Source organism: Endobacterium cereale, assembly GCF_009617585.1.
Lineage (GTDB): Bacteria > Pseudomonadota > Alphaproteobacteria > Rhizobiales > Rhizobiaceae > Neorhizobium > Neorhizobium cereale.
On sequence record NZ_WIXI01000043.1, the window covers coordinates 115,343 to 173,013 of the forward strand.

At 59.3% G+C, this 57,671-nt stretch carries 45 protein-coding genes (1 of these 45 cut by a window edge); 25 read left to right on the forward strand and 20 right to left on the reverse strand.

Annotated elements, in window-relative coordinates:
- From GAO09_RS13155 to GAO09_RS13175, 5 genes are all read right to left on the reverse strand, one after another.
- On the reverse strand, positions 1-673 hold the 5' portion of the coding sequence (locus tag GAO09_RS13155) for a TonB-dependent siderophore receptor (RefSeq protein WP_209018705.1). Its footprint begins 1,763 nt before the window's first position; only the first 673 of its 2,436 coding nucleotides appear in the window; the start codon lies at positions 671-673; its stop codon lies beyond the left edge, outside the window.
- Positions 674-768: 95 nt separating this feature from the next.
- A complete protein-coding gene (locus GAO09_RS13160) occupies positions 769-1,719 on the reverse strand; it encodes a FecR family protein (RefSeq protein ID WP_153354461.1) in 951 nt (316 codons plus the stop codon).
- 72 nt (positions 1,720-1,791) lie between these two features.
- Positions 1,792-2,286 (reverse strand): RNA polymerase sigma factor, encoded by a 495-nt coding sequence (locus GAO09_RS13165; RefSeq protein WP_209018706.1) that lies wholly within the window; start codon positions 2,284-2,286, stop codon positions 1,792-1,794.
- 269 nt (positions 2,287-2,555) lie between these two features.
- The gene (locus tag GAO09_RS13170) at positions 2,556-3,215 is read right to left on the reverse strand and encodes a glutathione S-transferase family protein (RefSeq protein WP_153354463.1); all 660 of its coding nucleotides are present in this window, start codon (positions 3,213-3,215) and stop codon (positions 2,556-2,558) included.
- 112 nt (positions 3,216-3,327) lie between these two features.
- Positions 3,328-4,716, reverse strand: a complete 1,389-nt coding sequence (locus GAO09_RS13175; RefSeq protein ID WP_153354464.1) for a TIGR03808 family TAT-translocated repetitive protein — start codon at positions 4,714-4,716, stop codon at positions 3,328-3,330.
- Between the two features lie 192 nt (positions 4,717-4,908).
- Between GAO09_RS13175 and GAO09_RS13180 the strand changes: the two genes are divergently transcribed.
- Positions 4,909-6,444: a diguanylate cyclase domain-containing protein gene (locus GAO09_RS13180; protein WP_153354465.1), complete on the forward strand. Its 1,536-nt coding sequence runs from the start codon at positions 4,909-4,911 to the stop codon at positions 6,442-6,444.
- Between the two features lie 4 nt (positions 6,445-6,448).
- Here the strand turns inward: GAO09_RS13180 and GAO09_RS13185 are convergent, their stop codons facing one another.
- Positions 6,449-7,012, reverse strand: coding sequence for a MarR family winged helix-turn-helix transcriptional regulator (locus tag GAO09_RS13185; protein ID WP_153354466.1), 564 nt, complete (start codon positions 7,010-7,012; stop codon positions 6,449-6,451).
- 121 nt (positions 7,013-7,133) lie between these two features.
- On the opposite strand from GAO09_RS13185, the gene GAO09_RS13190 reads away from it, so the two are divergent.
- The 4 genes from GAO09_RS13190 to GAO09_RS13205 all read left to right on the forward strand — a co-directional run bounded on the left by GAO09_RS13190 (position 7,134) and on the right by GAO09_RS13205 (position 12,611).
- Complete coding sequence (locus tag GAO09_RS13190) at positions 7,134-8,633, forward strand: MDR family MFS transporter (protein WP_209018707.1); 1,500 nt, start codon at positions 7,134-7,136, stop codon at positions 8,631-8,633.
- A 53-nt stretch (positions 8,634-8,686) separates the two neighbouring features.
- A complete protein-coding gene (locus tag GAO09_RS13195) occupies positions 8,687-9,697 on the forward strand; it encodes a ligase-associated DNA damage response exonuclease (RefSeq protein WP_209018708.1) in 1,011 nt (336 codons plus the stop codon).
- Positions 9,697-11,331 carry a cisplatin damage response ATP-dependent DNA ligase gene (locus GAO09_RS13200; RefSeq protein ID WP_153354467.1) on the forward strand — a complete coding sequence of 545 codons (1,635 nt, stop codon included), beginning with the start codon at positions 9,697-9,699 and terminating at the stop codon, positions 11,329-11,331. The genes GAO09_RS13195 and GAO09_RS13200 overlap by 1 nt, the downstream gene beginning before the upstream one ends.
- Positions 11,332-11,510: 179 nt before the next feature.
- Positions 11,511-12,611, forward strand: a complete 1,101-nt coding sequence (locus tag GAO09_RS13205) for a hypothetical protein (protein WP_153354468.1) — start codon at positions 11,511-11,513, stop codon at positions 12,609-12,611.
- A 105-nt stretch (positions 12,612-12,716) separates the two neighbouring features.
- On the opposite strand, the gene GAO09_RS13210 is transcribed toward GAO09_RS13205, so the two are convergent.
- From GAO09_RS13210 to GAO09_RS13220, 3 genes are all read right to left on the reverse strand, one after another.
- Positions 12,717-15,923: an efflux RND transporter permease subunit gene (locus tag GAO09_RS13210; RefSeq protein WP_153354469.1), complete on the reverse strand. Its 3,207-nt coding sequence runs from the start codon at positions 15,921-15,923 to the stop codon at positions 12,717-12,719.
- A 124-nt stretch (positions 15,924-16,047) separates the two neighbouring features.
- Entirely contained in the window at positions 16,048-17,226 is a 1,179-nt protein-coding gene (locus tag GAO09_RS13215; protein ID WP_153354470.1) for an efflux RND transporter periplasmic adaptor subunit, read from the reverse strand.
- Between the two features lie 248 nt (positions 17,227-17,474).
- The gene (locus GAO09_RS13220) at positions 17,475-18,263 is read right to left on the reverse strand and encodes an alpha/beta hydrolase fold domain-containing protein (protein WP_153354471.1); all 789 of its coding nucleotides are present in this window, start codon (positions 18,261-18,263) and stop codon (positions 17,475-17,477) included.
- A 154-nt stretch (positions 18,264-18,417) separates the two neighbouring features.
- Here GAO09_RS13220 and GAO09_RS13225 point away from each other — a divergent pair, with 154 nt between their 5' ends.
- Entirely contained in the window at positions 18,418-19,356 is a 939-nt protein-coding gene (locus tag GAO09_RS13225; protein ID WP_153354472.1) for a LysR family transcriptional regulator, read from the forward strand.
- Between the two features lie 60 nt (positions 19,357-19,416).
- Here GAO09_RS13225 and GAO09_RS13230 read toward each other — a convergent pair whose 3' ends face one another.
- A complete protein-coding gene (locus GAO09_RS13230; RefSeq protein ID WP_153354473.1) occupies positions 19,417-20,814 on the reverse strand; it encodes an amino acid permease in 1,398 nt (465 codons plus the stop codon).
- A gap of 204 nt (positions 20,815-21,018) precedes the next feature.
- Here GAO09_RS13230 and GAO09_RS13235 point away from each other — a divergent pair, with 204 nt between their 5' ends.
- The 6 genes from GAO09_RS13235 (at position 21,019) to GAO09_RS13260 (ending at position 27,806) form a co-directional block, all read left to right on the forward strand.
- Complete coding sequence (locus tag GAO09_RS13235; protein WP_153354474.1) at positions 21,019-21,948, forward strand: ArsR/SmtB family transcription factor; 930 nt, start codon at positions 21,019-21,021, stop codon at positions 21,946-21,948.
- A 141-nt stretch (positions 21,949-22,089) separates the two neighbouring features.
- Positions 22,090-23,601: an arabinosylfuranosidase ArfA gene (gene arfA / locus GAO09_RS13240; protein ID WP_112727457.1), complete on the forward strand. Its 1,512-nt coding sequence runs from the start codon at positions 22,090-22,092 to the stop codon at positions 23,599-23,601.
- An 8-nt stretch (positions 23,602-23,609) separates the two neighbouring features.
- A complete protein-coding gene (locus GAO09_RS13245) occupies positions 23,610-24,680 on the forward strand; it encodes an ABC transporter ATP-binding protein (protein WP_153354475.1) in 1,071 nt (356 codons plus the stop codon).
- Between the two features lie 84 nt (positions 24,681-24,764).
- Positions 24,765-26,033, forward strand: a complete 1,269-nt coding sequence (locus GAO09_RS13250; protein ID WP_153354476.1) for an extracellular solute-binding protein — start codon at positions 24,765-24,767, stop codon at positions 26,031-26,033.
- Between the two features lie 67 nt (positions 26,034-26,100).
- Complete coding sequence (locus GAO09_RS13255) at positions 26,101-26,979, forward strand: carbohydrate ABC transporter permease (protein ID WP_153354585.1); 879 nt, start codon at positions 26,101-26,103, stop codon at positions 26,977-26,979.
- On the forward strand, positions 26,976-27,806 hold the full coding sequence (locus tag GAO09_RS13260; protein WP_153354477.1) for a carbohydrate ABC transporter permease: 831 nt from the start codon (positions 26,976-26,978) through the stop codon (positions 27,804-27,806). The genes GAO09_RS13255 and GAO09_RS13260 overlap by 4 nt, the downstream gene beginning before the upstream one ends.
- A gap of 18 nt (positions 27,807-27,824) precedes the next feature.
- Here the strand turns inward: GAO09_RS13260 and GAO09_RS13265 are convergent, their stop codons facing one another.
- Together GAO09_RS13265 and GAO09_RS13270 are read right to left on the reverse strand one after the other, a co-directional pair.
- Positions 27,825-28,589, reverse strand: coding sequence for a sugar phosphate isomerase/epimerase family protein (locus tag GAO09_RS13265; protein ID WP_153354478.1), 765 nt, complete (start codon positions 28,587-28,589; stop codon positions 27,825-27,827).
- Positions 28,590-28,870: 281 nt separating this feature from the next.
- On the reverse strand, positions 28,871-29,764 hold the full coding sequence (locus GAO09_RS13270) for a helix-turn-helix domain-containing protein (RefSeq protein ID WP_324184893.1): 894 nt from the start codon (positions 29,762-29,764) through the stop codon (positions 28,871-28,873).
- 85 nt (positions 29,765-29,849) lie between these two features.
- Between GAO09_RS13270 and GAO09_RS13275 the strand changes: the two genes are divergently transcribed.
- From GAO09_RS13275 to GAO09_RS13295, 5 genes are all read left to right on the forward strand, one after another.
- The gene (locus GAO09_RS13275) at positions 29,850-31,124 is read left to right on the forward strand and encodes an ABC transporter substrate-binding protein (RefSeq protein ID WP_153354480.1); all 1,275 of its coding nucleotides are present in this window, start codon (positions 29,850-29,852) and stop codon (positions 31,122-31,124) included.
- 67 nt (positions 31,125-31,191) lie between these two features.
- A complete protein-coding gene (locus GAO09_RS13280) occupies positions 31,192-32,052 on the forward strand; it encodes a carbohydrate ABC transporter permease (RefSeq protein ID WP_153354481.1) in 861 nt (286 codons plus the stop codon).
- Positions 32,049-32,885, forward strand: a complete 837-nt coding sequence (locus tag GAO09_RS13285) for a carbohydrate ABC transporter permease (RefSeq protein ID WP_153354482.1) — start codon at positions 32,049-32,051, stop codon at positions 32,883-32,885. The genes GAO09_RS13280 and GAO09_RS13285 overlap by 4 nt, the downstream gene beginning before the upstream one ends.
- 11 nt (positions 32,886-32,896) lie before the next feature.
- Positions 32,897-33,979 (forward strand): ABC transporter ATP-binding protein, encoded by a 1,083-nt coding sequence (locus tag GAO09_RS13290; protein WP_153354483.1) that lies wholly within the window; start codon positions 32,897-32,899, stop codon positions 33,977-33,979.
- Positions 33,980-34,023: 44 nt separating this feature from the next.
- Positions 34,024-36,027 carry an aldo/keto reductase gene (locus tag GAO09_RS13295; RefSeq protein ID WP_153354484.1) on the forward strand — a complete coding sequence of 668 codons (2,004 nt, stop codon included), beginning with the start codon at positions 34,024-34,026 and terminating at the stop codon, positions 36,025-36,027.
- Between the two features lie 107 nt (positions 36,028-36,134).
- Here the strand turns inward: GAO09_RS13295 and GAO09_RS13300 are convergent, their stop codons facing one another.
- Positions 36,135-37,070 carry an asparaginase domain-containing protein gene (locus GAO09_RS13300; protein ID WP_153354586.1) on the reverse strand — a complete coding sequence of 312 codons (936 nt, stop codon included), beginning with the start codon at positions 37,068-37,070 and terminating at the stop codon, positions 36,135-36,137.
- Positions 37,071-37,078: 8 nt separating this feature from the next.
- Positions 37,079-38,554, reverse strand: a complete 1,476-nt coding sequence (locus tag GAO09_RS13305) for an amino acid permease (RefSeq protein ID WP_324184894.1) — start codon at positions 38,552-38,554, stop codon at positions 37,079-37,081.
- Positions 38,555-38,796: 242 nt separating this feature from the next.
- Here GAO09_RS13305 and GAO09_RS13310 point away from each other — a divergent pair, with 242 nt between their 5' ends.
- Entirely contained in the window at positions 38,797-40,233 is a 1,437-nt protein-coding gene (locus GAO09_RS13310; protein WP_410767800.1) for an aspartate ammonia-lyase, read from the forward strand.
- On the opposite strand, the gene GAO09_RS13315 is transcribed toward GAO09_RS13310, so the two are convergent.
- The 5 genes from GAO09_RS13315 to GAO09_RS13335 all read right to left on the reverse strand — a co-directional run bounded on the left by GAO09_RS13315 (position 40,205) and on the right by GAO09_RS13335 (position 45,142).
- On the reverse strand, positions 40,205-40,918 hold the full coding sequence (locus GAO09_RS13315) for a FadR/GntR family transcriptional regulator (RefSeq protein WP_153354487.1): 714 nt from the start codon (positions 40,916-40,918) through the stop codon (positions 40,205-40,207). The genes GAO09_RS13310 and GAO09_RS13315 overlap by 29 nt on opposite strands.
- 81 nt (positions 40,919-40,999) lie before the next feature.
- Positions 41,000-42,010, reverse strand: a complete 1,011-nt coding sequence (locus tag GAO09_RS13320) for a HAMP domain-containing sensor histidine kinase (protein ID WP_153354488.1) — start codon at positions 42,008-42,010, stop codon at positions 41,000-41,002.
- 1 nt (position 42,011) lies between these two features.
- Positions 42,012-42,710 carry a response regulator transcription factor gene (locus tag GAO09_RS13325; RefSeq protein ID WP_153354489.1) on the reverse strand — a complete coding sequence of 233 codons (699 nt, stop codon included), beginning with the start codon at positions 42,708-42,710 and terminating at the stop codon, positions 42,012-42,014.
- 42 nt (positions 42,711-42,752) lie between these two features.
- Complete coding sequence (locus GAO09_RS13330; protein WP_153354490.1) at positions 42,753-44,246, reverse strand: DUF4153 domain-containing protein; 1,494 nt, start codon at positions 44,244-44,246, stop codon at positions 42,753-42,755.
- A 287-nt stretch (positions 44,247-44,533) separates the two neighbouring features.
- Complete coding sequence (locus GAO09_RS13335; RefSeq protein WP_153354491.1) at positions 44,534-45,142, reverse strand: TetR/AcrR family transcriptional regulator; 609 nt, start codon at positions 45,140-45,142, stop codon at positions 44,534-44,536.
- Between the two features lie 109 nt (positions 45,143-45,251).
- Between GAO09_RS13335 and GAO09_RS13340 the strand changes: the two genes are divergently transcribed.
- From GAO09_RS13340 to GAO09_RS13370, 7 genes are all read left to right on the forward strand, one after another.
- Positions 45,252-45,941 (forward strand): PspA/IM30 family protein, encoded by a 690-nt coding sequence (locus GAO09_RS13340; protein ID WP_153354492.1) that lies wholly within the window; start codon positions 45,252-45,254, stop codon positions 45,939-45,941.
- A 42-nt stretch (positions 45,942-45,983) separates the two neighbouring features.
- On the forward strand, positions 45,984-46,265 hold the full coding sequence (locus GAO09_RS13345) for a YiaA/YiaB family inner membrane protein (RefSeq protein ID WP_153354493.1): 282 nt from the start codon (positions 45,984-45,986) through the stop codon (positions 46,263-46,265).
- Between the two features lie 92 nt (positions 46,266-46,357).
- On the forward strand, positions 46,358-49,753 hold the full coding sequence (locus GAO09_RS13350; protein WP_153354494.1) for an acyl-[ACP]--phospholipid O-acyltransferase: 3,396 nt from the start codon (positions 46,358-46,360) through the stop codon (positions 49,751-49,753).
- Positions 49,754-50,079: 326 nt separating this feature from the next.
- The gene (locus GAO09_RS13355; protein WP_153354495.1) at positions 50,080-51,696 is read left to right on the forward strand and encodes an ABC transporter substrate-binding protein; all 1,617 of its coding nucleotides are present in this window, start codon (positions 50,080-50,082) and stop codon (positions 51,694-51,696) included.
- A gap of 70 nt (positions 51,697-51,766) precedes the next feature.
- Positions 51,767-52,717, forward strand: a complete 951-nt coding sequence (locus tag GAO09_RS13360; RefSeq protein WP_153354496.1) for an ABC transporter permease — start codon at positions 51,767-51,769, stop codon at positions 52,715-52,717.
- Positions 52,717-53,559, forward strand: coding sequence for an ABC transporter permease (locus tag GAO09_RS13365; protein ID WP_153354497.1), 843 nt, complete (start codon positions 52,717-52,719; stop codon positions 53,557-53,559). Before GAO09_RS13360 ends, GAO09_RS13365 begins: the two co-directional genes overlap by 1 nt.
- 3 nt (positions 53,560-53,562) lie before the next feature.
- The gene (locus tag GAO09_RS13370; RefSeq protein ID WP_153354498.1) at positions 53,563-55,242 is read left to right on the forward strand and encodes an ABC transporter ATP-binding protein; all 1,680 of its coding nucleotides are present in this window, start codon (positions 53,563-53,565) and stop codon (positions 55,240-55,242) included.
- 816 nt (positions 55,243-56,058) lie between these two features.
- On the opposite strand, the gene GAO09_RS13375 is transcribed toward GAO09_RS13370, so the two are convergent.
- Positions 56,059-57,522, reverse strand: a complete 1,464-nt coding sequence (locus GAO09_RS13375) for an aldehyde dehydrogenase family protein (RefSeq protein WP_153354499.1) — start codon at positions 57,520-57,522, stop codon at positions 56,059-56,061.
- Positions 57,523-57,671 lie beyond the last annotated feature (149 nt).

Genomic DNA, 57,671 nt, shown 5'->3' on the forward strand with positions numbered 1-57,671 from the left:
GATTCTGCAAGCCATCGCGATAAATGCCCTTGCCGGTTTCGACAAAACCGCGGATGGCGATGAAGTCATAGCGCTTGTCGGCCCCGTAAAGATTGGTATTCACGCCGGATGTATAGGCCAGTGCCTGATCGAGATTGGTAACGCCTCTTCGCTTCATCTCCGGTTCGCCCACCACGGAAACCGAAGCGGCTGTATCGAGCAGCGGTGTGTCCGTCTTGGTGCCCGTTGCGCTGCGAGTGGCCACGAGACCGGTTAGCGGCCCCGTCGCGTTTTCGCCTTCGACCGTGATCGTCTGCAGCACCGTGGCGCCATCGGAGGACACGGCGGGACCGGCAGCATCCTCAGTACCGGTCAGATAGACGATATTTCCCTGCACGCGGTATGAAATGCCGCTGCCCGCCAGGAGCTGTGACAGGGCAGTGCGCAAGTCGACTGCTCCAGAGACCTGGGGAGAGGTTTTTCCGCGCGCGATCGACGGCTGGTAGCTTACCTGAAATCCAGCTTGCCGCCCGAACAACACCAGGCTTCGTGACAGCGGACCTGCCGGAATACTGAAGTTGCGGCTTGCTCCGATTTCCTGCGCCGTAGCGGGCACTGCCGCAATGCATGTTGACGACAATAGAAATGCTGCAACCAGCCCGACCGGACCGCCGCGAGTTTTGAAAAACGTCATCTTACCCCTCACACCAGATCGAAGGCCGACACACCGGCTGCGGTCGTCTTCATAGGGATTGACGAAAGAGGCCTGCGCTTTTCCCAAAAAATCGTTCAGAGGGTGGTGAGGACCACCGTCCATGGTGCGAGTTTGCGAACATGCCCGCCGTGCGGACCAATGACGGCCTGCATTGCCACCAATGGGTCCGACAGGTCGTAAAGACCGCTGACACGCGATGCGGCAAGTCGCTCCTGAGGAATGAAGATTTTGCTGCGTTGCCAGCGGGCTATCCGCCTGATCACCGTGCCGACGCTTTCGTTTTCGACAACCAGCGTGCCGTTGCGCCATTGGCCGGCCTGTTGCGGATCGCTGTTGCCGCGCTCTATACCGCTGATGTCTCCGACGCGGAGCCACTCGCCCGAACCGATTTCGTCATCGCCATTCATTGCAGGCTCGAAACGGACCTGAGCGGAGCCTTCGGCAACCGTTACACAACAGCTGCCATCATCCGCCATCACCTCCACGGTGGCGTTTGAACACGAGACGGACATTCTGGCGGTTTTTAAGACAAACGGGCGCCAATCGCTAGCCGGCGAGCAATACACGAGCCCGTCCTGCAATTCCAAAACGCGGCTGTCTTCACGCATGGAAACGGAAAATGTCGTGTCGGGGCCAACGGTTACCCGGGTTCCATCCTCCAAGGTGATCTCTCTGACTTCGGCAACCCGGGTTTGTGTCGTGCCGGCAGGCAGGGTTGATCCGGATCGATACGCCAAGGCGCCTCCGGCGACAGTCAGAATGCCGAGAGACAGCAGTATCTGGCGACGGGAAATCGACGACGTGCGAGACGACGGGTGACCGGGCTGCTTGCCGGCATCGACCGCCATGCCGCCGATACGGTATACTTTCTTGGCTTCAAGCCAGGCGTCAAGGTGACTGGTGCTTAGCGCGCAGAAGTCTTTGATCTCCTGCTTTATGACATCATTGTCGGGCTCGGCTTGCCAGCGCAGCAGAAGCGCAAGCGCTTCCCTCCAACAGTCATCCTCTGAAATATCCTCTGTCATCGCAGCCCGCCGCGCACTCGTCTTTCATCATGATGACGTATCATTGTCGCGGTTTTCCCAAAAAAGATGGAGTCAAAGCCCGTGCCGACGCAGTGCGTCTCGAAGCAACTGATATCCGTCGATGACATGTCGGCCCGCATTGCTGCTGGATATGCCGAGTTCGGAGGCTATCTGCGTGATGGTCATGTCACCCACGCGATGCATTTCAAAAGCCCGGCGTGTCTTGCCTGGCAGTTTTTCCAGTGCCGAGAGCGTGATTGCTAGCGCTTGCCGATCCGCCACCACCTGTTCCGGCGATGGCGACGGATCGATCATCTCGAAGAGGTCGATATCCGCTGAGGGATGCTTTTTTGCCTTGCGCTGCGCATCGATCGCCAGGTTCTGTGCAATGCGGGCAATGTAGGCTTTTTCCTGATCGATGCCGCCGAGGCGCGCTGTTATGAAACGGATAAAAGCATCGTGGACAATGTCTTCCACGTCATTTCTGTTTGAGAAGATCCGCGCAATCATGCGTGAAAGACGGTTTTTCTCGGACACATAGAGTGTGCCCAGCCGATTGGATTGCATGCCCATGCCCCGACAAGTATATTCTGATTGTAATACTCATGTTTGTGGCGTGCGCAATCAAAATCCCATCACGTGCCAATGGCGCCGCGCTATTCCTCTCGATGAACGTGGGAAGCGCGGGTGCGGCTTGTCATCGATAAGCGGCGATTTTTCCGCAAAGACGGTTGCCGCGCCACACCGCTCGGATGGCATGGGGGACATCGTAAGACGTGTCGGAGTTCCGCGAGGCGTCGCCGGCGAATTCGCGAAACTCCGATCGGTCGCGCTGGTTATGCCGGTTCGTTGTTGCGGGCTTCCCACATGGTCTTGAAGCCCGGTCGGCTCTGGCAGGTTTCCAACCATGCCTTCAAGGCCGGTCGGCTTTCCAGAAGCGGCGCGTGGCCCTGCCCGTAACGAACGCATTCCGCCACGTTGATATCGGCAACGGTGAAGCGTCCGCCCACCATGTGGCTGTTGGTGGAAAGATGCTTTTCCAGAACATCGAGCGGACGTTTCAGCCGGCGGGCTGCAACGTCGATCACGGTCTTGCCTTCTTCGCTTTCCTGCTCGCCGCGGGCGACCGTGCCGGAAATCTCCAGTGCCGCGCTCTCGATGCTGGTGGCGGTAAACAGCGACCACTGCACCATCAGTGCTTCTTCATCGATATCCTTGGGGCCAAGATCGCCGCCATATTTGCGAGCGATGTAAAGGCTGATCGCCAGCGATTCGTGCAGCACGAAACCGTCATCGTCCATCGAAGGGATCGAGCCCATCGGGTTGACGGCCAGAAAATCGGGTGAAAGCGTGTTGAGCGGTGCTTCCGGCTGCAACGGCTCGCTGATGCGATAGGCCTGGATGACAGGTGCCAGGCGGAAAGGGTGATTAAGTTCAGTAAGAAGCCAGAGCGGGCGCGTGGCGCGTGAGCGATAGACACCATAGATGGTCAGCATTCGAAACCTCCGTGATTGCTGCCGCGTAAGCTATGGGGCGGATGGCATGAGGGGAAGACCAATCGGCGTGCGCGAACCATGAATTGTTTCGATGGTTTCGCCATCACGATGCTTAAATCACTCGGTTGCCGATCACTGTGTGCTGCGGATAACCGGAAGCATCGGCCGACAGTTCGGAACTGGCGACATCATGCCAGCGGTACCCGATAATGCCGCCGCCCGGTACGCGCTCGAACAGATTGTTTGTTATGACGGCGCTGCCGGCACCGTCCGCCACCGAAACGGCGCAACCGGTCTTGGCTTCTCGCACAACGTTACCGTTGACCACGACATTGCGCAGATAAGGGCCCCAGCCGAGCAGTAAGCCAAAACGCGGGGCGTTTTCAATGACATTGCCGGTGACGGCCGTATCTGCCTCGACACTGATGCCGAGCCCGAAAAAGGTGTCGGACTGTTCGTAAGGGGCGGTGAGCGAAAGATTCCGCACGACATTGCCGCTCACCGTCGCCAACCGGCCACCCTCGTTGAAATTGACGATGGAAATGCCGTTGGCAGCGCCATTCACCAAGTTGCCGCTGACCATCGCACCCTCGAAGCCGAATTCGGAATAGATTGCGGTTTCGCCCGAGGCGAGACACTGGTTGTTGGCGATCTGCACGTTCGATCCGGCATTCGAGCGTATGGCGGAAAAGGCCGAAGCCGAAACATGGTTGCCAATCACCTGCACATTGTCTGCGCGGTAAATGTTTATGGCATTGCCGTATTGCCCGGTTCCGCCATTGCCGGCGCGCGTGCCGGTGATCCGGTTGCCGCTGACAAGCGTGCCGTCCGCTCCCTTCGTCCGGCGGTGTACAAGGATGCCGCCATTGCCGCAATCCGCCACCGTGTTGCTGGTGATGGCGAGGCCGGTGCTTTCGATGGCCAGTACGGCATAATCGGCGGCATCAGTGATCCGGCAGTGATCGATACGTCCGCCACAACGTTCCAGCTGGATGCCGGTTTTGGCTGAGCCGATGATCTCGCAATTGTTGATGATGATCTCGCCGACGCTGCGCATGTGAACGAGTGCGGAGACGTGTTCGCCCAATCCGCCCCCGGCTCCGTCCAACACGAGGTTGGCGAGCTCGACGCGTCGGGCGCCCTCGCTGCGGAACAGATGGCCGCCACCGCCGTAAATGATCTTCGTTGCACCGCTTACGCCATGGAGCCGCGTTCCGTCCGGCAGGTCCATGTTGGAAAGAACATATGTGCCGGGCGGCAAGAAGACAGGCTGGTTGTCGCGTGACGCCTTGGCGATGATCGAGGCAAGCTTTCGGCTCTGTTCACTTGCGGCGTCGGGTCTCAATCCCTGTGAACCGGCATCGATGCCGCCACGCAAATCTGCTGCGCCAACGAGAGGTTGCGCGGCGCCCATGCTGATTCGCCCGGAGAGCATGACGCCTGCGGTCGCCAAGGTGGTCGTGAGCGCTGCGCGGCGAGATATTACTAAATTTGGGTTCATGATTTGCCGCCATCTCTCTTAGAGCAATTTTTCGTATCAAAGCGACACACGGATAGGCAGATATTCAGTTGAATAGCTCGCAAAAGTTTCGAAATGTTCTGATCTTCTTAATTAAGGGTAAGGAATTGTCGACCATCATTCTCACGTGGGCGGTGGGGCTCCCGACGATGATTGTCAAAAGGAGAAGCATGGATGAGCAGTGCCATGTTGCGGGAGGTCGTCTCGGAGGACCATCTCGATGCGCTGGATGAACTCCGTTATCAACTGCTCCGAATCTCCACCTCCGTTGAACTGGATGACGATCAAAGAGAACTCCTGAGGCGGGCGATGGACGCCGCCAGCATTCTCGATGATTTTCCCGAATATTTCTATATCAAGGACCGTCATAGCCGCTACGTCTATGTGAATGCAGCCGTTGCGGCAGCCGGTGGTTTCAATTCCGCTTCGGACATGACCGGAACCACTGTTTTTGACCACATCCGGCTGGAAAAGGCCGAAGAGATTTTCATGCTCGAACAGCAGCTGATGTCGTCGGGCAAGGCGATCGTCGAGCGCGAGGAATTCATTGAGTCGCTCGATCGCGATCCGATATGGTTGCAGACAACCAAGACGCGTTTGTTCAATGACGGCGGCCAGGTGATCGGCCTCCTTGGCTTGTCACGCGATATCACTGGACGTAAACGGCAGGAAGAGATGCGGCACGGCCATGCCGTTCTTCTCGAAATGATCGCACGGGGCCAGCCGCTGCCCAAGGTTCTTGAGGCCTTGACCAATCTTGTGGAGCGGCAACTCAGCGAGGTTTGCGCTTCGGTGCTTTTGCTGGAAGAGGGTACGGACCGCCTGCGGCATGGCGCTGCACCAAGTCTCCCCGAAACCTATGTCAAATTGATCGATGGTATCGAAATCGGGCCTCGCACCGGCTCTTGCGGAACCGCCGCCTGGCGTCGGTCGCGCGTCGTCGTCAGCGATATTGAAAACGATCCGCTCTGGCATTCATTCGGCGATCTGGCCCTTGTCTTCGGTTTTCGCGCCTGCTGGTCCATGCCGATCATGGCGCCCGACGGGGCGGTCTTGGGAACTGTGGCACTTTATGCCCGCAGTGTGCGCGAGCCGAGCCAGCTGGAGCTGGAACTGATGTCGGTCGCCACCGACATTGCGGGCATTGCCATCGAGCGTACGCGCAGCGAGGAACGCATTCGACACATGGCCCATCACGACGCGCTCACCGGTTTGCCGAACCGGGCGCTGTTCTGGACTCAGTTCAATCGTGTTCTGCTGGAAGCAAAACGAGAAAGCCACAAGGTCACCGTCGCCTATATCGACCTCGACAATTTCAAGCAGATCAATGATTGCCATGGGCATGCCGCCGGAGACGAGGTGCTGAAGGTTCTGGCCGGTCGAATGGCCGCCTGCGTACGTTCCGGCGATCTTCTGGTCCGACTTGGCGGCGACGAATTCGCTATCGTCTTTCCCAAATCGTTCCCGGACGAACCGAACGTGATGCGCCGGCTGCACGAAGTGCGCATGGCACTGTCGTCTCCCATCTTGATCGAGGGTAAGACAGTCAGGCCAAGCTGCAGCATGGGGGCGGCCTTCTATCCCCAGGACGGGGATAGTGCGGAGAGCCTGCTCGCCAGCGCCGATCGCGCCATGTACGACGCCAAACAACTCGGTCGCGACAGGTTGAGTGTTACCCAGCCGGTGCTTGCGGACGGTTCCGGTATCTGATTTTTCAAGGATGAGGCGGCAGGCCAGCCGGTTCCCCGGCCTTGTCGGTGGACTGATAAATATCCTCAAATCCATCCACGAAACGGGCAAACAGGCGGGCGAAATCCTGCCGGTCCTGCTCGCTCCAGTCGCCGGTCATCTTTTCGATAAGGCCGTGTTTGACGCTGCGGATTTCGCTCAGCAAAGTGTTGCCGAGTTCCGTCGGCGCAATCAGTGAGCGGCGACCATCTTCCTGTGACGCGTCGCGCCGCAATATTCCGCGCGTTACCAGATCCGCAACCAGTCGGCTGCCGCGCGACGGATCGATACGCATGGCATCGGCGATCGCCCCAACCGTGACTTCTTCTCCCGCCTGCGCGATCCGTCGGCTGACATCGAGCACGTCCAGGTCCGTCAGTTCCAAGCCCGGCGCCACATTGGCAATGGCAATACGGCCGACAATGCGCCGACCGGTCAGAAAACGCATGCGCGTCAGCGTCTGGCCGATGTCGATGATGACATCGTCGTGTACCGGTTGCTCAACGGGCTGCGGCGATAGAGGCTTTTGGGGCGGCGTGGTCTTTGTCATGCAGGCTTTGTAGCAAATCTGAACGTGACATTGAACAAGTAAATGCATATCGCAAAAATGTGCTGTTGACTATTATATGCTAAAGGCACATAAATTCGTCAGCTCTAGCGAAAGTTCCCCCATGGACATGTCACAGCCGGCGTTTCAGTCGCTGGTGGCCGACCCCCGTCGGCGCCTGCTTCTCTTCTTTTTCCTGATGTTTTCCATGTTCATGGCGACGCTGGACAACCAGATCGTCTCGACCGCACTTCCCACAATCGTCGGCGAGTTCGGCCAACTGGAGCGTTTCGGCTGGATCGGCTCGTCCTATCTTTTGGCGAGCAGTGCCGTTATGCCGGTTTACGGCAAGCTTGGAGATCTTTTTGGCCGCAAATACGTGATGATCGCGGCGATCACGCTGTTCACCATCGGCTCGCTTATCTGCGGTCTGGCCTGGTCGATGGAATCGCTGATCGCGGCGCGTATCTTTCAGGGACTTGGCGGCGGCGGCATTCTGGTCTCGATCTTCTCCGTCAATGCCGACCTGTTCGAGCCGCGCGAACGGGCGAAATACCAGAGCTATACCAGCCTCGTCATCATGGCGTCCGGCAGTGTCGGGCCGCTGCTCGGAGGCACGATGAGCGATCTTTTTGGCTGGCGTTCGATCTTTCTCATCAACCTGCCGATCGGCATCGTTGTGCTGACCGGCCTCGTTATTCTTCTGCCCTACAAGCGGCCGGAGCGGCAGCCGAAGATCGATTACCTCGGCGCAATGCTTCTGGCCGCCGCCATTTCGTGTTTTGTCCTGTTTGCCGATAGCGGCGAGCTGTTTGGATCGATTATTTCCGTCGAAAGCCTGATCGTTGTGGCCTTGTGTGCTATCTGCATCGGCCTTTGGGTGGCGGTGGAAAAGCGCGCCGCAGAGCCGATCGTGCCCCTGCGGCTGTTCAAGGATTCGACCTTCACCCTGTCGCTGATCATTTCCGCGACCAGTGGTTCTGTCGCAATCGGCATGGTCAATTATTTCGCACTGTTTTTGCAAACGACGACGGGACTTTCGCCAACCGTTGCCGGGTCCTTCTTCATCGCGGTCACGGTTGGCCTCGTGATTGGCTCCATTTCCGCCGGTCGGCTGATTGCCATGACGGGACGTTACAAGCCTTTCCTCGTGCTCGGCCTGTCGCTCAATTGCGTCTCGCTTGGCATCTTTTCGCAACTGCATGCCGGCACGTCACTTTATGTCATCTTGCTTGTCATGCTGTTTCAGGGGCTGGCAGTGGGTTTCGGCCAGCAGGCCCCGGTCATCGCCGTGCAGAATTCTGTGCCGAGAGGCGATATCGGCACGGCAACCGGCACGGTGACGCTTATGCGCATGGGCGGGGCGGCCATCGCCATTTCCATCTATGGCGCCATCATCGCCGCCGGTCTCAGGGGCGCGCAGGTGGCTATCCCTGGTGTTGCCGATATCCATTCGCTAACGCCAAAGCTGATGGCGGCGCTGCCGGAGGCCTCGCGTGCTGCCGTTGCGGCAATCTATGCCGGTGCCTTCACCAACATGTTCCTGACCGCATCGGGCATCGCGGCGCTCGGCCTGATCGCTGCCATCGCGATGAAGAATGTGCGTCTGCCGTTTCGCGGCTGAACCGCACTTGGCAAAACCTCGCCAAAGCCTCGGGGTCGCCCTATCTCGATAGGATGAAACCCGAGGCCCTGCTTCATCCCACGCCCGCCGGACTTTTTTGCCCCGTCGGCGGTTTTTACATCGATCCGGTGCGTCCTGTTGAGCGGGCACTGATCACCCACGGCCATTCCGACCATGCGCGCGCCGGCCATCGCCATGTGCTGGCGACGCGCCAGACGCTGGACATCATGCGCATTCGTTACGGCGAGGATTGTTGCGAAAGCGAGCAGGCGGCGGAGTTCGGCGAAATTCTTGATGTCGGTGGTGTTACGGTCAGCTTCCACCCGGCTGGGCATGTGTTGGGATCGGCCCAGATCGCCGTTGAAAAAGACGGTCTGCGTATCGTCGCGTCAGGCGATTACAAGCGCGGCACCGATCCCACCTGCGCTTCGTTTGAGCCGGTAAAATGCGATGTCTTCATCACCGAAGCGACCTTTGGCCTGCCGGTCTTCCATCATCCCGAACCGCGTGGCGAGATCGCCAAGCTGCTTCGTTCTATCGAACAGTTTCCCGACCGCACGCATCTGGTCGGCGCCTATTCGCTCGGCAAGGCGCAGCGGGTTATCCGGTTGATCCGCGATTGCGGCTGGGAAGAACCGATCTATATCCATGGCGCGCTGGCAAAGCTCTGCGATTATTATGTCGGCCAAGGTATCGAGCTTGGCGACCTGCGCCCGGCGACGATCGACAAGAGCACGCCGGATCTGTTCAAGGGCGCCATCGTCGTCGGCCCGCCTTCGGCCTTTCAGGATCGCTGGGCCCGGCGGTTCAACGAACCGCTGATCTCCTTTGCCTCGGGCTGGATGATGGTGCGGCAACGCGCCAAACAGGGCGGCGTCGAACTGCCGTTGGTGATTTCCGACCATTGCGACTGGCCGGAACTGCTGGAGACGATCAAGGAAATTGCACCATCCGAAGTCTGGGTGACGCATGGGCGCGAGGAGGCGCTGGTGCGCTGGTGCGAGCTGCAGGGCATTCCGGCCAAGCCGTTGCATCTGGTCGGCTATGAAGATGAGGGGGATTGATGAAAGCCTTCGCCACCCTTCTCGATCGCCTCGTCCTCACCCCATCCCGCAATGGCAAGCTGAAACTGCTTGCCGATTATTTTCGCACGGTACCGGATCCGGACCGTGGTTATGGTCTTGCCGCCATTGCCGGCACGCTCGATCTCAAAAGTGTCAAACCCGCCATGCTGCGTGAACTCGTCATGGAGCGCATGGACGAGGTTCTGTTCCGATATTCCTATGATTATGTCGGCGACCTTGCCGAAACCATTGCGCTGGTCTGGGATGGCGGCTCCAAGGAGCGTGTGGACGACACAAAACAACCGAGTCTCAGCGAAGTCGTCACCCGCATGAATGCGCTCGGCCGCACAGAAGTGCGTTCCGCGGTGCGCGACTTGCTCGATCATCTGGATCCATCCGCGCGCTTCGCCTTCCTGAAACTGGCGACCGGGGGCTTGCGCATCGGCGTGTCGGCCCGGCTTGCCAAGCAGGCATTGTCGGATATGTCAGGCAAGGATGTGACGGAGATCGAAACGCTCTGGCACGGTCTGGCGCCACCTTACGAACCGCTGTTCGCCTGGCTGGAGGGCAAGGCGGATAAACCTGTTTTGGCTACGCCCGCCATCTTCCATTCGGTCATGCTCGCCAATCCGGTTGAGGATGGCGACCTCCAGAAGCTCGATCCTGCCGATTATGCCGCCGAATGGAAATGGGACGGTATTCGTGTGCAGATGTCGAGCTACGGCGGCACGAAAAAACTCTATTCCCGTTCCGGCGATGACATCACCGGTGCCTTTCCCGATATCGTCGATGCCATCAATTTTGATGGCGTTATCGACGGAGAATTGCTGGTCGGCGGCACAGCGCGCTCCAACAATCCGACGCGCACGTTTTCCGACCTGCAACAGCGCCTCAACCGCAAGACGGTCACAGCAAAAATGCTGGATGATTATCCGGCTTTCGTGCGCGCCTATGATCTGCTGTTCGAAGGTGATGCCGACATTCGAGCGCAGACTTTTCTCGAGCGCCGTGGGCGTCTCGCGGACATCATCACCCGCGCCCCGCATGATCGGTTCGACCTTTCCGATCTGGTGCCGTTCAGGACCTGGGATGAGCTTGAGGCGCTGCGGCGTGATCCGCCCGATCCGGTTATCGAAGGGGTGATGATCAAGAAAAAGGATAGTGTCTATCAGGCCGGCCGCCTTAAGGGGCCTTGGTTCAAGTGGAAGCGCGATCCGTTCAACATCGATGCCGTCATGCTGTATGCGCAACGCGGTCATGGCAAGCGATCGAGCTATTACTCCGATTTCACCTTCGGCGTCTGGGCCGATGGGCCGGATGGCGAGCAGCTGGTGCCGGTCGGCAAGGCCTATTTCGGTTTTACCGATGCCGAGCTGGAAGTGCTCGACAAGTTCGTGCGCGACAATACCGTGGATCGTTTCGGGCCGGTGCGAGCCGTGAAGGCGCAACCGGATTTCGGTTTTGTACTGGAAGTGGCGTTCGAAGGCATCAACCGCTCAACCCGTCACAAGTCCGGCGTCGCCATGCGATTTCCGCGTATCGCGAGGCTGCGGCAGGACAAGCTGCCGCGCGACGCCGATCGCCTGTCGACGCTGACGGCGATGATCGATGCGCGTGAAGGCGGCAAAGGGTAAAAACCGCATCTGCTAATCTATGGGTTGTCGATTTCGGCCAGTGCGCTATTTCGGCGCTGGCTATTCTGCCATTCCCAACCGGGTTGCCGACATTTTCTGTTCGGTATCCTCTTCCCCTCATTGGCAATTTTCATATTGCCCGCATTCATGAACTGCGCCAGACGCAGTTGAGAGGCATCATGACCTTTCCCGAAATTTCGCTGCCAAGCCGTCCGCTGGCGCTGAAACAATCCTCGCTTTCGCTGCCGCGCGGCTATGCGATATCCCTGCCCATCGTTTTTCTGCTGACGGGGCTGCTGTTCTACTGGCAGGCGCCCAATCTGTGGCGCGACTATCAGATCAGCCAGAACCCGCTGGTCATGGAAGATGGTCGGCTGGTAGATGGCGAATGCAAGGTCCGCAAGGGCGTCTTCACCGATTGCGATGCCCGCGTTGCCTATACCTATCAGGGCAAGAGCTATGAGAGCGACACCCACATCTTTTTCGTGGATGCCCATTCCGGCAATTATGAAACCGATATCGTCATCTCGGCAGACAATCCGGAACTGGCGACACTCAGCCTCGGGCTGGACAAGCTCGAAAACCGTTTCATCTCCTTCGGCGTGCTGTTCGGTGTGTTTGCCATCATCTGCCTGATTTCCATCGTTCTCGGCGTTCGCACCTCCTATGCGCGCAGCCGGCTGACGACGCCGGCATTGTTGACGCCGGTGCCGGTTGAAATCGCGACCTACAAGGAAAGTTTCGGACGGTTGTTGGTGACCTATGCGGACAAGATCGCCGACGACAAGACCAAGCGCACGGCCTATAGCCGTTTCGCCAAGGGGCAGGAGCCGATCATCATCGGCGAGTTCGATGGTTCGCCCGTCGGGCTTGCGGTGCGTCACGGCAACACCGCCTATCCGGTCCTGCTCGATGCCGGGCTTGAACGCATCAAGATGACGGACGAGGAGCGGGCTGCAGCACTTGCCTCGATCGCGACAGCGCGCGAGACCGTTGCAGATGAACAACCGTCCTTGCGGGAACCGCCGAAAAAGGGGCGCTTCCTGCGTGTCATCATCGGTTTCCTGGCGATCATCCTCGTGATTGCCGGTTTGGTGCTGGGGTATTGGTACTGGTATGTAACCGCCGGTTACACGCAGTTCATGCAGGCCGGCATGGAGATCAACAACATGCTGCCGGCTCCGATGAACGAGTGGGGCTGCGACCAGTTGCAGAAGCGTTTCGGCGATCAGAACGCGCCTTACGGCTGCACGGCCAGCGACTTCAAGAGCTGGAAATAAAACGATGCCGCACGGGTCTGCGGTGGAAGACCCGTGCGGCAGATCGGGGCTGGCTTCACGTCCATGCGGCAGACAAGGACGTGACCCCGACCGGGAAGCAGCCTGTTATTCCGCCGGAGAGAGGGCGGGAGCTGCCTCCGAAGGATGTTGGCCTGCAGGCTCGTCCTTGTGCTGGATGAGCGGCCGGTTACCGGTCACTGCACGGGCCAACATGTAGAAGACCGGTGTCATGAAGATGCCGAAGAATGTCACCCCGATCATGCCGGAGAATACTGCGACACCCATTGCCGCACGCATTTCCGCGCCCGCACCGGTGGAGATGACCAGCGGCACGACACCCATGATGAAGGCCATGGAGGTCATCAGGATCGGACGAAGACGCAGACGGCTTGCTTCGACCGCGGCCTGCCACGGCGTTCGTCCTTCAAACTCCAGTTCGCGAGCGAATTCCACGATCAGGATCGCGTTTTTCGCCGATAGCCCCACCAGCACCACCAACCCGATCTGGGTGAAGATGTTGTTGTCGCCACCGGTCAGCCACACGCCGGTCAAGGCGGCCAGCACACCCATCGGTACGATCATGATGATGGCAAGCGGCAGCGTCAGGCTTTCATACTGGGCGGCCAGCACGAGGTAGACCAGAAGCAGCGCCAGCGGGAAAACGATGATGCTCGAATTGCCGGCAAGGATCTGCTGGTAGGTCAGGTCCGTCCACTCATAGTCCACGCCGGAGGGCAGAGTTTCGGCAAGGATCTTTTCCATCGCGGCCTGTGCCTGACCGGAGGAGAAGCCCGGTGCCGGTGCGCCATTGATGTCGGCGGCAAGGAAGCCGTTGTAACGCGTGGTGCGTTCCGGGCCTGCCGTTTCATCCACCTTGAGAAGCGCCGAAAGCGGGATCATCTGGCCCGATTGCGAGCGAACCTTCAGGTTGCCGATGTCATCCGCCTTGGCGCGGAATTTGGCATCGGCCTGAACGCGGACGCTGTAGGTGCGACCGAATGCGTTGAAGTCGTTTACATAAAGCGAGCCGAGATAGATCTGCAGCGTCTCAAAAACATCCGTCACAGACACGCCCAGCTGTTCGGCCTTGGCGCGATCAAGATCGGCGTAAAGCTGCGGCACGTTGATCTGGTAGCTGGAGAAGATGCCGGTGAGTTCAGGTGTCTGGTAAGCCTTGGCGATGACCGCCTTGGTCGCTTCGTCCAGCGTCTGGTAGCCGTAACCGGAGCGGTCCTCGATCTGCAGCTTGAAGCCGCCCGTGGTGCCGAGACCGTTGACCGGCGGCGGCGAGAAGATGGCGATGAACGCATCCTTGATACCGGCATATTGCCCGTTCAGCGCCATGGCGATGCCGTCACCGGAAAGCTCAGGCGTCTTGCGGTTTTCAAAATCGTCCAGCACGGCAAACACCACGCCGGAATTGGAACCATTGGTAAAGCCGTTGATGTTGAGGCCGGGGAAAGCGATTGCGTGTTTTACGCCCGGCTGCTTCAGAGCGATGTCGCTCATCTGCTTGATCACGTCTTCGGTGCGATCAAGCGTTGCGCCGTCCGGTAGCTGTGCGAAACCGACCAGATACTGCTTGTCCTGGCTCGGCACGAAACCACCCGGTACGGCATTAAACATGCTGTAGGTGAGGCCGACCAGCGCCACATAGATGACCATGACAAGGCTCTTGCGCGACAGAAGCCCGCCGACGGTGCGGCCATAACCGTTCGAGGCCTTGCCGAACACGCGGTTAAAGCCACGGAAGAACCAGCCGAACAGGAAATCCATGCCACGCGTCAAGCGATCCTTGGGAGCGTGATGACCCTTGAGGAGCAGGGCTGCCAATGCCGGCGAGAGCGTCAGCGAGTTGATCGCCGAGATCACGGTCGAGATGGCGATCGTCAGTGCGAACTGCCGGTAGAACTGGCCGGACAGGCCGGAAATGAAGGCAAGCGGCACGAAGACGGCGACGAGAACCAGCGCGATCGCGATGATCGGGCCGGACACTTCCTTCATGGCGCGATAGGTTGCTTCGCGTGGGCTATATCCGTTCTCGATGTTTCGTTCGACGTTTTCCACCACCACGATCGCATCATCGACGACGATACCGATCGCAAGGACAAGGCCGAACAGAGTGAGCGCGTTGACGGAAAAACCGAACATGTACATGACGGCAAAGGTACCGATGACCGAGACCGGGACGGCGATCAGCGGGATGATCGAGGCGCGCCATGTCTGCAGGAAGATGATGACGACGAGAACGACCAGCGCCACGGCTTCCAAGAGCGTGTCGATGACCTTTTCGATCGACGAGCGCACGAATTCGGTCGTGTCGTAGACGATTTCGTATTTCACGCCTTCCGGCATCGCCTTCTGAAGTTCGTCCATGGTGGCGCGAACCGTGTCGGCGATTTCGATCGAGTTGGAGCCCGGTGCCTGAAGCACGGGAATAGCGACGGCCGGTTGGCCATCGAGCAGCGAACGCAGCGTATAATCGGAGGCGCCGAGTTCGATACGGGCGACATCGCGCAGGCGGGTGATTTCGCCGTTTTCGCCGGTCTTGACGATGATATTGCCGAATTCTTCCGGCGTCTGCAGGCGGCCCTGTGCGTTGACGTTCAGCTGCAGATCGACGCCCGGCAGGCTCGGGGAGGCACCGATTATGCCGGCTGCGGCCTGCACGTTCTGGCCACGCACGGCATTGGTGATGTCGCTGGCGGCCAGCGAATGCTCGGCGGCTTTCTGCGGATCGATCCAGATGCGCATCGAATAGTCACCGGAGCCAAAAACCTGCACCTGGCCGACACCTTCGATACGGGCAAGGCGGTCCTTGATGTTCAAGGTCGCATAGTTGCGCAGATAGGTGAGGTCATAACGGTCGGTGGCCGACACGAGATTGACCACCATGATGAAGTCCGGTGAGGCCTTGATCGTGGTGATGCCGAGCGAGCGCACTTCCGTTGGAAGACGCGGCTCAGCCTGCGACACGCGGTTCTGTACCAACTGCTGTGCCTTGTCCGGGTCGGTGCCCAGCTTGAAGGTCACGGTCAGCGTCAGCACGCCATCGGATGTCGCCTGGCTGGACATGTAGAGCATGTCCTCGACGCCGTTGATCTGTTCCTCAAGCGGTGTCGCCACCGTTTCGGCGATAACCGTCGGGTTGGCGCCGGGATAGGTGGCGCGCACCACCACGGACGGCGGCACGACCTCGGGATATTCGGAAATTGGCAGCGCGCGCATGCCAAGCAGGCCGGCCACCACGATCAGCACCGACAGCACGCCGGCAAACACCGGGCGGTCGATGAAAAATCTGGAAATGTTCATGACGAAACCCTCTCTCCAGGGGTAAAGCAAGGCACAGAAGTCTCCAACCCGCAGTCAGATGACTGCGGGCGACCCAGGCCCCGTTGATGGAAAACCGACCGGACTGCCGCCGGTCGTTATGCTGTTATTTCGATGCCAGTTTCGCGTCTTCTTCCGGGGCCACGACGGCACCGGGACGAATACGCTGCAGGCCGCTGGTGACGATGCGATCGCCCGGCTTCAGGCCGCTTTCAACGATGCGCATGCCATCAACAGCCGAACCGAGCTGTACGGGGCGATAGGCGACCGTGTTGCCCTGATCGAGCACGAAGACGAATTTCTTGTCCTGATCTGTGCCGACGGCCTTTTCGCTGATCAGAAGATGATATTCTTCCTTCGGCTGGCCCATGCGCACCCGCACGAACTGGCCAGCGATCAGCCGTCCGTCACCATTGCCGAACTCGGCGCGAACCCGGATCGTGCCGCTGGCGGCATTCACCTGGTTGTCGATCAATTGCAGCTTGCCACGGATCGGTTCGGCATTGGCGGCCAGTGTCGTCACCTCCACCGGAACCTTGTCGAGCGCCGGAATACCGTTTTCGACCGGAACTTCGGACAGGATACGGGCGACCAGTTCTTCGCTTGCGTCAAAGCTTGCATAGATAGGATTGATCGAAACGATGGTCGTCAGCGGCGTGGAGGCAGAACCCTGGGCCACGAGATTGCCGACGGTCACCTCGATCCTGCCGGCGCGGCCGGAGATGGGCGCGCGGATCTGGGTGTAATCGAGGTTGAGCTGAGCCACGGTCAGCGCCGCCTTTGCCGACTGAAGGCTTGCCAGCGTATCCTGCTGGGTGCTTTGACGCTGCGCGAAATCACTCTGCGAAATAGTATTTTTCGCAGACAACGTCTTGCCGCGTTCCAGTTCGGTATTGGCCAGTTCCAGCTTGGCTTCAGCCGAGGCGACGAGGCCCTGCGCTTCCGCGACTGCCGCCTGATAAGGGGCAGGATCGATGCTGAACAGCAGGTCGCCTTCCTTCACCAAACCACCTTCGCGGAAGTGGACGGACTGGATGGCGCCGGCAACGCGCGGGCGCAGTTGCACGCGGTCAACAGCTTCCAGACGGCCGGAAAATTCCTGCCATGTGGTGACGCTGCGCGGCTCGACAGACGCAACCTTGACCGGCACGGCCGGAGCGGCAGCGGCCGCAGGTGCGGCAACTGCGCCCTTCGGCGCGTCGAGATAAAAGGCGCCGCCTGCAATGAGCGCAGCAACGCTCAGTCCGGAACCCCACAGGGCCCAGTTCTTGATCTTCGATGTCATTTTTCTCTCCTGGCGGACGCGAGCCGCCTGATCGTTCAACTCAAATGGGTGCCGAGGCTTGATCAGGACAAAGAACCGGTGTCGGCGGCATGGCATGCCTCCGCAAATTCCTTGTTCTTGATGCCGGGATTGGCCTGATCGGAGATCAGTGCCTCAGCCTAAAACTCAAAATTCCGCAGTATTCATGATGGGTCTCCTTCGACCTTGGGAATTTTCATGCCTGTATGGATCGGGTGCCGAACCTGCTGTCAGTGCAGCGTTTCGACAAACCCGGTAAACTCTGAGCACAAGGAAGGAAGCCATTTGCCGGTTCCCTCCTTGTAGACACTTGTCCAGCCGCAATCGGCCGAAAAGATACGCTGGCGCACGGTCACACCGCTTGCCTTGAGGCGATCCGAATAACCGATCACCTCGTCACGCAGCGGATCGTCTTCGGAAGTGACGATCAACGCCGGCGCCAGATTGTTCAAACGCGAACACAGGCAAGGTGCGGCATAGGGATGCTGGAAGAAGGAACCGATATATTGGCTCCACCCGTCCGACCATTTTTCACGCATTCCAACCTTGTCGGCCTCACGAAACGATGCCGAGGTCATTTTCGGATCGATCATCGGCGAAAAAAGCATCTGGCCTTTCAATTCGCCGGGCAAAAGATCCCGTGCCTTCAACGCCACGCCGGCTGCCACGTTGCCACCGGCTTCATCCCCCGCCACAAAAAGCGGTGACTTGGCGCTGCCGAACTGCTTGCGTCGGCTCGAAAGACAGACCAGCGCCTGAAATGCGCAGTCCATCGCCTGCGGAAACATGTTCTGCGAGGCGATCGCATAATCCGCTTCCAGCACCACGGCTCCGGTTTCCGCCAGTGCCTTGGCTATCGGCCGCTCGGCCTCGCCCCGGTCGCGGTCCAGAAAGGCACGGCCCCGGAGGTAAAGTACGATCGGCGCAATCTTAGACGCACGCGTGCCGTCATAAAGGCGCATGGGTACAGGCGGTGTCACCGACCTGTCGAAAACGATGTTTTCCCATTGCGCTGTCATGATTGCCTCGAGCCGCATTGTCTAAACACGGACTGGGTTGCCGAAAATTCTGATCCTGATATTATTGTTCCATTCAAAACGCACAAGCATGCGTTTCGCGGCAACACTGTTCCGAATTTACGGATAATGCTGCGATGCACCCGGAGGGCCTTTGATGGATCAACTTTCAGCAATGCGTGTTTTCGTCCGGGTCGTCGAAACCGGCAATTTTACAAGGGCCGCAACCGCACTCGATATGCCGAAGACGACGGTGACCAATATGGTGCAGTCGCTGGAGGCGCATCTGCGTACCACGCTGCTCAATCGTACCACCCGGCGTGTCATGGTGACAACGGATGGCGCGCTCTATTACGAGCGGGCTATTCAGATTCTTTCAGAAATCGAAGAGCTGGACGGCTCCATGTCGAATTCACAAACACAGCCGTCGGGGCGTTTGCGTGTCGAAATGGCCGGCGCCTTTGCCGATCTTATTGTCATTCCGAACCTTTGTGACTTCTACAAACGGTATCCGCAGATCCAGCTGGATATCGGTGTCGGTGACCGACTGGTCGATTATATCGCCGAGAACGTCGATTGCGCGCTGCGTGGCGGCACACCGACCGATCAGTCGTTGATCGCCCGCAAGGTGGGCGAACTCAAGTTACGGACGTTTGCGGCACCTTTTTATATCGAAAATTTTGGTGAGCCGACAAACCCGCGTGAGCTGGAAGAAAAGCATTTTTCTGTCGGTTATCTCAATGCGACACTCGGCCGTGTGCTCAGCATGGAATTTTGCCGCGGCGATGAGGTCGTCGAGATCAACCCGCGTTATGTCGTGTCGGTCAACGATGCCCGCTCCTATCTCAATGCCATGATCGCGGGAATTGGTGTCGGTCAGTCCCTAGGCTTCATGGTGAATGATGCGGTTGAGCGCGGCGAACTGGTCGAGATCATGACCGACTGGGATTGCGAGACCCTGCCGCTCTACATCGTCTATCCGCAGACCCGCCATCTCAGCAATAAGGTGCGCGTATTCGTCGATTGGCTTGCCAAGCTGGTTCAAGGCCTCAAGGATGGTGACCAGGCCCTGCCGCCCATGCGCAAGGCTGGCTAGGCATAGTCTGCGGCGCCACCTGTGCCGCCGGTAAACCGGTGGGGTGGCGCCGCAACCGGTTTACCGGCGCTTCAGGATCTTGGTTGCGAGATAGGCAACCGCCAGAAGGACGAACCATACCGGCGTGACCTTCAGTGCCGTTGCTGTATCGGCTTCCTGTCCCAGCGCCCACAGCACGAAAGCGAAGAATGCGAACACCATGACGACGGCGGCATTGCCGCCCGGCATCTTGAAGGAGGATTTTTCGTGCAGGTCCGGCCTCTGGCGACGATACTGGACATAGGATGCCAGAATGATCGACCAGATGAAGATGAAGAGCAGTGCTGAAATCGTCGTGACGATGGTGAAGGCTTCGAGCAGGCTCTGGCCGGCATAGAGCATAACGACGCCGGACAGCAGGAAGATGCAGGAAAAGAACAGCGCATTGGCCGGCACCTTGCGTCGGTTGAGCTGGCCGAGTGCCTTGGGAGCGAGCCCATCGGTGGCAAGGCCAAAGATCATGCGCGAAGTGGAATAGATGCCGGAATTGGCGCTCGATGTCGCCGATGTCAGCACCACGAAGTTGACGACATGGGCGGCAATGCCGAGTCCGGCCAATGAGAACATCGCCACGAACGGGCTGCTGTTCGGGTCGACCTGGTTCCACGGGATGACCGAGATGATGACAAACAGCGCACCGAGATAAAACAGCACGACGCGGATAGGGATCGAGTTGATAGCCTTCGGCAGACTGGTTTCCGGATCCTTGGCTTCGGCCGCGGCGGTGCCGACCAGTTCGATGCCCACGAAGGCAAAGATGGCGATCTGGAAACCGGCCACGAAACCGGCAAACCCGTTCGGGAAGAAGCCGCCATGCGCCCAGATATTGCTGACGGCCGCGGCAGAGCCGTTCGGCAGCGTGAAGCCCGAAATCAGCATCGCAACGCCGGCAACGATCAGCACGCAGATGGCGACGATCTTGATCAGCGCGAACCAGAACTCGATTTCACCGAAATTACGCACCGTCGGCAGGTTGAGGCACAGTAGCGTCAGAATAAGGCCGATGGCCGGAATCCAGAGCGCAAGTTCGGGAAACCAGAAGGAGATGTAACCTGAAACCGCCACAACATCGGCAACGCCGGTCACGATCCAGCACAGCCAATAGGTCCAGCCGGTAAAGAACTGCGCCCAAGGCCCGAGATAATGCCCGGCGAAATCGGCGAACGAGCGGTACTCCAGGTTAGAGAGCAGCAATTCGCCCAGCGCGCGCATAACGAAAAACAGCATGAACCCGATGATCGCGTAAACCAGCAGGATGGAAGGTCCGGCGAGCGAAATCGTCTTTCCCGACCCCATGAACAGGCCGGTGCCGATCGCGCCGCCGATGGCCAGCAATTGCAGGTGACGGTTGGAAAGGTTACGCGCCAGATGGCTTTCTTCGGCAGGGATTGCCGCAGGCTTATTCGTATCAACACTCATCGGGAAAAAGGACTCGCTGCTTGTCTGAACTGTATGCGTGATCGTTCATAGATAATTTCACGCCCAGTCAACACATGAACGCAGATTATCGGCATGAACCGGTTTCGCGGGCGCATCCGTTCTGTTCTCACCGAAACAAAAATCTGTATATAAATCAAAAAATACGATATAAAGGGCTGATTTCCCGTTATCCAGGTCGCGCAGATGAACCGAAATTTTCTCGTTATCGATCCGGAAAAAGATCTGGCCGCGATCAAGGGCGTATCGTCGCTTGCGCGTATCAAACTGTTGAAGGAACTGGCGAAAAGTCCCGGCATCAATATCAACGATCTCGCCCGGATATCCGGTTTTCCGCAATCCTCGGTTTCCACCCATCTTCAGGTTCTGGAAAAGGCCGGGCTGGTGCGCACCGAGCTGCAGAAGGCCCGCAAGGGAAATCAAAAGATCTGTTTCGCTGTTTACGATGAACTCATCGTCAGCTTTCATTCCAATGAAAGAGCGCTGTCTGCCAATGTCATCGAAGTCTCGATGCCGCTTGGTCTCTATACCAACAATGCCGTGACAGGCCCCTGCGGCATCTGTTCGACCGAAGGTATCATCGGCCTTCTGGATGTGCCGGAAACCTTCATGGACCCGGAGCGGATGAAGACCAGCCTCTTGTGGTTCACCAGCGGTTTTGTTGAATACCAGTTTCCCAACAATGCCAAACTTCGCGGCGATAGCATTGAAATCATTGAGATTTCCATGGAGGTCAGCTCCGAGGTTCCAGGCACGCTCGCCAATTGGCCGTCCGATATCGTGGTGTCCATCAATGGCAAGGAACTCGGGATCTGGACCTCGCCGGGCGATTTTGGCGATCGCCGTGGTGCCTATACGCCGGCATGGTGGAAGCTCAAGGGATCGCAATACGGCCCACTGAAAACATGGTCGGTCGGTCCATCGGGCACCTTCGTCGATGGCCACCGCATATCGGATATCACCGCCGCCGATCTCGAACTCGACAGTCACCGCTCCGTGCGTTTGCGTGTCGAGGTGAAGGCCGATGGCAAACATCCGGGCGGCATCAACATCTTTGGCCGCGGTTTCGGCAATTATGATCAGGACATCATTCTTCGTTTGATGACAAAGAGTTAAGTTGTTTCAAGAGTGTTCATGCGCGCTCTGTTTGTGCAGTGCAGCGCATTCTCCCCATTGACGCTTGGTTCAGATTGGGAAAGTCTATCAAAAAATACGATGTATATCGATTTTTCGATAGGGTTTTTGGAGGAGAGCTCAATGAAGGCACGTGTCGCCGTTCACCGCGATTTCAAGATCAGCGATATCGATCAACGGCTGTATTCGGCCTTCATCGAACATATGGGCCGCGCCATTTATGGCGGCATCTACGAGCCCGGCCATCCCAATGCCGATGCCAACGGTTTCCGCACAGACGTCCTGAAATTCGTGCAGGATCTAAAAATTCCGGCGATCCGTTATCCGGGCGGCAATTTCGTTTCCGCCTATCGCTGGGAAGACGGGATCGGCCCGCGCGATCAGCGCCCGGTGCGCCTCGATCTCGCATGGCGTTCCAAGGAAACCAACCAGATCGGCATCAACGAATTCGCCGATTGGGCGGATATGGCCGGTATCGAGATGATGCTGGCGGTGAACCTCGGTTCGCGCGGACTGGAAGATGCCCGCAACTTTCTCGAGTACGTGAATTTTCCAGCCGACACGACATGGAGCGACCTGCGCCGCTCGCATGGCCGCAAGGATGGTTATGACGTGAAAATGTGGTGCCTGGGCAACGAGATGGACGGTCCCTGGCAAATTGGCCACAAGGTTGCGACGGAATACGGTCGTCTTGCCAACGAAACGGCAAAGGCCTTCAAGGGCTTCGACAGCACGATAGAGGCGATCGTTTGCGGCAGTTCCAATGATGGCATGGCCACCTACCCTGAATGGGAGCGTGAAGTTCTCGAAGAGTGCTACGAGAATGTCGATTACATCTCGCTGCACAAATACTTTGGCAATTCCAGCAAGGACACGCTGAACTATTTTGGCAAGATCGAGGAGACCGGTCGTTACATCCAGACCATCGCCGGTACGATCGATTACGTGAAGTCAAAGAAGCGTGCCAAGAACGACGTGCATATCTGCTTCGACGAATGGAATGTCTGGTACCATATCCGCGAGGAAGACAGCCATCGCTGGCGCACATGGGATTGGCCGGAAGCGCCCGCACTTCTGGAAGAAACCTATAATTTCGAAGATGCGCTGTTTGTCGCTGGCCTGCTCAACGAGTTCATCCGCCGCTCCGACCGCGTCCGCATCGCCTGCATCGCGCAGCTGGTCAATGTCATTGCGCCGATCCGCGCCGAAAAGAACGGTCCGGCTTGGCGCCAGACCATCTACCATCCCTATCGTTTCGCCTCGATTTTCGGCCGTGGCGAAGCGCTGCGTGTGGCCGTCGATGCGCCGACCTATGATTGCCAGGTGGCCGACGACGTTTCCTATCTGGATGTCGCCGCGGTTCGCAACCGTGACGAGGGCCTGCTGACGCTGTTCGTGGTCAACCGTCACCTGACGGAAAAGGCCGAGCTCGATGTCAGCCTTACCGGCTTTGCCGATATCTCGCTCTATGAACACCACGCCATGGAAGGCTACAATCTCACCGACACCAACGGTCCGGACAAGCCGGATCATGTCGTGCCGAAGGCGGGCAACGGTGTTGGCGTGGAGGATGGCAATCTCAAGGGCGCAATCGCTCCGCTTTCCTATCACGTCTTCCGGCTGAAGGTTTCGTGAGGCCTGGCATGGGGATCACGCTTCGCAATGTCAGCAAGAGTTTTGGCGCACTCGGCGTCGTGCATGATGTCAGTCTGGATATTCCGACAGGGGATTTTGCCGTCTTCGTCGGGCCCTCGGGCTGCGGAAAGTCGACGCTTCTGCGCATGATCGCAGGGCTGGAGGAGACAACGGCAGGCTCGATTTCGATCGAAGGCCGGGATGTCACCGAGGTCGAACCGGCAAAGCGCGAAGTCGCGATGGTTTTTCAGTCCTACGCGCTTTATCCGCATCTCACCGTGTTCGAAAACATGGCCTTCTCTTTGCGCCTGAAAAAGACGCCGAAGGCACAGGTCAACGACATGGTGCAGGAAGCGGCGCGCATCCTGCACCTGGAGGAACAACTCCAGAAACGGCCATCCGAACTGTCGGGCGGCCAACGCCAGCGCGTGGCCATCGGCCGGGCGATCGTGCGCAAGCCAAAGGTGTTCCTGTTCGACGAGCCACTCTCCAATCTCGACGCCGAGTTGCGGGTGCAGATGCGTCTGGAACTGGCCAAACTGCATAGAGAGATCGGCGCCACGATGATCTATGTCACCCATGATCAGGTGGAGGCGATGACGCTGGCTGACCGGATCTTCGTGTTGAAAAAAGGCGTGCTGCAGCAAGCGGGAAAACCACTCGATCTCTACGACGATCCGCATAATCAGTTCGTCGGCGGTTTCATCGGCTCGCCGGCCATGAACTTTTTGCCCGGTCGCGTGGTCGCCCGGCAGGGTGGTATGATCCGGGTCGCGCTCGATGGGCTTGGCACGGAACTGTCGGCTAAATCGGATGCGAGCGTGGCCGAAGGAACGGCGATCAAGATCGGTATCCGGCCCGAACATCTGGTCCCGACGGAAGGTGGTTTCGAAGCGGTGGTGGACATGGCCGAGGATCTCGGCGGCGTTTCTTATCTGCATGCGCGACTGGCAACCGGCAAGGACATCGTCGTCGAGCTGCGTGGCCGCCGCGAAAATTTCGATGGCAGAAAGATATCGCTTTCGGCGGATGCAGGGGAGGTTCTGCTGTTCGCCGAGGACGGCAGCCGGCTGCGATAGGAGATCGCGCCGGAGCAAGGGAATGGCAGGCATTTCAACCCGCCACCTTCGGGAGAGGTGGCTTCGTGATGGAGGACACCTCGAATGTTGTGCAGAAAGTTTTTCGCGGCAACCGCGATCGCCCTTATGTCCGTGCCGGCAATGGCTGCGGAAAACATCACCTGGTGGGATTTCTTTTCCGGCGGTGACGGCGTGCGCATGAAAGCGCTGATCACCCGCTTCAACGCGGAACACCCGGATATCAAGATCACCGGCACCACGCTGGAATGGGGTGTGCCGTTCTACACCAAGGTGCGCACGGCTGTCGCGGTGGGGCAGGGGCCTGACGTGATGACCTACCATCTGTCGCGCATGCCGCTGGGCCTGAAGGAAGGCGTGCTCGACGAAGTCACCGACAAGGATCTGACCGATGCCGGTCTGACCAAGGACAGCTTTTTCCCCGCCGCACTGCAGGCCGCCAGCGGCGATGATGGCAAGCTGCATGCGGTGCCGTTCGATATCCATTCGATCGTGCTCTACTACAACACCAAGTTCCTCGAAGGCTCGAAATTTCTCGATGGCAATGGCAAGCTGACCGGCATCAGCAACCTCAAGGATTTCGAGGAGGCGCTGGCCTATGCCAAGGAGAAGGGCGCAGAAGCGCCGGTTTCTTATGCCACCGGTGATGATGGCGCCACCTACCGCGTTTTCTACACGCTGTTCCGGCAGCTGGGCGGTGAGTTGATCACCGGCAACGAGGTTCTGGCCGGCGACAACCTCCAGAAAGCCGCCAAGGCGATCGAGGTGATGACAAACTGGCAGACCAATGAGTGGCAGCCGGAACAGGCGGAATATGAAGCCTCGGTGGCGCTGTTCACCTCCGGCAAATCAGCTTTTTCGCTGAACGGCGTCTGGGAAGTGCCGACCATGGTCGATCTCGAAAAGAAGGGCTCGCTCGGCTACAAGTGGGGTGCAGTGCAGGTGCCGAACCTGATGGGCACGCAGACCACATGGGCGGATTCGCATTCCTTCGCCATTCCCGCCAACAACAAGCTGACACCGGAAAAACGCAAGGCCGTGATGACGGTGATCGGCTGGATGGAAAAGAACGCCATCGCCTGGGCGGATGCAGGCCATATACCGGCCTTCAAGCCGGTGGCCGAAAGCGCTGAATTCAAGAAGATGGAGCCGAACGCCACCTATGCGGCGCTGGCAGATACCGCATCCTACGATCCACGCTCATCGATCGCCGGTGTCGGTTCACCGATCTATGATGCCGCCATCAACATCATCTCGCCCGCCATTCACGGTTATGCGGAGCCGATGGCCGCCGCCGAGCAGATGAAATCCGACCTTCAGAACGTGTTGAAGTGACACCGTCAGCCGTGGTCGCTGGTTTCCGGCGGCCACTCTTTCGAGCATGGAGGTTGAAGACGTGGCAATGCTGACAAATCGGCGCAAGGAAATGGCGGTGGCCGCTTCGCTTGTCGCACCCTTCGTGCTGACGTTTGCGCTGGTCTTTCTGTATCCGGCGATCCGGCTGGTGGTGTTGAGCTTTACCAACAGTCCGCTGATCGGCGCGGGTGAGTGGGTCGGATTCGACAATTTTACTCGCCTTCTATCGGACAAGCTGTTTCTGACCTCGCTCAAGAACAACGGTTACTTCGTCTTTCTGACGGTCATCCCGACAACGGCGATCGCGCTCTGCATCGCGTTGATGATCAACCGGCTGCGCGGCTCGTTGCAGGCTTTGGCGCTTGCCATTTTTTTCCTGCCTTACATCCTGCCGGTTTCGGTGGTCACGCAGATATGGACGTGGATGCTGGATTTTCAGTTCGGCGTTCTGCAGCCTGTCATCGCGTTTTTCTTCGGAAAATCCGTGGCGGTGTTCAAGAACCCCTACTGGGTCATGCCGACGGTGGCGATGGTCACCATCTGGTGGACAAACGGTTTTAACGTCCTGCTGTTCATCGCGGGCCTGCGCAATATTCCAAAGGATTATTACGAGGCAGCCCAGCTCGATGGCGCCACGCGCACGCAGCTTTTCCGCCGGGTCACCTGGCCGCTTCTGTGGCCGGTCACGGCGCTGGTGCTGACATTGCAGATGATCCTGCAACTGAAGATTTTTGACCAGATCTATCTGCTCACCAAGGGCGGGCCATTCAACTCGTCCTATGTCATGCTGCTGATGGTCTATCGCGAAGCCTTTCAGCTCAATCACGGCGGTTATGCCTCGGCCATCGCGCTGGTGCTGTTCATCGTCATCGCGGCCTTCTCCGTGCTGCAATATCAACTTCTTCGCGCCGGAGGCCGCCGATGACATCGTTGCGCAAATTCGAAAATGGTGTGCTGACGATCGGCACTTTCGCCGCTGCCGCCTTGTGGATTTTTCCGCTCTACTGGGCCTTCATCACCTCGATGCGCTCGGAAGACCGCGTCGTTTCCAAGGAAGCCGGCGTCCTTCCCGACGAGTTCAATCCGGCCGCCTATATCGACATTCTCTGGAACACCAATCTCGTCAGCTGGTACATCAACTCGATCGGCACGGCGGTCATCATCACCTTTACCGTCATCGTATCGGGCATGATGTGCGCCTATGCCATCTCGCAAATGCGCTTCCCGGGCCGTCGTATTCTGTATGGCGTTGTGCTCGCTAGTTTCATGGTGCCGTCGCAGGCGCTTGTCGTCACGCAGTTCATCCTGATGAACGATATGGGGCTGATCAACACATGGGCCGGCATCATCCTGCCGCAGCTGATCGTGCCGGTGGTCATCATCGTCTACAAGCAGTTCTTCGATGCCGTGCCGAAGGAGATGCGCGAGGCCGTCGTGCTGGACGGCGGCGGCGACTATACGCTGCTGTTCAAGGTCTATCTGCCGCTCAACTGGGGCATTACCACGGCGCTTGGCATCATCACCTTCATCATGGCGTGGAACCAGTTTCTCTGGCCTTTTCTCGCCGTCACCACCGAAGACAAGATGACCATTCCGGTCGGTATCACCCAGGTCAATGATGCTTTTGGCGTGTTTTACGCGCGCCTGATGTCGGTTGCCCTTCTCGGCGCCATGCCTGTCGCCATCGCGTACCTGATTTTCCAGAAGAAGGTGACGGAAGCAGTGATGATCTCGTCCGGCGTGAAGGGCTGACCGCTTCACACTCACCGATCAAAGAACGTTGCGGCTGTCATAGCGTGAGAGGTAGGCAAAGCTGCGCTTGGCAAACTCCGCCGGGTCGGGCGGGTTGTCATGCTCCACGACCAGCGTGCGGGCCCCGCATTCCACGGCAGCCCGTAGCAGGATCGGCCAGACAAGCAGGCCGGATCCGAGATTGCGCCAGCCACCCTCGTGATCGGCGTCGGGTCCCACATCCTTGATGTGTGCGGAGGCCAGCCGCCGCCGAAAACGTTTCAACCATTCCATTGGATCGGCGCCGGCACGCCTGATCCAGCCGATATCGGCCTGCCATTCGAGATCCGTTCCGGATGCAGCACGGAAAAGGTCTTCCAGGCCACAACGTCCGGATTTCAGCGGTATAAAACCGTGCTCGCCGTTGTGGTAACCAAGGCTTATGCCCTGGCATGAAAACAACTCGGTCAGTGCGCCGAGCTTCTCTCCCGCCTTTTGCCAGGCCGCTGCCTCCCGAGGATCCTGCATCGGCAGGCGTGTTGCAAAGACGCTGGTGATGCCGGCTGCGAGACAGGCCTCGGCGATTGGTGCAGGATCGTGCTGCAACCTCGCCATGCTGATATGGACGGCAGAACAGGTCAGCCCGAAGCGCGCGAGATGTTCCCCAAGATCCGTGCCTGATACCAGCTGCTCCTCCAGAGCCTCAACGCGCGTGAAGCCGGCCGCCTGCGTCGCGGCAAGCTGCGCGTCGAGACCTCCGAGGCTTCGCATCGAGTGCAACTGGAGGGAAAACAGGTTCATCATGACGAAAGGATGCCCGCAGATGGCGTCGTGCCGCCCATCAGTTTATCACAGCGCGTTCACCACGCTCTCCATCACTATGGGCAGTATTCACGGTTTTGGCCTTGTCCTGTCCGATCCCTCTGGTTGGGTTGCCACAGGAGGTAAGGCTGGAGACGACAAAGGTCATCGTCGCGATGGGGACGAAATCTGTTTTCACGGTTCGATCCTTCGGAGAGAACACACCAAATGAAATTAGGGCGGAGGGGGAAGCGGACCAGAGGCGGTATGCCTGCACATGTGGATCAAACCGTCGCAGACGCACGTGTGTCGCGGCGGAAATCCGATGGGGGCATGCCGGCCGTGGAGCGAAAGGCCTTGTTGAAGGCGCTCACGGAGCCGAAGCCGCTGTCCATCGCCACCTGCAAAATGCTGTCGCCGCTATGCATCAGCTTCGCCTGGGCATGGGAGAGCCTGAGCAGCGTCAGGTATTTGATCAGCGTCATGCCCGTCGATTTACGAAACAGGTTCATCGCGTATTTGGGGTGAAGACCAGCCGCATCTGCAATGTCGGTAGCATCTACCTCCTCCAGAAAATTGGCGGCGATGAAATCGCATATTTTTACCACAGCGGGTGACGGCGCGCCGGTTTCCGTCGCCGCGCCATCCAACTTCCCGGATGAAACTGTCTCGTAGGGCTCCATGAAAATCCGCTGGATGCGCAACAGCAGTTCTTCCACGGCATGTTGGGCCTTTGCCTCCTCGCCCGATGTCACGTAGTGAAACCAGCGCGGAAAGTTTTCCCGGTCGGCGGCATCGGTCTGCGATGTCAGCATGGTCGTGCCGCCCATCAGCATGGCGGATACGGCAGCCGGCAGTCGCATGCGGAAAAAATGCACCAGCGGCAGATGCGCGCCGGCATAGATGGAATCGCGTGAGGATTCGTTCATCTGGTGCGGCTGCCCGCCCCAGAACAGGCCAATCTGCCCGGCCGATAGAGTCAACTCATGCCCGCCCATGCGGTAATGCACATGGCCGCGCATGATGTAATTGACCTCCACCTGCGCGTGCCAGTGGGGCCGCAGCATGATGCGCGGATGGCCGTGGAAAAATTGCAGCGTCGTCGGCATGCCCTCGATGCTGCTGGCGCCGGGTTGATAGAACGCATTCTCGCCGATCTTACTTTTCGCCAAGTCCACATGCCCTTCTAACGAGACAGGATGTCACCAATCGGTAATCTGCACATGTTCGTGGAGGAACAGCAATTGAAAAGGGAGGTTTTCAATGGGCTACAGGTTTCTTGGCGCGACGGTATCGCTTGCTCTTTTGGCAGGTGGACCGGCAGCCGCGCAGTCGACGGAAATCACCATCTGGAGCTGGAACGTTGCCGCCTCGGCACTGAAGTCCACTCTGGAGGGTTTCAATAAGAAATACCCAGACATCAAGGTGACGGTGCAGGATCTCGGCAACGACCAGGTTTTCGACAAGGCACTGGCCGCCTGTGCGGCGGGTGGTGACGGCCTGCCGGATATCGTGACGATCGAGAATTTCGAGGCGGAACTGTTCTGGAACCGTTTTCCGGATTGTTTCACCGATCTGACGGCACTCGGCTACACGCCTGAAATGCAGGCGCTTTTCCCCGAATTCAAACGGACCGAACTGGAGGTCGATGGTGCGGCCTATTCCATGCCCTGGGATTCAGGGCCGGTCACAGTCTTCTATCGCCGTGATTTTTATGAAAAGGCAGGCGTCGATCCGGCAACGATCAAGACCTGGGACGATTTCCTCGCGGCTGGCAAGAAGGTCATGGAGGCCAACCCCGGTACGGTGATGGCGCAGGCCGATTTCAACGGTGACAGCGAATGGTTCCGCATGCTCGCCAATGAGCAGGGCTGCGGTTACTTTTCGACCGATGGTCAGTCGATCACCATCAACAAGCCGGCCTGCGTCGCCACGCTCGACAAGATCAAGCAGATGAAGGATGCAGGCATCATCACTGCCGCCATCTGGGACGAAAAGATCCAGGCGAATACCGCAGGCCGCACTGCCAGCCAGGTTTTCGGTGCCTGGTATGAAGGCACGATACGCTCCGGTTCTCCGGACCTTGCTGGAAAATGGGGTGTCTATCCCATGCCGAGCCTGACGGCGGACGGGCCGCATGCCGCCAATCTCGGTGGTTCGTCGCTTGCCATCAGCGAGGTTTCCGAAAACAAGGAGGCCGCGTTCAAGTTTGTGGAATATGCGCTGACCAGCAATGAAGGCCAGGTGACGATGCTGAAATCCTTCGGCCTCGTTCCCTCGCTTCTGTCGGCGATCGACGATCCGTTCGTTAAGGAAAAGCAACCCTATTGGGGTGATCAGGCGGTGTGGACGGATATCCTTTCCACCCTGCCCAAGATCAAACCGGCGCGCGGCACTGCATTCCAGGCAGATGCGGATGGTGTCTACAAGGCGGTTCAGGCGAAATATTTCGCCAATGGCTATCCTGATGCCAAGACCGCGCTCGACGATGCCGCCAAGCAGATCGAAACGGCCACCGGCCTTCCCATCGCGGAATGAGCAAACGGGCCGGGTGTTTTTCCAATGCCCGGCCCAAACTCCCCGCCGACGATGACCGGAGGATACCATGCGTATGCAGAGCAGGATCGCCTATGCGTTCCTGGCCCCTTATCTGCTGATCTTCGCCACCTTCTGGCTGTGGCCGATCATCAGTTCTTTCCTGATCTCTTTCCAGAATACCCGCGTCAATCCGTGGCGGTTCGCGCCTTCGATGAACTGGGGCCGGCTGGTCGGCGACCCGGCTTTTTATAACGCGCTCTACAACACGCTGATCATTCTCGTCATTCAGGTGCCGGTGATGATTGCGCTCGCCACCGTCATGGCGGTTCTGCTCAATTCCCCGCTCCTGAAGGCGCGGCCGCTGTATCGTTTCGCCTTTTTCGCCCCTGTCGTGGTGGGCGAGGTTGCCTATGCCGCAGTGTTTCGGCTGATGTTCAGTGCTGATTTCGGCATCATCAACAAGATCATCGGCACGGTCGGTCTGGCACCCGTCTCGTGGTTCGACAATGGCACGGCGGCGATGGCGCTGGTCATCATGGCGGTCACCTGGCGCTGGGCCGGTTACAACGCCATCATCATTCTCGCCGGCCTGCAATCCATTCCCGGCGATGTTTATGAGGCGGCAACGCTCGATCGCGTGGGCAAGGTGCAGCAGTTCTTTCACATCACGCTGCCGCTCCTGAAACCCATCATCCTGTTCTGCATCGTGCTTTCAGTTATCGGCACCATGCAATTGTTTGCCGAACCTTTCCTCATCACCAATCGCGGTGGGCCGGGTGGGGCGACCGAAACGCTGGGCCTGCTGCTTTACCGGCAGGGCTTTACCTCGCTCAATTTCGGTTACGCCTCGGCAATCGCCTATACGATCGCGGCGCTCGCCGTTGCCATCTCGCTGCTCAATCTGTTTTTCGGGAGGGAGGCGAAATGAGATCGAAATCCCGTTCTCTGCTGATGCGCCGCCTGGTGCTGCACGCAGCGCTCACGCCGCTTGCCATCATCTGGCTGTTTCCGCTGTGGATGATGTTGGTGTTCTCGACCATGTCGGATTACGGCATTTTCAGCCCCGATATCGTGCTGGTGCCGTCGACGCAGTTCATCGAGAATTTTCAAAACCTGCAGGCCGATACGGATTTCCTGCGGGCGATGTTCATCTCCATCACCGTCGCCGTCATCTACACCATTCTGTCGGTGATGCTGACCTCGATGGCCGGTTGGGCCTTGGCTCGCTACCGGTTCGCCGGGCGCTCCGTCGTCATCGCCATCATTCTCGGCACAATCACGCTGCCCTTCGCCGTCGTCGTCATTCCGCAATTCATCATGGTGGCGCGCGAGTTCAGGCTCGCCAACACATGGGTGGCGCTCATCGTACCGCCGCTGTTCAATTCGCTTGGCGTGCTCTTTATGCGGCAGGCATTTTCGATGATGCCGTCCGAACTGTTCGATGCCGCCCGTGTGGAAGGCGTCAAGGAATGGCGGATCTTCCTGCATATCGCCCTGCCGCTGGCGCGGCCGACCATGGCGGCGCTGTCGATCATCCTCTTCCTAGCCTCGTGGAACAATTATCTCTGGCCGCTGCTGATCAATTCCAAGCCGGGCATGATGACGGCGCCGGTGGCGCTCGGCACGCTGATCGGCCTCACCAAGGTTTCGTGGGGCGGGATCATGGCGGGGGCGGTGCTGCTCACCGCGCCGATCCTTTTCGTCTTCATCTTCCTGCAGCGTCATTTCATTTCCGGCATCACGGCCGGCGCAGTCAAGTAAACGGAGACTTCATGGCCGGGCTCACCCTCAAAAATGTCACCAAGCGTTTTGGCGCCTTGCAGGTCATCCATGGTGCCGATCTGGAAATCGAAGACGGCGAATTCGTCGTGTTCGTCGGCCCCTCCGGCTGCGGAAAATCGACGCTTCTGCGCATGATCGCCGGGCTGGAAGATGTGTCGGGCGGTGAGATCGCCATCGCCGGCACTGTCGTCAACGACGTCGAGCCGTCGGAACGGCATATCGCCATGGTGTTTCAATCCTACGCGCTTTATCCGCACATGACGGTTCGCAAAAATCTCTCTTTCGGCCTGACGATGAACGGCAATCCCAAGGCCGATACCGAGCGACGCGTGGCACATGCCGCCGATATTTTGCAGATCAACGAGTTGATGGATCGCCGTCCAGGGCAACTGTCCGGCGGCCAGCGCCAGCGTGTTGCCATCGGCCGCGCCATCGTGCGCGAACCGCAGGTGTTCCTGTTCGACGAACCGCTCTCCAATCTCGATGCGGAATTGCGGGTGCAGATGCGTGTGGAAATTTCCAAGCTGCACAAGCAGCTCGGCACCACGATGATCTACGTCACCCACGACCAGACCGAAGCGATGACGCTGGCCGACAAGATCGTCGTTTTGCGCTCGGGCCGGATCGAACAGGTCGGTGCGCCGCTTGATCTCTACGACGATCCCGCCAACCAGTTCGTTGCCGGTTTTGTCGGCTCGCCAAAAATGAATTTTCTGAAGGCTACGATCGCGTCGGCAGCAGCGGATGCGGTGACGGTCGTGCTGGCGGCAGACCCGGGCGTGACGCTCACGCTGCCCATATCCGGCCGCCCCGAAGTCGGAGGCGCCGTGACGCTCGGCATTCGCCCCGAACATTTTGTCGATGCCGGTGCGGGCGAGGCGAACCTGACCGTGGATGTCGATGCCGCCGAACATCTTGGCCATACCAGTTACGTTTATGCCGCCGTCTCCGATGAACCGCTGATCATCGAACGCCCGGAATCCCGCCATTCAGACGCCGGGAAATCCCTCACCATCGGTCTGCCGGCCAGACGCTGTTTCCTGTTCGACGCGGACGGTCAACGTCTGCGCTGAATTCATCGTTTTTATCTCCCAAGATTGACTGAAAAGGACATGCCATGAGTGCAGAGCAAAAAATCCGCTGGGGCATTATCGGCCCTGGCACCATCGCCAAAACGTTTGCCGAGGGCATCGCCGGCTCCTCCACCGGCGAGCTTGTCGCCATCGCATCTCGCAACCCTGACAGGCCGGGGCTTGGTGATGGTTTTCCCGGTGCCCGCATTGTCGACGGTTATGAGGCCTTGCTTGCCGATCCCGAGGTCGATGCCGTCTATATCGCCACGCCGCATACGGGCCATGCCGAATGGGCGATCAAGGCCGTGCGCGCCGGCAAACATGTGCTCGTCGAAAAGCCGATCGCGCTTTCGGCCTATGATGCCGACGTGATCTTTTACGAGGCGCAAAAAGCCGACGTGTTCGTTGGCGAAGCCTTCATGTACATTTTCCACCCACAGACGGCGCGGCTTGTCGAGCTGGTCAAGCAGGGCGTCATCGGCGATGTCCGCCTGATCCGCTCCAGTTTCGGTTTCGACATGGGCAGCTTCCGGCCCGAGCATCGCCTGTTCTCCAATGATCTCGCTGGCGGTGGCATTCTCGATGTCGGCGGTTATCCGGTGTCGATGGTGCGGCTTCTCGCTGGCTCCGTCATCGGCCAATCCTATGCAGAGCCGGTCAGCGTTTCGGGTGCGGCGCATCTCGGCCAGTCGGGTGTCGATGAATGGGCATCCGCCGTCCTGAAATTCGAAAACGGTATCGTCGCCGAAGTTTCTTGCTCGATCATGGCGAACCAGGACAACACGCTGCGCATCATCGGCTCCAAGGGGCGTATCGAGGTCAAGGATTTCTGGTTTGCCGGCGGTCGCAAGGGCGGCACTGGCAAGATCGAGATTTTCAAGGGTGGCGAGCATGAAGTGGTGGAGGTTAGCGACGATCGTCACCTGTATTCCTTCGAAGTCGATGCCGTTACCGCTGCCATCCGTGCCGGTGAAAAGACCTTTGCCTATCCCGGCATGAATGCGGCCGAGGCGCTGGCCAATCTGCGCGTGCTGGATCGCTGGCGTGCCTCGGTGGGTCTGGAATACGGTGTCGAGAAAGCCACCAGCCGGACGAAAAACATTGTCGGAGAAACGGTTGTCGCCGGAGACGGCGTGCCAAAACGGCAAATTCCGGGTCTTGCCAAGCCGGCCTCGGTCGTCGCGCTCGGTTTCGAGTTTTTCTCGAATTTCGCCTCCGCCTCGCTCACGCTTGATACCTTTTACGAGGCTGGCGGCAATCTGTTCGATACGGCCTTCGTTTATGGTGCCGGCAAGACCGAAAGCATTTTTGGCGACTGGCACACCAGCCGCAACGTGCCGCGTGAAGAGATTGTGCTGATCGGCAAGGGCGCCCATTCGCCGCTTTGCTATCCGGATGTTATCGCCAGACAGCTCGACCAGTCTCTGGAGCGGCTGAAGACGGATTATCTCGACGTCTATTTCATGCATCGCGACAACCCGGACATTCCGATCGGGGAATTTGTCGATGCCATTGATGCCGAGGTGAAACGCGGTCGCATTGGCGGCATCTATGGCGGTTCGAACTGGACACGCGAACGTCTGGATGCCGCGATCGAATATGCGGCTAAGACCGGCAAGGCAGCACCGGCAGCACTTTCCAACAATTTTGCGCTGGCGGAAATGCTCGATCCGATCTGGCCGGGCTGTGTGACATCATCGACGGCCGAGTGGAAGAAGTGGCTGAACGAGCGGCAGATCCCCAATTTCGCATGGTCCAGCCAGGGACGCGGCTTTTTCACAGAAAGGGCAGGTCGCGACAAACGCGATGACGAGGAAATCGTGCGTTGCTGGTATTCGGACAGCAATTTCGAGCGCCGCGATCGGGCGATCGAACTGGCCAACAAACGTGGCGTGAGCCCGATCCATATCGCGCTGGCCTACGTCATCGCTCAGCCTTTCCCGGTCATCCCGTTGATCGGGCCACGCACGGTCGGCGAGTTGGAAGACAGCCTGTCGGCTCTCAGCATCAGCCTTACACCGGATGAGGTTCGGTGGCTGGAGGGATGAGGGCCACGCCCATGGATCGGTCCGTTTAACAGTGAACCATTCTAACACGCGCCGAACCTTGCCGGAGCGGCGCGTGTGCTGATGACAGGAACCCGGTTGGCGGGGCTCTATTCCCCGCCTTCCGCAAAGGCGTCGGCTATGGAGTTTGCTGTCTCGCCGGCAGCCAGAAGAGTCGCCAGAACGATGCGCGCCTGGCCTGGGCGCAGATTGCCGGAGTGGATGGCGCCGGCCTGCGCAAGGTCATGTCCGCCGCCGCCGCCGCCATAGGTGGAGGTCAATCTGCCTCGCGGTACGCGGCTGGAGACAACAACGGGTACGTTCTTTTCCGAACAGCGCCGGACAGCATCGACAACGGATGGCGTGGCATTGCCCGAGCCGAGGGCCGCAAGCACGATGCCTCGTGCACCGGCGGTCAGGCTTGCATCCACCAGCGCGCCGTCGCAACCCGGGTAGATGGCAACGATATCGACACGCAAGGCGCTGACATCTCCCGAATGGTGAAGGTCAGGATTTTCCTGTCGTGTCGACTGCCGAAATGCGTCGGTCTCGTCGGCCGAATGTTTGTAAAGGCCCCAGGCCGGATAGGTTTTCCCGCCAAAGCAAACCAGTATGCCGCGTCTGGTGTTATCACCATCGACTGCTGCGGCAATGGCGGCAGCAAGGTTTGCCGGGCCATCTGCCTGTTCATGGTCTGCCGTAAACTGTGCGCCGGTAAAGATGACGGGCTTGGTCAAGGCGTGCTGCAATTGCACGAGCATCGCCGTCTCCTCCATGGCATCGGTACCATGGAGTACGACGATGCCGTCGATGTCCTTCTCGGCGAGAAGCGTGCCGACCGAATGGCTGATCAACTGCATGTCGGACAGTGTCAGGCTGGCGGAATCCTTGGCCATCAGGTCAATGGCCTTGAGGGCTATGCCCGTATCCGAAAGCTGCCCGAGAAGGCTGTCGCCATCAAGGCTTGGACGGCTGGCGCCGTCCTGATCCCGCTGGCTGGCAATGGTGCCACCGGTGGCGATGACCGCCACCAGAGGCTTTTTCAATTCGGCAATCACGATTCGGCCCGATCCACTGCTGCTGTCTGTTTCGCCGCATTTTCGGCTGCGACGGCAGCAATACGGTCACGTGCCAGATACCAGCCAATGATCAGTGTGGGAACAATTATGATCAGCGAACCCATGGTCCAGCTGCCGACCGGGTAATCCAGTGCCATCAGGACCAGAACGCTGGCGAGGAAGACGAGCGTGATGATGCCGGTATAGGGCGCGCCGAACATGGCGAAATCCGGCCGCTGCATCTTGCCCTGCTTGGCGAGGCTCCAGAGTTTCAGCTGGCAGAGCACGATGACGGCCCAGGCGCTGATGATGCCGAGGGCGGCGAGATTAAGCGCGATCTCGAAGGCCATGGCCGGAACGATGGCGTTGAGGACGATGCCGAGCGCGGTGACGGCGGCCGTGACAGCAATGCCGCCATAAGGCACGCCGGCTTTGTTCATGCGGGCCAGAACTGCCGGGGCGGACCCCGAAGCGGCCATCGAGTGCAGGATGCGGCCCGTCGAATAAAGACCGGCATTCAGCGAGGACAGAACGGCTGTCAGGACCACGAGGTTCATGATCACATCGGCGCCTTCGATGCCGATCGCGCCGAAGAAGGTCACGAACGGGCTCTCGCCAGCCTTGTAGGCGCTATAAGGCAGGAGCAGCGAAAGCAGCACGACCGAGCCGACGTAAAAGATCAGCAGGCGGGCAACCACGGTGCGGATCGCCTTCGGCATGATCTTGCGCGGATCTTCCGTTTCGCCGGCCGTGGTGCCGATCAGCTCGATCGACGCATAGGCGAATATCACGCCCTGAATGATGACGAAGGCGGGCAATATGCCATTGGGCAGGAAGCCGCCATTATCGGTGATGACGCTGAAACCGGTGACATGGCCCTCGATCGGCGTGCCGAAAATGACGAAATAGACGCCGACGATCAGGAAGGTGACGAGTGCCAGGACCTTGATGAGGCTGAACCAGAATTCCAGTTCGCCAAAAACCTTGACCGACAGCATGTTCATGGCCAGCACGACCAGCAGTGCGACAAGCGCGAACACCCATTGGTCGATGCCGACGAGGAAGGGCACATACTGCTTGAAGAAGTTCATGTAGAGGGCGACGGCGGTGACGTCGGCCACGGCGGTCATCGCCCAGTTCAGCCAGTACATCCAGCCGACGGCAAAAGCCATTTTCTCGCCGTAGAATTCGCGGGCGTAGGATACGAACGAGCCCGAGGTCGGGCGGTGCATGATCAACTCGCCGAGCGCGCGCAGAACGAGAAAGGCGAAGAAGCCGCAAATCGCATAAACGAAGATGAGGGCCGGGCCGGCTGCGGCCAGTCGTCCGCCGGCGCCCAGAAAGAGGCCGGTTCCGATGGCGCCACCAATGGCGATCATCTGGATCTGGCGAGGTTTAAGCGCTTTCTGATAGCCGAGTTCTTCGGCGAACTCGATGCCCTTCTCCGTCTTGGCCTGTGTCGATGTATCCACTGAAACGCTCCTCCCTAGAGCTTCCACGTCCTTATTGCACTTTTGGCCGGACGTCATCGTTTATGCGTTTATTTCGTCGGTACGCCTGTAATGCTGTAATACAGATTTCGCCTTCATAGGGCCATCATTAGGGTTTCGTCAAGTTTGATGAATTTCAATTGACGATTTCAGCCACAGAGGAGTATCACAGAAAAATCTGTCATACAGCATGACAGATTAAACTTTGGTGGAGGATGCCAGAGATGGCGACACGCATTGAAAAGGACCTTCTCGGTCCGAAGGAAATTCCGGTCGACGCCTATTGGGGTGTGCATACGGCAAGGGCGGTGGATAATTTTCCGATCACGGGCATCACTGTCAGCCGTTATCCGCACGTCATTTACGGGCTTGCCTATGTGAAGGAAGCAGCGGCCGAGGCCAATCATGAACTCGGGTTTCTGGATGAGCAGCGCCGCGATGCCATCGTTGCCGCCTGCCGGGAGATCAGGGCAGGTGCATTGCACGACCAGTTCGTTGTCGATGTCATCCAGGGTGGAGCCGGCACGTCCACCAACATGAACGCCAACGAGGTGATCGCCAACCGGGCGCTGGAACTGCTCGGCCGTGCCAAGGGGGATTATGCCCACCTCCACCCCAATGATCACGTCAATCTCAGCCAGTCCACCAACGATGCCTATCCGACTGCCATCAATGTCGGCACGCTCGAGGCAATCGATAAACTTGCGGCCTCCATGGAGTTTCTGCAGGACGCCTTCGAACGCAAGGCCAAGGAGTTCGACGCCATCCTGAAGGTTGGCCGCACCCAGTTGCAGGACGCCGTGCCGATGACGCTTGGGCAGGAATTTCGCGTCTTTGCGGTCATGCTGGGCGAGGACCGGGCGCGCCTGCTGGAATCCGCGACCCTTCTGCACGAGATCAATCTCGGCGCGACCGCCATCGGAACGGGGCTGAATGCACCGGTCGGTTACGCGTCCCTGGCCTGCCAGCATCTCGCCCGCCTGACCGGACGCCCGTTGAAAACGGCGGCCGACCTGATCGAGGCGACACAGGATCCCGGCGCCTTCGTTCACCTTTCCGGCGTTTTGAAGCGTGTCGCCGTCAAGCTTTCCAAGACCTGCAACGACCTGCGCCTTCTGTCGTCCGGCCCGCGTGCCGGCATCGGCGAGATCAATTTGCCGGCCATGCAGGCGGGGTCCAGCATCATGCCGGGCAAGGTCAATCCGGTCATTCCGGAAGTGGTCAACCAGGTTGCTTTCTCGGTGATCGGCAACGACATCACCATTACCATGGCAGCCGAAGCCGGGCAGCTCCAGCTGAATGCCTTCGAGCCGGTGATCGTGCGTTCACTCAGCGACAGCATCGCGCATCTGGAGGCGGCCTGCCGCATTCTGGCCGAACGTTGCGTCAATGGCATCACTGCCAATCCGGGCATCATGGCTTTGCGTCTGGAGCAGTCGCTGGGGCTGGCAACCGCACTCAACCCGCTGATCGGTTATTATGCCGCCACCGAGGTTGCCCGCGAAGCGCTGGAAACCGGCCGTACGATCGTTGAAGTCGTGCTGGAGCGTGGCCATCTGACGGCCGAGCAGCTGGAAAGGGCATTGCGCCCGGAGGTGCTGGCCAATGTTCAGGCGCCGACCAGCGAGCCGATCACCGATCCGGCTGACCTGACCCGATAATCTCCGTCACCACCAGCTTCACCTGACCGAGGTGAAGCTCCATGGCTCGCGAGGCATCGTCTTGCGAGCCGGCATTCACGGCGACGGCAATCCGGCGGTGCTCGCCATTGGACGCTACGCGTCGGCTGGCCATCATGTTGACCAGTTCTGATTGCTGCATCAGCGCGTCACGCGCATCGGTGACGATCTTTTCGAAAACGGCATTGCCGGAAGCCTTCGCCAGCAGCATGTGGAATTCGGAATCGAGCGTAACCCAGCGATGCGGGTCTTCTTCCGCATCCATACGCTCGCAAAGTGTCATGAGGTCGGATGCCTGCTGTTCGCTTCGCCGCAGTGCAGCCCAGCCGGCGGCAGGTACCTCGATGAACGGGCGGGCCTCGATCAGGTCACGTGCGGAATATCCGCTATAGCTCAGATCGGCTGAAGGCGTTGACGTGGTGATGAAGGTGCCGCTGCCGGTTCGCGTCTGCGTCATGCCGAGCGTCTGCAGCGAACGCAACGCTTCGCGGATAACCGGGCGGCTCACGCCGTATCTCTTGGCCAGATGCGCTTCTGATGGCAGGCGTGTTCCAACCTCGATCCGGCCGGAAACGATCGCGGAACGCAATTCGTCGAATACCACCTCAGCCGCATTCTTACGGCTGATCGGGCTATTTTCTGACAACCAATCAGCCGATGCACTCATGGCGCCAAACTGTCCGATGGCTCCGGTATTGTCAATTGTCGAACAGCCTCTTAGCGGTCACCTGTTGGTTATGGAGCGGTCTCATGCCAGCGGCACGGTTATGGCGAATGTGGTCCCGGAGTGGGGGGCGTCCTGCAGCACAATCTCTCCCCCGTGTGATGCCAGCATGGTGCGGGCGATATCCAGCCCCATGCCGGTTCCGCCCGCATGGCGACGGGTCGAGAAAAATGGCTGGAAAATGCGTTCCCGGTTTGCCGGCGAGATACCATTGCCGTTGTCGCGGAAGAGGATGTTGACGGAACGGGCGACGACAGAGACATGAATCTCGATGCGGGTCGCGCCGTTTTGGAAAGCGTTTTTGCCGAGATTGCCGAAGACAACGGTCGCTGCCTCGAGCGGCAGTCCGACGCGCCGTTTCGTTTGCCCTGCAGCGGCAATTTCGAAAGCGGGAAATCGTGCTTGCAACATCTGACAGATGTCGTCGGTCGAACTCTGCCCGCTCGGGATCGGCATTTCCGCATGCGCAAGTTCCCGCAGCCTTGCCAGCAGCAGGTCGAGCCGCTTGGAGTCGGCGATGATGTTTTCGAGAAAACGCTGCCGTTCCGCCCGGGTCATCGGCTGCTCGTCGTCATCATCGCGCAAAAGCTCGGCCGCCCCGCGGATCGAGGTCAAAGGCGACTTCAATTCGTGCGAGACATGCGCCGCAAACGAGCGCACATATTCGCTACGGTCGACCAGCTTCCCGGCGAGATCGAGAAAACTCTGCGAAAGCGTAGCGATCTCGCGTGTACCGTAACTGCCGAGCGGCTGGATCGCTGCTCGTCCGCCACGGGCGATTTCGTCCGATCGGGCGATCAGCGCATTGATTGGGCCGGTAATGTTGCGACTGAGAACATAGGCGACGGCAAGCGTCACCAGCAGCACGACAACAAGCGCGCTGGCCTCGGTCGCGGTCGTTAGCGAGCCGTCGTTGTCGGTGGTGCGAAACCAGATGATGCTGACGATGGGCAATGCCATGATCGACAGAAGTACGGCATAAACGATCAGCGCCAGTGGCGGTCGCCATTTCGGCTTTACCTGCGGTGCCGGCATGTCACGCTCTCCCATCGCCGGCATGAAGCTTGAAGCCGACGCCATGCACGGTGGTGATGAGGTTCTCGGCGCCGATTGCGGCAAATTTCGCCCTTATGTTGCGGATGTGGCTGTCGATCGTGCGATCGGCGACAAAGGTGCCGGGGCCATAGGCCGCGACCATCAGTTGCTCCCGGCTGAACACCATGTCCGGTCGCCCCATCAGGGCTTCGAGGATTGCAAATTCCAGCGCCGTGGGCGTCAGCGCGCTGCCGGCAAACGTGACTGCCCTGCCGGCGCGATCCAGACGCAGGTCTCCCACTGTCATCTCCTGATCGTTCCTCTCCATCGCGCCAGGGCCGCTGCGCTTGAGGATCGTCTTGACCCGCGCGACAAGTTCGCGCGGGCTGAAGGGTTTGGTGACATAATCGTCGCCACCGATTTCGAGGCCGAGGATGCGGTCGATTTCTTCATCCCGTGCGGACAGAAACAGGATCGGGACAGAAGACGTCTTGCGGATTTGCCGGCAGACCTCGAGGCCATCCATGTCCGGCATGCCGATATCGAGGACGATCAGGTCGATCCTGCCGGCGCGAAACGTCATCATCGCCTGCGTGCCGGTTGCCGCCGTCGCCGTGGTCATGCCGGCGCGTTCCAGCGCAAAGCAGATCACCTCGCGGATATTGGGCTCGTCATCGACGACAAGGATGCGGGGTGCCATGACTTCTCCTGAAAATGCGATGGTATGGGTGATATCGCCGTTTCACCTTTCGATCAAAGCGGTTGATTGCAGATAGGTTTCCGTTCGGTGCTGGCGGTAGCTCCAACTGCGCCAGTCCGTGGACCGTGCAGCGAAACGATCGAGCATTTCCTGTTTCTGGTATTCCACTCTTGGGCGCTCCACAGCATCGGCTGGGAGGGATGCCAGATAACGGTCGATAGCGGGGATTGCGGAGGGGCCGAGTGAGGCGAGGTAGTGGATATCGAGCGGTTCGCCCTGATGTTCGGGTCTAAGGCTGTTTTCGACGTTGAAACGGGCAATGAACCCGGAAAAATCGAAAAATGCGCAGAGGTAGAGAACTGTTGCCAGGGTGGCGAGGTTCATCGAGATCAGCCATTGGTTGGAGCGGCGCAGCGCGATCCTGAGCAGGATAAGCGTAAGGCCCGCCGCAACCAGTCCCATCCAGATGCCTGCGGCAATGCGAAGGCCCGTCAGCGAATAGGTCTCGACATAAAGGTCAAGGCGCAGAATGGATGACAGGCAGAGCAGCACATTCTGCAAAATCCAGGCGATGACGAGGATGCGGATCAGCCGGCTGTGATCTCCGGGGCCACCACGACGCATGGCGATCAGCACGAAGGCAGCGGCCAGCAGTGCCGTTGCCACCAGAGGATAGGCGCCGCGATGAGCATATTCCGCGTGGCTCATGCCGGCCGGCAGCTCGGCGCCACCCCAGAGATACATGAGGTCGAGCAGGGTCTGCATGGCAAAGAGAAGATTGAAGACCGACAGGCAGCGAACGAGCGCCGTATGATCGAGAAAATCGCTGGCTTTGACGCTGATTGCGGCTTCGTCAGGCGCGCGGCGTTTGAACCGGCGGATAAGGCGTGGCCGCATGATCGCCCAGCTGACGAGTGCCGCGATGAGCCAGAGAGTCATTCGGCCGAGATCCGGCAGATGCAGCAGAAAACTGAGATCGATATTGTTGAGGCCCATCTCGATCAGCGGATTGGCGACGCTGAACAGAAGAAGGAAAACCAGCCCCATGCCCAGCGGAAAAAGCCAGCCGGTAATCGATTTCACGGTCGTGCCAAACAGTGTGCGGCCGGAATGAGACGCAAAGATCCGGTGGCAGGCTTGGGGCAGCCTGATCACGAAGCTCGGCAGAAAGCGCAGAATAATGAAGGGGATCGCACCTGGGCTTTTCGGCAGAAGTTTTGCATTCGCCAGCGAAACAAGGATGACGGCGGTCATGGCGAGGATGAAGCCACTAACCGTCGGAGCCTCCAGCAGTGGCGCAGCGGCAAGCACCGAGACGCCAAGATAGGCCGCTGATGTGACGGGATGCGGTTGTCTGGAAGCGGACAGCAGAACCGCAGCGGTGAGTGCGATCGGCATGAGGAAAAGATTGAGGCCGGGCGCCTGACCAAAAAACAGAAAGTCGGCCAGCGCGATCATCGCCACAAGGACAAAGAAGCGGATTTTACCGATGATCGGCGAGCGCGGTGTAATGGTTGCGGCATTTGTCAGTTGCATGTCCGTACCGCCCTTCGGTCAGCCGGGACCTTGCTGGTGCCGTCAAGACGTTTGAACGGCGACGCGATGCCGGTTTCGACGTTGAAATCCTCCTGCAGCCACCAGTTCTCCTTGAGAAGGCGGTAAGGCAGACGGGGAAGGGCGGAGCGATCTGGGATGAGGTGCTTTTTCATGCCGACAGAATGCCCAGGGCGTTTGCAGTTTTTGTGCAGACGATGAGGATCTATTCAGGAATTCGGGCCGGCAGAAAGATGGCGGGCGCTGTCATGGCGCGCCCGCTTTCAGGTTCAATCTCTGCGCATGACAGCGGCACCGGCGGCGATCATGATGATGATTTCGTCGAGTTCCCGCTCCAGCCGTTCCGGCGGCAGGCCGACAAAGCGCGCCTCCAGCGTGATGCTGATAATGCCGTGAACCGCGCCGAACAGGGTGCGGGCGCGCACCGCCCGGTCCTCGTCGCTCATCTCGGGCTGCAGCTCCCTCAATGGTTCGGCGATGATGCTCAGCAGAAAAAGATGCTCGTCCAGGTGCCATTGCGGCGAGGGCGTATCGGCCGGCAGGGCGTGTTCAAACAGGGCTTTCCAGAGATTGCGGTTTGCCATCGCAAATTTCAGGTAGCCTTGTCCAAGATTGCGCAGCCGGTCGGTGGGCGACCTGTCCTTCACCCCAGCTAGCGCCAGGGACTGTTCAAGCGCCTTCAGCGTGGTCGAGTTCACATGAATGATCAGGTCATTCAGGTCGGTATAGGCGCTGTAGAGGCCGCCTAGAGCGCAGCCGGCGTCCTGCGTGACATCGCGCGCGCGCAGGTTGGCCACGCCATCGCGTTCGATGCGATCACGCGCGGCCTCCAGCAGCCTTGCTTTGAGGTCTTCGCGTTTGTCTTCTCGCCGGCCCATTTCGTCATCCCGAAAAATATTGAACGATGTTCAAAATAATTCTTGAACGTCGTTCAAGTTTGTGCGACACATTCATTCGTGAACAACGTTCATAAACGGGAGACGTCAAATGTTCAACCTGATTGCAATACTTCTGCGCGGAAAGGCTCATGACGCTGAGCAGGCCGTAGCGGATCGTCATGCCATGCCGCTGCTCGCTCAGCAGATCCGCGATGCGGCGCAGTCCATCCAGTCGGCGCAACATGCGCTGGCCGTCGCCATTGCCCAGAATGAAAAAGAGCGCAGCCAGTATGCGGCGGTCCTGTCGCGCATCGCCGATCTCGAGGAGCGCACGCTTGCGGCGCTTTCCAAGGGCAACGATACTCTGGCCCGCGAAGCTGCCGATGCCATCGCCTTCCTCGAAGCGGAAAAGACGGCTTCGGAACAGGCCCAGGCGCAGTTTTCCACGGCCATCTCCAACCTGAAGGTTACCGTCCGCTCGGCGGAAGGTCGCCTCAAGGAATTGCAGCGCGGCGAACGGCTGGCCCGCGCCACCGACGCTGCTCAGAAGATCGACCATGCCGCCGCTGGCGCCAATCTCGCCACGCTGGACGATGCCGAGCGCACGCTGGAGCGCCTGCGCGACCGGCAGAAACAGACCGATACGGTCTCCGCCGTTCTCAAGCAGATGGACGGGCCGACGCGCACGGCCGGTCTGATGGAGCGCCTGGCCGAGGCCGGTTGCGGTGCGCCTTTGCGCTCTTCCGCCGATGATGTGCTGGCGCGTCTGCGCACCCGCCTCGATGCCGCCACTGCCTGAAATTCAACCTCACTCTTCAAATCTCGATAAGGAACCAAGATCATGAACGACAGCTTTCAGAAACACTCCTCCAGCTGGGTCAGCTTTTCCTACATCTCTTTTGGTGCCGCCGCCTTCATGCTGGCGCTCGGCCTGTGGATGATGCCGCTCGATCTGTGGGGCAAGGGGTATCTCGCCATGGGCATTCTCATGCTCGTGCAGACCACGGTCAACATGACTAAGACTTTGCGCGACAATTCGGAATCGGAAAAGCTGATCCGTAAGATCGAAGACGCCAAGACCGAAAAGCTGCTCGTCAAGTTCAACCGTGACAGCGACGACTAAGTCTCGTTAACGATGCCACGGAGTTATTTCGGCTTTCAATCATTGCCTAATAATTCCGTGGTCTTCCTGCCGTGATCGAAAAGGAAAGCGCCATGCACGATAGTCTGATGAAAACGAGGAAGTTTGCGCCGCTGTTCTGGACGCAATTCCTCTCCGCCTTCAACGACAACTTTCTCAAACAGACACTGATCTTCCTGATCCTGGCAACGATGGCCAGTGAGGGCGCTGCACTCGTCACGCTGGCGGGCGGCATTTTCATCGTTCCCTTTCTTCTTCTGTCGGCGCTGGGCGGTGAACTCGCCGACAAGCACGACAAGGCAAAAATGGCCGAGCGGCTGAAATTCGCCGAGATCGGCATCGCCGCTATCTCGGTCATCGGCATCGCCTTTTCCTCGATTTTCATCCTGATGATCGCCCTGTTCGGTTTCGGCGTCATCTCGGCGCTGTTCGGCCCGATCAAATACGGCATCCTGCCCGATCTTCTGGAAACCAGAGATCTTCCCAAGGCCAATGCCTGGATCGAGGGCGGCACGTTTATCGCCATCCTCACCGGCACCATCGTTGCCGCACTCGCATTCTCCGAGGGTGACAGCGTCTGGATCTTTGGCCCGATGATGATGGTTCTGTCGGTCCTGTGCTGGCTGTCCGCCCGCATGATCCCGCGCACCGGCGCGCAGGCGCCGTCTCTCGTCATCGACAAGAATGTGCTGCGCTCCAGCCTGACACTGGTGAAAGAACTGCGCGAAGACACGCGCGTCTGGCGCACTGCCCTGATGAATTGCTGGTTCTGGTTCGTCGGCGCCTTCGTCATGTCGATGCTGCCGATCATGGTCAGCGAAATTCTCGGCGGCTCCGAACTCGTGGTCCCCGCTTATCTCGCCATCTTCGCGATCTCGATCGCCGTCGGTTCTGCCATTGCCGGCTGGATGTCGGCTGGTCGCGTCGTGCTTCTGCCGGCGCCTGTCGGCACCGCCATCGTCGCGTTGTTCGGCATCGATCTCGCCTGGAACCTCTGGGGCCTGCAGTCGATTACGCATGCCCAAACCATTTCGGAATTTTTCGCCGGCCAGAACACCATCCGCGTGGCGATCGATCTCGCCGGCATGGCCATTGGCGGCGGTTTCCTCGCGGTCCCAACCTTTGCCGCCATGCAGACCTGGGCGGACGAAAAACGCCGTGCCCGTGTCATCGGCGGTGCCAACGTCCTGTCGGCCCTGTTCATCACCGTTGGTCTGGCGCTGGTGGCCGTCCTGCAGGCGGTCGGCGTCTCCGTGCCGATGATCATTCTCGGCCTGTCCATCATCAACATCGCAGTTGCCTGGCTGATGCTGAAGACGCTGCCGACAAACCCTTTCCGCGATTTCATCTCGATCCTCTTTCGCGCTTTCATGCGTCTGGAGGTCGAGGGACTTGAAAACATCCGCAAGGCCGGTCGCGCGCCGATCATCGCGCTCAACCATGTCAGCTTCCTAGATGGTGCGCTGGCGCTCGCCATCACCGAGGAAGAACCGGTCTTTGCCGTCGATTACAAGATCGCCCAGGCATGGTGGGTGCGCCCCTTCCTGAAAATGGCAAAATTCCTGCCGCTCGATCCGACCAAGCCGATGGCGACCCGCTCGCTCATCAAGGTGGCGCAGGACGGCAATGCCATCGGCATTTTCCCGGAAGGTCGCCTGACGGTCACCGGCACGCTGATGAAGGTTTATGACGGCGCCGCCATGGTGGCCGACAAGACCGGCTCGATGATCGTGCCCGTGCGTATCGATGGTCTGGAAAAGAGCTATTTTTCGCGCCTTTCCGGCGGTCAGGTGCGCCGTCGCCTGTTCCCCAAGGTCAAGGTGACCATCCTTGAACCGGTGCGTCTCGAAGTGCCGGAAGACCTGAAAGGTCGCAAGCGCCGCATCGCCGCCGGTGCCGCCCTCTACAAGATCATGTCGATGCTCTTGTTCAAGACGACCAACACCAATCTCACCGTGCTGGAACGCATCATCGAGACGGCGCAGGAAAAGGGTGGCAACAAGCTTGCCGTCGAGGATCCGATCAGCGGCCCGTTGTCCTATGGCAAGCTGCTCACCGGTGCCGCCGTACTGGGCGCAAAGTTCAAGACCATGTTCCCGAACGAAAAGACGCTGGGCGTGATGCTGCCGAATGCCAATGGCACTGCCGCCACCGTGCTCGGCGTCATGTCTTCCGGCAAGGTTCCGGCCATGTTGAATTTCACTGCCGGTGCCGCCAACATCCTGTCGGCCTGCAAGGCGGCGCAGGTGAAGCATGTGCTCTGCTCACACGCCTTCGTCACGCAGGGCAAGCTTGGTCCGATCATCGCCGAGCTGGAAAAGGAAGTCACGATTGTCTGGCTCGACGATCTGCGTGAAACCATCACCGCCTTCGACAAGATCTTGGGCCTCTTCCGCCGTTACAAGCCGCTGGTGAAACAGACGGCGGAAGACACCGCCGTCATCCTCTTCACCTCCGGCTCGGAAGGTGCGCCGAAGGGTGTGGTGCTGACGCATCGCAACATCCTGTCGAACGCCGCCCAGGCCGCCTCGCGTATTGATTTCCACTCCGGCGACAAGGTGTTCAACATCCTGCCGGTCTTCCATTCCTTCGGCCTGACCGCCGGTACGGTCCTGCCGCTGGTCGCCGGTGTGCCAGTCTATTTCTATCCGTCGCCGCTGCATTACCGCATCGTGCCGGAACTGATCTACACGTCGAATGCCACCATCATCTTCGGTACCGACACGTTCCTCAACGGTTATGCCCGCACGGCGCATCCGTATGATTTCCGCTCGATCCGCTACATCTTTTCCGGTGCCGAACCGGTCAAGGCATCGACCCGCGAAACCTATATGGAAAAATTCGGCCTGCGCATTTTGGAAGGTTACGGCGTCACCGAAACCGCACCGGTCATCTCGCTCAACACGCCGATGTTCAATCGCTCCGGCACGGTCGGCAAGATCATGCCGGGCATGGAATGGAAGCTCGAGCCGGTGCCGGGCATCGATGAAGGCGGCCGCCTGTTCATCAAGGGCGCCAATGTCATGGCCGGTTATCTGCGGGCCGAAAATCCCGGCGTGCTCGAACCGCTCGAAGGCGGCTGGCATGATACCGGCGATATCGTCACCATCGACGAGGACGGTTTTGTCACCATCCGCGGTCGCGCCAAGCGCTTTGCCAAGATCGGCGGCGAGATGGTGTCGCTGGCGGCGGTGGAAGCGCTTGCCGGTCAGCTTTGGCCGGGCAGCCTGTCGGTGGTGTCCTCGGTGCCGGATGCCAAGAAGGGCGAACGCCTGATCCTGCTGACCGATGCACCCAACGCCACGCGTAGCGATTTCGCGAGTTTTGCCAAGTCGAAGGGTGCGATGGACATGATGGTTCCGGCCGAGGTCAATGTCGGCGTGGTGCCGGTGTTGGGGTCCGGCAAGGTCGATTTCGTTGCTGCGCGCAAGATCGCCCTGTCATCGCAACCGTCTTCGGATGCGGCCTGAGGTAAAAATGGCTGGGCGGCGACCGGGAGTTGTCGCCCTTATCCGCCCTGACTGAATTGCACTTATACAGTTGCAGGACCCGTTCCAGATGGCGGTGAACGGGTCCGGTTTCCGCGAAAGGCATCAAAGCCGGTATCGCAGCACACAACACCTGTCCGCCAACATTTCATAAAACATTATGCGGTCGCGGACACGAAAACCGCGTAACTTTTACCCCTAGGCGAGCGATAGTGAGCGCAGTGAGCTTTCCTGTCCTTTGCCAGATCGGCTGCCCGAAAAGGTCAATAAAGGCTCTCTGACCAACAATAATAGGGAACAGCATCGCCATGACACATCAGTTCGATAAGTCCCGCTGGAGCCGCAACGACGACAGCGCAGTCGAAAATGCCATTCGTCGCGGTGCGACCCGCCGCGATCTGCTTCGCATGCTCGCCGCAGGTGGCGTTGTTGCCGCCACTGCCGGCACGTTTATCGGCTCGGCACAAAATGCCGTGGCCCAGACACCAAAGCGAGGCGGTGCATTGCGCGTGGCGCTCAATTCCACCTCGACGGCTGATACGCTCGATCCGGTGCGCGCTTCCGCGCAGGGCGACTACATGCGCATGTCGACCTTCTACAACAAGCTGACAGTGCTCGATAACTCGTTCACCCCGCAGATGGAGCTGGCCGAAAGTTTCGATACCAAGGATGCCAAGGTCTGGACGATCAAGCTGAAGACCGGTGTCACTTTCCACAACGGCAAGACGATGGACTCCGCCGACGTGGTCTATTCGTTGAGCCGCCATGTCGATCCCAAGCTGACCTCGCGCGCCAATGCGCTCGCCAAGGCGATGATCAAGATCGAGGCGGTCGATAAGAATACGGTTCGCATCGAACTCGACCAGCCGAATGCTGACCTTCCGGCCATCCTCGGCACCTACCATTTCGTCATCATTCCGGAAGGCACGACCGAATTCACCAAGGCAGTCGGCACCGGCCCTTACATGACCGAAGTGTTCGAGCCCGGCATCCGTACCGTCGGCAAGCGCAATCCGAACTATTTCAAGTCGGATGCCGCTTTCGTCGACAGTATCGAGATGTTCGGCATCCCGGATGAAAACGCTCGCGTAAATGCGCTTTTGTCCGGCGATATCCATATCGGCGCCTCGATGGATGCCCGCTCGGCGCCGCTGATCAAGAACAATCCTGCGCTCCGTCTGATGGTTGCTCCCGGCGGCAGCTATACCAACCTCAACATTCGCATGGATATGGAGCCGGGCTCCAAGAAGGATTTCATCGACGGCGTTCGGGCGCTCATCAACCGCGATGCCATCAACCGCGCGGTCCTGCGTGGTTTCGGCGAGCCGCACAACGACCAGCCGATCCAGCGCGCCAGCCGGTATTTCAATGCAGACGTCGTGCCGCCGACCTTCGATCCGGAACGCGCCAAGCACCATTTCGAAAAGGCAGGCCTTATTGGTGTCGGCATTCCGCTGATCTGCTCGGAAGCTGCAAAGGCATCGCCCGACATGGCCATGGTGCTGCAGCAGGATGCCGCCAAGATCGGCGTCAAGATCGACGTGCAGCGCATGCCGGCCGATGGCTACTGGTCCAACCAGTGGATCAAGGCGCCGTTCCACTTCGGCAATATCAATGCCCGCCCCACCGCCGATATCCTGTTCTCGTTGCTCTACAAGTCGGATGCCGCCTGGAACGAAAGCCGTTATGTCGACGCCAAGTTCGACAAGATACTGCTGGAAGCCCGCGGTTCGCTGGACGAAGCGCAGCGCAAGCAGATCTACGGTGAAATGCAGGCGATGGTGGCAAAGGATGCCGCCACCATCATTCCGGCCTATATCGCCAGCGCCGATGCCATGAGCACCAAGGTCGGCGGCCTCAATCCGCACCCGCTCGGCATGCTGCAGGGCTACAATATCGCCGACACAGTCTGGCTCGATGCCTGATCGATCCGGCGCGCGGGTCACCGCGCGCCGTTTCTGCCGGAATTTCTGACTGAGCGAGAGGCCAGCCCATATGAACAAACGCATCCTTGAGATGATCGGCGGGAGATTGGCGATTGCCATTCTGTCGCTGTTTCTCGTGTCGCTGGCGGTCTTTTTCATCACCGAACTGCTGCCCGGCGATACGGCGCAGGAACTGCTGGGCCAGGCCGTCACCACCGAGGCGGCCGCACAGCTGCGTGAGACACTCGGCCTCGATCGCCCGGCGATCCTACGGTATTTCGAATGGATCTTTGGTCTTCTGACAGGTGACCTCGGTTATTCGCATGTCTCCGACCGTCCGGTTGCCAATCTCGTTGCCGAACGCCTGCCCAACTCGCTGACGCTTGCCGCCATCACCATGGCGATCACCATTCCTCTGGCGCTTGGCCTCGGCATCTTTGCCGCGATCTGGAAGGGTTCGATCTTCGATCGGGCCATTTCTTCCGCCGCCATCATGCTCGTTTCCTTTCCGGAATTCATGATCGCCACGCTGCTGGTAATGTGGCTGTCGGTCTACATGCAATGGCTGCCGGCCCTGTCCTTCATCCCGGCCACAGCGGATTTTCGCACCATCGTACTCGCCTTCATCATGCCGGTTTCGGTTCTGGTGTTCGGCAGCTGCTCGCAGATGATCCGCCTGTCACGCGCGGCGATCGCCGATGCCATGGCAACACCTTATGTCGAGATGGCCATGCTGAAGGGGGCTTCACGCAGCCGCATGGTGCTGCGCCACGCTTTGCCCAATGCCGTGGCGCCGATCGTCAATTCCGTGGCGCTCAGCATGTCCGGCCTTCTAGGCGGTGTCATCATCGTCGAAACGGTATTCAACTATCCCGGCCTCGCCAAGCTGATGGTGGATGGCGTCTCCACCCGCGACATGCCTCTCATCCAGACCTGCTCGATGATTTTCTGCGGTTTTTATCTGGTTCTGATCACCGCTGCCGACATCATCGCCATCCTGTCCAATCCGAGGTTGCGCTGATGACCGTTTCCGCTGCTCCACGCCGCAAGCTCCGTTTCCACATCCGCCCGATCGCCGCCATCTGCCTTGCTGTCGTGCTGTTCTGGGCCGCCATTGCGCTGTTCGCACCACTGCTCGTTCATTATCCGGTCGGCGACATGGTCAGCTACGACTACTTTGGCCCGATGAGCAAAGAATACTGGCTGGGCACCGATTATCTCGGTCGCGACATCTATTCCCGCCTGATCGTCGGTGCCCGTTATACGATCGGCATCGCCTTTGTCGGCCTCATCCTGGCGGCTCTGATCGGCATCACGCTCGGCCTTTTTGCCGCCGCCTTTGGTGGCCTGTTCGACACCATTCTCAGCCGCGCAATCGATACCTTTGTCGGCATCCCGAACCTGCTTCTTGCGCTGGTCATCGTGGCGGGCGGCGGCTCCAGCATTCCGATCCTGGTGTTCGCCATCACCATCATCTTCTTCCCCGGATGTTATCGTTTCACCCGCTCGATGGCGATCAACGTCAATGCGCTCGATTTCATCGCGGCTGCACGGGCGCGGGGCGAGGGGCATTTTTATGTGATGATCCACGAAATACTGCCCAACATCGTCGGCCCGATCATGGCCGATCTGGGCTTGCGTTTCGTGCATATCATTCTGCTTCTGTCGGGGCTCAGCTTCCTCGGCCTCGGTGTACAGCCACCTTTCGCGGACTGGGGCGCCATGGTGCGCGAAAACATGATCGGCATTTCCTACGGATCGCCGGCCGTCGTCGTGCCGTCGCTGGCACTGGCCAGTCTGGCGCTCGCCATCAATCTCCTGATCGACAACCTGCCGCAGCGCATTCGCGACCAGCTGGAGTAGACCATGACCATTCATTCGAAAACCGTGGGCGAAACGCTGGTCAAGGTCGAGGACCTGAAAGTCACCGCCACCACCGATAGCGGCCGAAAGATCGAAATCCTCAAGGGCGTCTCCTTCGATGTCCGGCGCGGGGAAGTGCTGGCGCTGATCGGCGAATCCGGCTCAGGCAAGACGACGATTGCGCTCTCGCTTCTGGCCTATGCCCGCTCGGGCTGCCATTTTTCCGGTGGTCGGGTTCTGCTGAACGGCAAGGACCTGATGACGCTCTCTGAAAAGGAGCGCCAGAAGCTACGCGGCAACACGGTGTCCTACGTGCCGCAGAGCGCCGCCGCCTCGTTCAATCCGTCGAAGAAGATCATGGACCAGGTGGTCGAGGTCGCCGAAATCCACGGCATTCTCGACAAGGCGGCTGCAAGACAGAAGGCGATTGGCCTGTTCCGCAGCCTGTCATTGCCATCACCCGATACGATCGGCGATCGTTATCCGCATCAGGTGTCGGGCGGACAGCTGCAGCGTCTCGCCGCCGCAATGGCGCTGATCGGTGATCCGGAACTCGTCGTGTTCGACGAGCCGACCACGGCGCTTGATGTCACCACCCAGATCGAGGTGTTGAAAGCGTTCAAGTCCGCCATTCTCGATCGCGGCATGACCGGTGTTTATGTCTCGCACGATCTCGCCGTCGTGGCGCAGATTTCCGATCGCATCATCGTCCTGAAGGATGGTGAGGTGCAGGAAGCGGGAGAGACGGAACAGATCGTCGGCGCGCCGGCGCACCCTTACACGCAGGCGCTGATTTCGGCCTTCGAGCCCGTGGAAGCCGAGCCCGCCGGGTCGCGGCCAGCAAGCAGCGCCGTTCTGGAAATGCGCGATGTGGTTGCCGGTTACGGCAATGTCAAAAGCGACGGCAAGCCGCATATCGTTGCAGTCGATGGCGTCAGCCTTACCCTCCAGCGCGGCCATTCGCTCGGCGTGATCGGCGAATCCGGCTGCGGCAAGAGCACTCTTCTGCGCGTGGCGGCTGGCCTGCTGCCGGCGGCTTCGGGTGATTGCGTTCTGGACGGCAGGCCGCTGCGGCCGCAGGTGGATGCGCGCGGCAAGGACGAGCTGCGGAAAATGCAGATCGTCTTCCAGCTCGCTGATACCGCGCTCAACCCTGCCCAGACAGTCGGCAATATCATCGGCCGTCCGCTGACCTTCTATCACGGCATGAAGGGCGAGGCGCGCGACAGCAGAGTGATCGAACTTCTCGACATGGTGCGCATGCCGGCGCAGTTCCGCCATCGTCTGCCCCGCGAACTGTCGGGCGGCCAGCGCCAGCGCGTCAATCTCGCCCGCGCTTTGGCCGCCAAGCCGGATGTCCTTCTCTGCGACGAGATCACCTCTGCGCTGGATACGGTGGTTGCGGCAAAAGTTCTGGAACTGCTCAAGGAATTGCAGCGCGAACTGCAGCTTTCCTATCTCTTCGTCAGCCATGACATCCACACAGTGCAATCGCTCTGCGACGAGGTGATGGTCATGTTCGGCGGCAGAAAGCTGGAAACTTTTGCGGCGGCCGACCTGCATGCAGAGGCGCGGCATCCCTATACCAAGCTTCTGGCCTCATCGCTGCCGACGCTCGATCCGACCTGGCTCGACAATCTCAAGCAGGACCCGGAACTGGTGCGAAAATTCGCTCACGCGTGATCGTATGCAGCCTGTGGCAGCGGCTTTCCCCGCGTGTCATCGAGGTCCCGAACCGCCATCGTTTCCTCTCCCCTTGCGGGAGAGGATAGCAAGTCCGCGAGAGGCAAAGCCGATCGCCGGACGCGCTTGGTGAGGGGTGACCTCGCCGGACTCGACCTCCGGAACGCCGACCCGGCACCAACCGCCATGTCGCAACCAGAACACGTTGCCCCAATTGCCTTATTTCCAGAAAATAGTTCGAAGCCAAATCAATAACTTGTAAAAAAGTTGAACCCCATTTCATCCACGCCCTGAAAGCCCGTGCCTAAACTCGACGTGTTCCATCGTGGATACACCGGGAGGCGTCCTGGCGAGTTGGAGCCGGCGCAGTGCATGAGGGTGAGACGCAAAACCTCATGTCCTGGGTTCGCGGAAACTGGTTCCCCTCTGGCGACACGGGGGAAATGGAGAGGCCGTCAAACGTCTCTCTGTTTCTGAAGCCCGAAAGAGCGCGCCGGGCGTGCCTGTGCGGCACACATGATCTCGCCAGTCGGTGGCAACTCACCGGAATGGCGTTTGCAGAGGAACCGAAGTCGCGGGCAAAAACCGCCGAACGGGGCACTGAGAGGTGTCAATTACTAACTAAATTACGAGGCAGCTTTCAGTGCCCCGACCACATGCCCCGCAAAACGGCGGGTGTTTTTTGAAAAGCTCAGATCGCCAAGGCACGACTCTGTCCGTGTCTCGGAGCGACCCCATTCGAGTAACGGAGACGCTCAACCCGACCATTCAGGAAGAAATGGCCCGGAGCAATCCGGACCTTTTCCTGTTGATGGATCACAGGTCGATCAGCACGGACTTGGTGCGCATCGCGCCCATATAGGCCTCGCGGCCGAGATCCTTGCCGAGGCCGGAACTCTTGTAACCACCGGTCGGCAGGATCATGTCGCGCGAACGGCCATAACGGTTGACCCAGACAGTGCCCGCTTCCAGCTTGCGCGACATGCGGATGGCGCGGGAAAGGTCGCGGGTGAAAAGGCCGGATGCCAGACCATAGGTCGGGTGGGTGGCAAGTGCCGTTGCCTGTTCTTCGGTCTCAAAAGTCTGGATGCTCAGGACCGGTCCAAATATCTCCTCGGTCACAGCCGGGTTGGTTTCATCAACGCCGGCAAGGATGGTCGGAGCATAGAAATAACCATCCGATTCCATGCGGCAGCCGCCGGTCACCACCTCGGCACCTGCCGTTTTCGCGGCATCGACGATCGCTTCGATCCGAGAAATCTGCGTTTCGGAAATGATCGGCGAATAGGTCGTCGCCTCATCCCATGTCTTTCCGGGACGCATGGCGGCCATATGTTTTGCAATCTTGGCTGCCAGTTCCTCGGCCACCGATTTTTCGGCGATCAGGCGCGAACCGGCCACGCAGACCTGACCGGCATTGCCGGTGATCGAGCGGGCGATGCAGGCGGCTGCGAGATCGATATCGGCATCGGCAAACACCACCTGCGGGCTCTTGCCGCCAAGCTCCAGCGTCATCGGCTTGATGCCGGTTCGGGCGATATCCTGCATGATCTGCGCACCGGCGCGGGTGGAGCCGGTAAAGGAGACTTTTCCAACCAGCGGATGCGTGGTGATGGCGGTACCAGTTGTGGGACCGTCGCCGAGCACGACATTGACGAGGCCTGCCGGAATGCCGGCGCGCACCGCCAGTTCGGCGAGGTAAAGTGTGGAGAACGGCGTCATCTCTGAAGGTTTGATGACGATGCCGTTGCCGGCGGCCAGCGCCGGGCCGAGTTTCCAGGCGGCCATGGATAACGGCACGTTCCATGGTGCGATGGCGCCGATCACGCCATAGGGTTCATGCAGGATCATGCCCATCTGCGCATCGGCGGTGGGCACCACCTGGCCGCCTTCCTTGTCGGCGAATTCGGCAAAGAAGCGGATATGATCGGCGCAGTTGACCACATCGCTCTGGCGCGCCTGGGTGATCGGCCGTGTCGAACAGACGGCCTCCAGCTGCGCCAGATATCCGGCCTCCTGATCTATCAGGTCGGCGAAGCGGCGCAGGATGCGGGCCCGGTCGCGTGGCATGCAGGTCGCCCAGTCGGACTGGCGTTGCACGCGCGCCGAAATGTTAATGGCTTCATCGACCAGAGCCGCATCGGCAACCGGAATGGCGGACAACGGCTTGCCATCGCTCGGTCGCCGGATTTCCAGAACATCCGCACCCTCGACATAACGGCCGTCGATAAAATGACCTTTCGGCAGATGTAGCGTGGCAGGGTCAAAAGAAAGCGTCATGCAAAAGTCCATCCGTTCTGGAGCGGTGCCGACGGATAGGCGCCGGCCATGATGGAGAGAGGCTAAAGCAAAGGGAATGGCCATTTATGCCGTATCGGCTGCGGGTGGCCGAAGATACTGCGCATTTGCAGTGACCGACTGAAAGCCCC

Bases quoted from the DNA above. Each gene is read 5' to 3' on its own strand.
- GAO09_RS13160 (WP_153354461.1), bottom strand. From the start codon at position 1,719: ATGACAGAGGATATTTCAGAGGATGACTGTTGGAGGGAAGCGCTTGCG.
- GAO09_RS13165 (WP_209018706.1), bottom strand. From the start codon at position 2,286: ATGCAATCCAATCGGCTGGGCACACTCTATGTGTCCGAGAAAAACCGT.
- GAO09_RS13170 (WP_153354463.1), bottom strand. From the start codon at position 3,215: ATGCTGACCATCTATGGTGTCTATCGCTCACGCGCCACGCGCCCGCTC.
- GAO09_RS13175 (WP_153354464.1), bottom strand. From the start codon at position 4,716: ATGAACCCAAATTTAGTAATATCTCGCCGCGCAGCGCTCACGACCACC.
- GAO09_RS13180 (WP_153354465.1), top strand. From the start codon at position 4,909: ATGAGCAGTGCCATGTTGCGGGAGGTCGTCTCGGAGGACCATCTCGAT.
- GAO09_RS13185 (WP_153354466.1), bottom strand. From the start codon at position 7,012: ATGACAAAGACCACGCCGCCCCAAAAGCCTCTATCGCCGCAGCCCGTT.
- GAO09_RS13190 (WP_209018707.1), top strand. From the start codon at position 7,134: ATGGACATGTCACAGCCGGCGTTTCAGTCGCTGGTGGCCGACCCCCGT.
- GAO09_RS13195 (WP_209018708.1), top strand. From the start codon at position 8,687: ATGAAACCCGAGGCCCTGCTTCATCCCACGCCCGCCGGACTTTTTTGC.
- GAO09_RS13200 (WP_153354467.1), top strand. From the start codon at position 9,697: ATGAAAGCCTTCGCCACCCTTCTCGATCGCCTCGTCCTCACCCCATCC.
- GAO09_RS13205 (WP_153354468.1), top strand. From the start codon at position 11,511: ATGACCTTTCCCGAAATTTCGCTGCCAAGCCGTCCGCTGGCGCTGAAA.
- GAO09_RS13210 (WP_153354469.1), bottom strand. From the start codon at position 15,923: ATGAACATTTCCAGATTTTTCATCGACCGCCCGGTGTTTGCCGGCGTG.
- GAO09_RS13215 (WP_153354470.1), bottom strand. From the start codon at position 17,226: ATGACATCGAAGATCAAGAACTGGGCCCTGTGGGGTTCCGGACTGAGC.
- GAO09_RS13220 (WP_153354471.1), bottom strand. From the start codon at position 18,263: ATGACAGCGCAATGGGAAAACATCGTTTTCGACAGGTCGGTGACACCG.
- GAO09_RS13225 (WP_153354472.1), top strand. From the start codon at position 18,418: ATGGATCAACTTTCAGCAATGCGTGTTTTCGTCCGGGTCGTCGAAACC.
- GAO09_RS13230 (WP_153354473.1), bottom strand. From the start codon at position 20,814: ATGAGTGTTGATACGAATAAGCCTGCGGCAATCCCTGCCGAAGAAAGC.
- GAO09_RS13235 (WP_153354474.1), top strand. From the start codon at position 21,019: ATGAACCGAAATTTTCTCGTTATCGATCCGGAAAAAGATCTGGCCGCG.
- arfA (WP_112727457.1), top strand. From the start codon at position 22,090: ATGAAGGCACGTGTCGCCGTTCACCGCGATTTCAAGATCAGCGATATC.
- GAO09_RS13245 (WP_153354475.1), top strand. From the start codon at position 23,610: ATGGGGATCACGCTTCGCAATGTCAGCAAGAGTTTTGGCGCACTCGGC.
- GAO09_RS13250 (WP_153354476.1), top strand. From the start codon at position 24,765: ATGTTGTGCAGAAAGTTTTTCGCGGCAACCGCGATCGCCCTTATGTCC.
- GAO09_RS13255 (WP_153354585.1), top strand. From the start codon at position 26,101: ATGCTGACAAATCGGCGCAAGGAAATGGCGGTGGCCGCTTCGCTTGTC.
- GAO09_RS13260 (WP_153354477.1), top strand. From the start codon at position 26,976: ATGACATCGTTGCGCAAATTCGAAAATGGTGTGCTGACGATCGGCACT.
- GAO09_RS13265 (WP_153354478.1), bottom strand. From the start codon at position 28,589: ATGATGAACCTGTTTTCCCTCCAGTTGCACTCGATGCGAAGCCTCGGA.
- GAO09_RS13275 (WP_153354480.1), top strand. From the start codon at position 29,850: ATGGGCTACAGGTTTCTTGGCGCGACGGTATCGCTTGCTCTTTTGGCA.
- GAO09_RS13280 (WP_153354481.1), top strand. From the start codon at position 31,192: ATGCGTATGCAGAGCAGGATCGCCTATGCGTTCCTGGCCCCTTATCTG.
- GAO09_RS13285 (WP_153354482.1), top strand. From the start codon at position 32,049: ATGAGATCGAAATCCCGTTCTCTGCTGATGCGCCGCCTGGTGCTGCAC.
- GAO09_RS13290 (WP_153354483.1), top strand. From the start codon at position 32,897: ATGGCCGGGCTCACCCTCAAAAATGTCACCAAGCGTTTTGGCGCCTTG.
- GAO09_RS13295 (WP_153354484.1), top strand. From the start codon at position 34,024: ATGAGTGCAGAGCAAAAAATCCGCTGGGGCATTATCGGCCCTGGCACC.
- GAO09_RS13310 (WP_410767800.1), top strand. From the start codon at position 38,797: ATGGCGACACGCATTGAAAAGGACCTTCTCGGTCCGAAGGAAATTCCG.
- GAO09_RS13315 (WP_153354487.1), bottom strand. From the start codon at position 40,918: ATGAGTGCATCGGCTGATTGGTTGTCAGAAAATAGCCCGATCAGCCGT.
- GAO09_RS13320 (WP_153354488.1), bottom strand. From the start codon at position 42,010: ATGCCGGCACCGCAGGTAAAGCCGAAATGGCGACCGCCACTGGCGCTG.
- GAO09_RS13325 (WP_153354489.1), bottom strand. From the start codon at position 42,710: ATGGCACCCCGCATCCTTGTCGTCGATGACGAGCCCAATATCCGCGAG.
- GAO09_RS13330 (WP_153354490.1), bottom strand. From the start codon at position 44,246: ATGCAACTGACAAATGCCGCAACCATTACACCGCGCTCGCCGATCATC.
- GAO09_RS13335 (WP_153354491.1), bottom strand. From the start codon at position 45,142: ATGGGCCGGCGAGAAGACAAACGCGAAGACCTCAAAGCAAGGCTGCTG.
- GAO09_RS13340 (WP_153354492.1), top strand. From the start codon at position 45,252: ATGTTCAACCTGATTGCAATACTTCTGCGCGGAAAGGCTCATGACGCT.
- GAO09_RS13345 (WP_153354493.1), top strand. From the start codon at position 45,984: ATGAACGACAGCTTTCAGAAACACTCCTCCAGCTGGGTCAGCTTTTCC.
- GAO09_RS13350 (WP_153354494.1), top strand. From the start codon at position 46,358: ATGCACGATAGTCTGATGAAAACGAGGAAGTTTGCGCCGCTGTTCTGG.
- GAO09_RS13355 (WP_153354495.1), top strand. From the start codon at position 50,080: ATGACACATCAGTTCGATAAGTCCCGCTGGAGCCGCAACGACGACAGC.
- GAO09_RS13360 (WP_153354496.1), top strand. From the start codon at position 51,767: ATGAACAAACGCATCCTTGAGATGATCGGCGGGAGATTGGCGATTGCC.
- GAO09_RS13365 (WP_153354497.1), top strand. From the start codon at position 52,717: ATGACCGTTTCCGCTGCTCCACGCCGCAAGCTCCGTTTCCACATCCGC.
- GAO09_RS13370 (WP_153354498.1), top strand. From the start codon at position 53,563: ATGACCATTCATTCGAAAACCGTGGGCGAAACGCTGGTCAAGGTCGAG.
- GAO09_RS13375 (WP_153354499.1), bottom strand. From the start codon at position 57,522: ATGACGCTTTCTTTTGACCCTGCCACGCTACATCTGCCGAAAGGTCAT.